The 54,232-nt window shown below is 66.5% G+C and carries 66 protein-coding genes and 1 pseudogene (1 of these 67 cut by a window edge); 33 read left to right on the forward strand and 34 right to left on the reverse strand.

Annotation, left to right across the window (positions count from 1 at the left end; all coding sequences use genetic code 11):
- On the forward strand, positions 1-188 hold a 188-nt coding region (locus ACQ7HM_RS20875), incomplete at its 5' end, for a hypothetical protein (RefSeq protein ID WP_434218160.1).
- Between the two features lie 70 nt (positions 189-258).
- Here ACQ7HM_RS20875 and ACQ7HM_RS20880 read toward each other — a convergent pair.
- The 9 genes from ACQ7HM_RS20880 to ACQ7HM_RS20920 form a co-directional block, all read right to left on the reverse strand.
- Positions 259-1,194, reverse strand: a complete 936-nt coding sequence (locus ACQ7HM_RS20880; protein ID WP_434218161.1) for a DUF4192 domain-containing protein — start codon at positions 1,192-1,194, stop codon at positions 259-261.
- A gap of 467 nt (positions 1,195-1,661) precedes the next feature.
- A complete protein-coding gene (locus ACQ7HM_RS20885) occupies positions 1,662-1,988 on the reverse strand; it encodes a hypothetical protein (protein ID WP_434218162.1) in 327 nt (108 codons plus the stop codon).
- Positions 1,989-2,070: 82 nt separating this feature from the next.
- A complete protein-coding gene (locus tag ACQ7HM_RS20890) occupies positions 2,071-3,726 on the reverse strand; it encodes a ParB/RepB/Spo0J family partition protein (protein WP_434218163.1) in 1,656 nt (551 codons plus the stop codon).
- 94 nt (positions 3,727-3,820) lie between these two features.
- Positions 3,821-4,156 carry a hypothetical protein gene (locus ACQ7HM_RS20895; protein ID WP_434218164.1) on the reverse strand — a complete coding sequence of 112 codons (336 nt, stop codon included), beginning with the start codon at positions 4,154-4,156 and terminating at the stop codon, positions 3,821-3,823.
- Between the two features lie 432 nt (positions 4,157-4,588).
- Entirely contained in the window at positions 4,589-5,140 is a 552-nt protein-coding gene (locus tag ACQ7HM_RS20900; protein ID WP_434218165.1) for a hypothetical protein, read from the reverse strand.
- Between the two features lie 373 nt (positions 5,141-5,513).
- Complete coding sequence (locus ACQ7HM_RS20905; protein WP_434218166.1) at positions 5,514-5,939, reverse strand: hypothetical protein; 426 nt, start codon at positions 5,937-5,939, stop codon at positions 5,514-5,516.
- A 154-nt stretch (positions 5,940-6,093) separates the two neighbouring features.
- Positions 6,094-6,300 (reverse strand): hypothetical protein, encoded by a 207-nt coding sequence (locus ACQ7HM_RS20910; RefSeq protein ID WP_434218167.1) that lies wholly within the window; start codon positions 6,298-6,300, stop codon positions 6,094-6,096.
- Positions 6,301-6,341: 41 nt separating this feature from the next.
- Positions 6,342-6,887, reverse strand: coding sequence for a hypothetical protein (locus ACQ7HM_RS20915; protein WP_434218168.1), 546 nt, complete (start codon positions 6,885-6,887; stop codon positions 6,342-6,344).
- 73 nt (positions 6,888-6,960) lie between these two features.
- Positions 6,961-7,245, reverse strand: coding sequence for a hypothetical protein (locus tag ACQ7HM_RS20920; RefSeq protein ID WP_434218169.1), 285 nt, complete (start codon positions 7,243-7,245; stop codon positions 6,961-6,963).
- 86 nt (positions 7,246-7,331) lie between these two features.
- Here ACQ7HM_RS20920 and ACQ7HM_RS20925 point away from each other — a divergent pair, with 86 nt between their 5' ends.
- The 3 genes from ACQ7HM_RS20925 to ACQ7HM_RS20935 all read left to right on the forward strand — a co-directional run bounded on the left by ACQ7HM_RS20925 (position 7,332) and on the right by ACQ7HM_RS20935 (position 8,921).
- Positions 7,332-7,514 carry a hypothetical protein gene (locus tag ACQ7HM_RS20925; protein WP_434218170.1) on the forward strand — a complete coding sequence of 61 codons (183 nt, stop codon included), beginning with the start codon at positions 7,332-7,334 and terminating at the stop codon, positions 7,512-7,514.
- Positions 7,515-7,871: 357 nt separating this feature from the next.
- Positions 7,872-8,225 (forward strand): hypothetical protein, encoded by a 354-nt coding sequence (locus ACQ7HM_RS20930; RefSeq protein WP_434218171.1) that lies wholly within the window; start codon positions 7,872-7,874, stop codon positions 8,223-8,225.
- A gap of 117 nt (positions 8,226-8,342) precedes the next feature.
- Entirely contained in the window at positions 8,343-8,921 is a 579-nt protein-coding gene (locus ACQ7HM_RS20935) for a hypothetical protein (protein WP_434218172.1), read from the forward strand.
- Positions 8,922-8,955: 34 nt separating this feature from the next.
- On the opposite strand, the gene ACQ7HM_RS20940 is transcribed toward ACQ7HM_RS20935, so the two are convergent.
- Together ACQ7HM_RS20940 and ACQ7HM_RS20945 are read right to left on the reverse strand one after the other, a co-directional pair.
- Positions 8,956-9,504: a hypothetical protein gene (locus ACQ7HM_RS20940; RefSeq protein ID WP_434218173.1), complete on the reverse strand. Its 549-nt coding sequence runs from the start codon at positions 9,502-9,504 to the stop codon at positions 8,956-8,958.
- A 429-nt stretch (positions 9,505-9,933) separates the two neighbouring features.
- Complete coding sequence (locus ACQ7HM_RS20945; RefSeq protein ID WP_434218174.1) at positions 9,934-11,091, reverse strand: hypothetical protein; 1,158 nt, start codon at positions 11,089-11,091, stop codon at positions 9,934-9,936.
- A 157-nt stretch (positions 11,092-11,248) separates the two neighbouring features.
- On the opposite strand from ACQ7HM_RS20945, the gene ACQ7HM_RS20950 reads away from it, so the two are divergent.
- From ACQ7HM_RS20950 to ACQ7HM_RS20965, 4 genes and pseudogenes are all read left to right on the forward strand, one after another.
- Positions 11,249-11,407, forward strand: a complete 159-nt coding sequence (locus ACQ7HM_RS20950) for a hypothetical protein (protein WP_434218175.1) — start codon at positions 11,249-11,251, stop codon at positions 11,405-11,407.
- A 62-nt stretch (positions 11,408-11,469) separates the two neighbouring features.
- Positions 11,470-11,808, forward strand: a pseudogene (locus ACQ7HM_RS20955) (ATP-dependent DNA ligase); the annotation flags it as partial.
- 82 nt (positions 11,809-11,890) lie between these two features.
- A complete protein-coding gene (locus tag ACQ7HM_RS20960; protein ID WP_434218176.1) occupies positions 11,891-12,400 on the forward strand; it encodes a hypothetical protein in 510 nt (169 codons plus the stop codon).
- A gap of 187 nt (positions 12,401-12,587) precedes the next feature.
- Positions 12,588-12,800 (forward strand): hypothetical protein, encoded by a 213-nt coding sequence (locus tag ACQ7HM_RS20965; protein ID WP_434218177.1) that lies wholly within the window; start codon positions 12,588-12,590, stop codon positions 12,798-12,800.
- A 136-nt stretch (positions 12,801-12,936) separates the two neighbouring features.
- Here ACQ7HM_RS20965 and ACQ7HM_RS20970 read toward each other — a convergent pair whose 3' ends face one another.
- The 8 genes from ACQ7HM_RS20970 to ACQ7HM_RS21005 form a co-directional block, all read right to left on the reverse strand.
- A complete protein-coding gene (locus ACQ7HM_RS20970) occupies positions 12,937-13,527 on the reverse strand; it encodes a TetR/AcrR family transcriptional regulator (protein ID WP_434218178.1) in 591 nt (196 codons plus the stop codon).
- Between the two features lie 550 nt (positions 13,528-14,077).
- Positions 14,078-14,851, reverse strand: a complete 774-nt coding sequence (locus tag ACQ7HM_RS20975) for a DUF2637 domain-containing protein (protein WP_434218179.1) — start codon at positions 14,849-14,851, stop codon at positions 14,078-14,080.
- 97 nt (positions 14,852-14,948) lie between these two features.
- On the reverse strand, positions 14,949-15,341 hold the full coding sequence (locus tag ACQ7HM_RS20980) for a hypothetical protein (protein WP_434218180.1): 393 nt from the start codon (positions 15,339-15,341) through the stop codon (positions 14,949-14,951).
- Positions 15,342-15,359: 18 nt separating this feature from the next.
- On the reverse strand, positions 15,360-16,118 hold the full coding sequence (locus tag ACQ7HM_RS20985) for a ParA family protein (protein WP_434218181.1): 759 nt from the start codon (positions 16,116-16,118) through the stop codon (positions 15,360-15,362).
- A 226-nt stretch (positions 16,119-16,344) separates the two neighbouring features.
- On the reverse strand, positions 16,345-16,806 hold the full coding sequence (locus ACQ7HM_RS20990; RefSeq protein WP_434218182.1) for a hypothetical protein: 462 nt from the start codon (positions 16,804-16,806) through the stop codon (positions 16,345-16,347).
- A gap of 523 nt (positions 16,807-17,329) precedes the next feature.
- Positions 17,330-19,324: a hypothetical protein gene (locus tag ACQ7HM_RS20995; RefSeq protein ID WP_434218183.1), complete on the reverse strand. Its 1,995-nt coding sequence runs from the start codon at positions 19,322-19,324 to the stop codon at positions 17,330-17,332.
- Between the two features lie 181 nt (positions 19,325-19,505).
- Positions 19,506-19,724 (reverse strand): hypothetical protein, encoded by a 219-nt coding sequence (locus ACQ7HM_RS21000; RefSeq protein ID WP_434218184.1) that lies wholly within the window; start codon positions 19,722-19,724, stop codon positions 19,506-19,508.
- A 154-nt stretch (positions 19,725-19,878) separates the two neighbouring features.
- Entirely contained in the window at positions 19,879-20,544 is a 666-nt protein-coding gene (locus ACQ7HM_RS21005; RefSeq protein ID WP_434218185.1) for a class I SAM-dependent methyltransferase, read from the reverse strand.
- A 79-nt stretch (positions 20,545-20,623) separates the two neighbouring features.
- Here ACQ7HM_RS21005 and ACQ7HM_RS21010 point away from each other — a divergent pair, with 79 nt between their 5' ends.
- Entirely contained in the window at positions 20,624-21,649 is a 1,026-nt protein-coding gene (locus ACQ7HM_RS21010) for a GAF domain-containing protein (protein WP_434218186.1), read from the forward strand.
- Positions 21,650-21,836: 187 nt separating this feature from the next.
- Here the strand turns inward: ACQ7HM_RS21010 and ACQ7HM_RS21015 are convergent, their stop codons facing one another.
- A complete protein-coding gene (locus tag ACQ7HM_RS21015; protein ID WP_434218187.1) occupies positions 21,837-22,268 on the reverse strand; it encodes a helix-turn-helix domain-containing protein in 432 nt (143 codons plus the stop codon).
- A 553-nt stretch (positions 22,269-22,821) separates the two neighbouring features.
- On the opposite strand from ACQ7HM_RS21015, the gene ACQ7HM_RS21020 reads away from it, so the two are divergent.
- The 21 genes from ACQ7HM_RS21020 (at position 22,822) to ACQ7HM_RS21120 (ending at position 41,179) form a co-directional block, all read left to right on the forward strand.
- Complete coding sequence (locus ACQ7HM_RS21020) at positions 22,822-24,444, forward strand: cutinase family protein (RefSeq protein WP_434218188.1); 1,623 nt, start codon at positions 22,822-22,824, stop codon at positions 24,442-24,444.
- A gap of 2 nt (positions 24,445-24,446) precedes the next feature.
- Positions 24,447-25,676: a hypothetical protein gene (locus tag ACQ7HM_RS21025; RefSeq protein WP_434218189.1), complete on the forward strand. Its 1,230-nt coding sequence runs from the start codon at positions 24,447-24,449 to the stop codon at positions 25,674-25,676.
- 11 nt (positions 25,677-25,687) lie between these two features.
- Positions 25,688-25,879, forward strand: a complete 192-nt coding sequence (locus tag ACQ7HM_RS21030) for a hypothetical protein (protein WP_434218190.1) — start codon at positions 25,688-25,690, stop codon at positions 25,877-25,879.
- Between the two features lie 13 nt (positions 25,880-25,892).
- Positions 25,893-26,450, forward strand: a complete 558-nt coding sequence (locus ACQ7HM_RS21035; RefSeq protein ID WP_434218191.1) for a hypothetical protein — start codon at positions 25,893-25,895, stop codon at positions 26,448-26,450.
- Positions 26,447-27,391 (forward strand): hypothetical protein, encoded by a 945-nt coding sequence (locus tag ACQ7HM_RS21040; protein ID WP_434218192.1) that lies wholly within the window; start codon positions 26,447-26,449, stop codon positions 27,389-27,391. Before ACQ7HM_RS21035 ends, ACQ7HM_RS21040 begins: the two co-directional genes overlap by 4 nt.
- Positions 27,391-27,984: a DUF6668 family protein gene (locus ACQ7HM_RS21045; RefSeq protein WP_434218193.1), complete on the forward strand. Its 594-nt coding sequence runs from the start codon at positions 27,391-27,393 to the stop codon at positions 27,982-27,984. The genes ACQ7HM_RS21040 and ACQ7HM_RS21045 overlap by 1 nt, the downstream gene beginning before the upstream one ends.
- Before the next feature lie 22 nt (positions 27,985-28,006).
- On the forward strand, positions 28,007-28,282 hold the full coding sequence (locus tag ACQ7HM_RS21050) for a hypothetical protein (protein ID WP_434218194.1): 276 nt from the start codon (positions 28,007-28,009) through the stop codon (positions 28,280-28,282).
- A 67-nt stretch (positions 28,283-28,349) separates the two neighbouring features.
- Entirely contained in the window at positions 28,350-28,580 is a 231-nt protein-coding gene (locus ACQ7HM_RS21055) for a hypothetical protein (protein WP_434218195.1), read from the forward strand.
- Between the two features lie 137 nt (positions 28,581-28,717).
- The gene (locus ACQ7HM_RS21060; protein ID WP_434218196.1) at positions 28,718-29,188 is read left to right on the forward strand and encodes a hypothetical protein; all 471 of its coding nucleotides are present in this window, start codon (positions 28,718-28,720) and stop codon (positions 29,186-29,188) included.
- On the forward strand, positions 29,188-30,039 hold the full coding sequence (locus ACQ7HM_RS21065) for a hypothetical protein (RefSeq protein ID WP_434218197.1): 852 nt from the start codon (positions 29,188-29,190) through the stop codon (positions 30,037-30,039). The genes ACQ7HM_RS21060 and ACQ7HM_RS21065 overlap by 1 nt, the downstream gene beginning before the upstream one ends.
- Positions 30,027-31,532, forward strand: coding sequence for a hypothetical protein (locus ACQ7HM_RS21070; RefSeq protein WP_434218198.1), 1,506 nt, complete (start codon positions 30,027-30,029; stop codon positions 31,530-31,532). Before ACQ7HM_RS21065 ends, ACQ7HM_RS21070 begins: the two co-directional genes overlap by 13 nt.
- Positions 31,532-33,019, forward strand: coding sequence for an SCO6880 family protein (locus tag ACQ7HM_RS21075; protein ID WP_434218199.1), 1,488 nt, complete (start codon positions 31,532-31,534; stop codon positions 33,017-33,019). The genes ACQ7HM_RS21070 and ACQ7HM_RS21075 overlap by 1 nt, the downstream gene beginning before the upstream one ends.
- Entirely contained in the window at positions 33,016-34,782 is a 1,767-nt protein-coding gene (locus tag ACQ7HM_RS21080; protein WP_434218200.1) for a hypothetical protein, read from the forward strand. Before ACQ7HM_RS21075 ends, ACQ7HM_RS21080 begins: the two co-directional genes overlap by 4 nt.
- Positions 34,779-35,069, forward strand: a complete 291-nt coding sequence (locus ACQ7HM_RS21085; protein WP_434218201.1) for a hypothetical protein — start codon at positions 34,779-34,781, stop codon at positions 35,067-35,069. Before ACQ7HM_RS21080 ends, ACQ7HM_RS21085 begins: the two co-directional genes overlap by 4 nt.
- A 7-nt stretch (positions 35,070-35,076) precedes the next feature.
- On the forward strand, positions 35,077-36,312 hold the full coding sequence (locus ACQ7HM_RS21090) for a C40 family peptidase (protein WP_434218202.1): 1,236 nt from the start codon (positions 35,077-35,079) through the stop codon (positions 36,310-36,312).
- A 60-nt stretch (positions 36,313-36,372) separates the two neighbouring features.
- On the forward strand, positions 36,373-37,035 hold the full coding sequence (locus ACQ7HM_RS21095; RefSeq protein WP_434218203.1) for a hypothetical protein: 663 nt from the start codon (positions 36,373-36,375) through the stop codon (positions 37,033-37,035).
- Positions 37,032-37,349 carry a hypothetical protein gene (locus ACQ7HM_RS21100; protein WP_434218204.1) on the forward strand — a complete coding sequence of 106 codons (318 nt, stop codon included), beginning with the start codon at positions 37,032-37,034 and terminating at the stop codon, positions 37,347-37,349. Before ACQ7HM_RS21095 ends, ACQ7HM_RS21100 begins: the two co-directional genes overlap by 4 nt.
- Positions 37,343-37,936 (forward strand): hypothetical protein, encoded by a 594-nt coding sequence (locus tag ACQ7HM_RS21105; protein ID WP_434218205.1) that lies wholly within the window; start codon positions 37,343-37,345, stop codon positions 37,934-37,936. Before ACQ7HM_RS21100 ends, ACQ7HM_RS21105 begins: the two co-directional genes overlap by 7 nt.
- Before the next feature lie 49 nt (positions 37,937-37,985).
- Positions 37,986-39,746 carry a type IV secretory system conjugative DNA transfer family protein gene (locus ACQ7HM_RS21110; protein ID WP_434218206.1) on the forward strand — a complete coding sequence of 587 codons (1,761 nt, stop codon included), beginning with the start codon at positions 37,986-37,988 and terminating at the stop codon, positions 39,744-39,746.
- Entirely contained in the window at positions 39,743-40,264 is a 522-nt protein-coding gene (locus ACQ7HM_RS21115; protein ID WP_434218207.1) for a DUF4913 domain-containing protein, read from the forward strand. Before ACQ7HM_RS21110 ends, ACQ7HM_RS21115 begins: the two co-directional genes overlap by 4 nt.
- Positions 40,265-40,267: 3 nt before the next feature.
- Positions 40,268-41,179 carry a hypothetical protein gene (locus ACQ7HM_RS21120; RefSeq protein ID WP_434218208.1) on the forward strand — a complete coding sequence of 304 codons (912 nt, stop codon included), beginning with the start codon at positions 40,268-40,270 and terminating at the stop codon, positions 41,177-41,179.
- A 113-nt stretch (positions 41,180-41,292) separates the two neighbouring features.
- Here ACQ7HM_RS21120 and ACQ7HM_RS21125 read toward each other — a convergent pair whose 3' ends face one another.
- The 3 genes from ACQ7HM_RS21125 to ACQ7HM_RS21135 all read right to left on the reverse strand — a co-directional run bounded on the left by ACQ7HM_RS21125 (position 41,293) and on the right by ACQ7HM_RS21135 (position 46,193).
- Positions 41,293-43,080, reverse strand: coding sequence for a YncE family protein (locus ACQ7HM_RS21125; RefSeq protein ID WP_434218209.1), 1,788 nt, complete (start codon positions 43,078-43,080; stop codon positions 41,293-41,295).
- A gap of 681 nt (positions 43,081-43,761) precedes the next feature.
- A complete protein-coding gene (locus tag ACQ7HM_RS21130) occupies positions 43,762-45,753 on the reverse strand; it encodes a relaxase/mobilization nuclease domain-containing protein (protein WP_434218210.1) in 1,992 nt (663 codons plus the stop codon).
- Complete coding sequence (locus tag ACQ7HM_RS21135) at positions 45,750-46,193, reverse strand: MobC family plasmid mobilization relaxosome protein (RefSeq protein WP_434218211.1); 444 nt, start codon at positions 46,191-46,193, stop codon at positions 45,750-45,752. The genes ACQ7HM_RS21130 and ACQ7HM_RS21135 overlap by 4 nt, the downstream gene beginning before the upstream one ends.
- A gap of 454 nt (positions 46,194-46,647) precedes the next feature.
- Here ACQ7HM_RS21135 and ACQ7HM_RS21140 point away from each other — a divergent pair, with 454 nt between their 5' ends.
- Positions 46,648-48,048, forward strand: a complete 1,401-nt coding sequence (locus tag ACQ7HM_RS21140; RefSeq protein ID WP_434218212.1) for an AlbA family DNA-binding domain-containing protein — start codon at positions 46,648-46,650, stop codon at positions 48,046-48,048.
- A 181-nt stretch (positions 48,049-48,229) separates the two neighbouring features.
- Positions 48,230-48,577, forward strand: a complete 348-nt coding sequence (locus tag ACQ7HM_RS21145; RefSeq protein ID WP_434218213.1) for a hypothetical protein — start codon at positions 48,230-48,232, stop codon at positions 48,575-48,577.
- Between the two features lie 70 nt (positions 48,578-48,647).
- Here ACQ7HM_RS21145 and ACQ7HM_RS21150 read toward each other — a convergent pair whose 3' ends face one another.
- From ACQ7HM_RS21150 to nrdH, 6 genes are all read right to left on the reverse strand, one after another.
- Entirely contained in the window at positions 48,648-49,424 is a 777-nt protein-coding gene (locus ACQ7HM_RS21150; RefSeq protein WP_434218214.1) for a Fic/DOC family protein, read from the reverse strand.
- Between the two features lie 25 nt (positions 49,425-49,449).
- Positions 49,450-49,704 (reverse strand): hypothetical protein, encoded by a 255-nt coding sequence (locus tag ACQ7HM_RS21155; protein WP_434218215.1) that lies wholly within the window; start codon positions 49,702-49,704, stop codon positions 49,450-49,452.
- Between the two features lie 32 nt (positions 49,705-49,736).
- Positions 49,737-49,940, reverse strand: a complete 204-nt coding sequence (locus tag ACQ7HM_RS21160; protein ID WP_434218216.1) for a hypothetical protein — start codon at positions 49,938-49,940, stop codon at positions 49,737-49,739.
- A complete protein-coding gene (locus tag ACQ7HM_RS21165) occupies positions 49,937-50,209 on the reverse strand; it encodes a WhiB family transcriptional regulator (RefSeq protein ID WP_434218217.1) in 273 nt (90 codons plus the stop codon). The genes ACQ7HM_RS21160 and ACQ7HM_RS21165 overlap by 4 nt, the downstream gene beginning before the upstream one ends.
- 23 nt (positions 50,210-50,232) lie before the next feature.
- Positions 50,233-50,871: a DnaB-like helicase N-terminal domain-containing protein gene (locus ACQ7HM_RS21170; protein ID WP_434218218.1), complete on the reverse strand. Its 639-nt coding sequence runs from the start codon at positions 50,869-50,871 to the stop codon at positions 50,233-50,235.
- A gap of 89 nt (positions 50,872-50,960) precedes the next feature.
- The gene (gene nrdH / locus ACQ7HM_RS21175; RefSeq protein WP_434218219.1) at positions 50,961-51,203 is read right to left on the reverse strand and encodes a glutaredoxin-like protein NrdH; all 243 of its coding nucleotides are present in this window, start codon (positions 51,201-51,203) and stop codon (positions 50,961-50,963) included.
- Between the two features lie 423 nt (positions 51,204-51,626).
- On the opposite strand from nrdH, the gene ACQ7HM_RS21180 reads away from it, so the two are divergent.
- Complete coding sequence (locus ACQ7HM_RS21180; RefSeq protein ID WP_434218220.1) at positions 51,627-52,202, forward strand: hypothetical protein; 576 nt, start codon at positions 51,627-51,629, stop codon at positions 52,200-52,202.
- Positions 52,203-52,280: 78 nt separating this feature from the next.
- Here the strand turns inward: ACQ7HM_RS21180 and ACQ7HM_RS21185 are convergent, their stop codons facing one another.
- From ACQ7HM_RS21185 to ACQ7HM_RS21205, 5 genes are all read right to left on the reverse strand, one after another.
- A complete protein-coding gene (locus tag ACQ7HM_RS21185; protein WP_434218221.1) occupies positions 52,281-52,445 on the reverse strand; it encodes a hypothetical protein in 165 nt (54 codons plus the stop codon).
- 299 nt (positions 52,446-52,744) lie between these two features.
- Positions 52,745-53,713, reverse strand: a complete 969-nt coding sequence (locus ACQ7HM_RS21190; RefSeq protein ID WP_434218222.1) for a DUF3560 domain-containing protein — start codon at positions 53,711-53,713, stop codon at positions 52,745-52,747.
- Complete coding sequence (locus ACQ7HM_RS21195; protein ID WP_434218223.1) at positions 53,710-53,952, reverse strand: hypothetical protein; 243 nt, start codon at positions 53,950-53,952, stop codon at positions 53,710-53,712. The genes ACQ7HM_RS21190 and ACQ7HM_RS21195 overlap by 4 nt, the downstream gene beginning before the upstream one ends.
- Positions 53,949-54,125 carry a hypothetical protein gene (locus tag ACQ7HM_RS21200; protein WP_434218224.1) on the reverse strand — a complete coding sequence of 59 codons (177 nt, stop codon included), beginning with the start codon at positions 54,123-54,125 and terminating at the stop codon, positions 53,949-53,951. The genes ACQ7HM_RS21195 and ACQ7HM_RS21200 overlap by 4 nt, the downstream gene beginning before the upstream one ends.
- 15 nt (positions 54,126-54,140) lie before the next feature.
- On the reverse strand, positions 54,141-54,232 hold the 3' portion of the coding sequence (locus ACQ7HM_RS21205) for a hypothetical protein (RefSeq protein WP_434218225.1). The gene runs 88 nt beyond the window's last position; the window shows 92 of its 180 coding nt (coding positions 89-180); its start codon lies beyond the right edge, outside the window; it ends in the stop codon at positions 54,141-54,143.

Consider the following 54,232-nt stretch of genomic DNA (forward strand, 5'->3'; position numbering starts at 1 on the left):
GCCGGCGGTCTGGGCCGGTTAGCGTGGTGGGTATGAATAGCCCTGTTGAGCGTGAGTTGCATCGTGCGGTGTCAGGCGCGGTGCCGGTTCCTTCGGTGGAGGCTGTCGAGAGGCTGGTGACCGATGGCGCTGCGCCGGCGGCGGCGCGGTCGGATGTGTCGTTCGTCGAGGTGCCCGGCGTCGTCTGATGACCGGGGTCTTCGACGGTGGGTATCGGCTCCCGTTTCCCTGGGGCCGATACCCACCGTCACCCGGCGATCAGATCGGGAACGGCGCTCCGAGGTAGCTGCTCGCGTCAGCCTGGGTGGGGATGAGTTCGGCCAACACCCTCGGATGCATCGCTGATTGCAGCGACCGGCCGAGCAGACGCATGAGGCTTGTCGGCTCGAGGTTTTCGTTGGCGACGGTGTCGGCGGCGATCCCGGCGGCGGCTCCGTTTCCTGCGGCGTAGTAGAAGAACATCGCCAGGGTCAGGACACGTGCACGGTCATCGCCTCGCAGATGGGCGGCGGTGCGCGCCATGACGGTCGCGGCGGTCCCTGCGCTCTCGGTCCCCAGCCGCAGCATCGCGTCTCGCACGTTCACGTTGGCGATCAGCGCTCCGAACCGTGCGGCCGTCTCGGGGCCGGGGTCGGTGTTGAGGCTGACCGCTCCGAGCATTTCCTGCGCGGTCCACTCCGGGTCGATGGTCTCGGGGTCGACCGGTGCGGCGGGGTCGACGGTGGCGAACATCTGCGCGAAGTCCTGGCGCGATGCCATGACCGCTCGCCCTTCCTCCACGGCGTAGGCGACGGTTCCCGCGCTGTCGCGGTAGTCACCGGCGATACCGATCTGGCCGGTGGCGTAGTCGATGTACTCGGCGGCGTGGGCGACGGTGGTGACGTGCAGCTGGCGGTGGACGTCGATCGCGTACCCGGCGAGGTGCCCGACCATCTCGTCCTGGGCCTCGATGCTCGGCTCGGCGCCGATCCCGACGAGCAACACCGACGTGGCGTTGTTCAAGGCGATGACCTCCGCGAGGGAGGCGGCGGTGTGGCCGACGGTGATATCGGCGAGGTCGTGGCGCGCGGTGAACAGGATGCGACCCTCGGCGAGGGCGACCATGATCAGCGACTCGGTCGGCACGAAACCGACCAGGGCCGGAATGGCGGCGATGAGCTCGGCGGCGGTGCGGATGCTGATGGGTGCGACCATGGTGAGACTCCCTCAAAAACTGTGGCGAACCCGTTGCCCGCCAACTTTTTTGCCCTTCTGGCAAGGGAGATAAAGACCGGCATAGGAGGACAGAGCGCAACAGGGGAGCGACACCAGTTTCCACCGAGCGCAGTGAGGGGTCTGGGAAGTGGTGTCGGTCCCGCCGGAGGCCGCGCACGCGCTGTTGTGCGGCGGACGACGCCGGTCACAATCGGACGGCCAGAAGGGAAAACAAGTCAATTCTCTTCGGCAGTGCGACCGCAGGGAGTTCCGATGACGTGCGCAGCACGCCGGCACCGCAGGGGCCGATGCGGTGACCGCGACCCGACCACAACGCCGGGCCGACGCGGCGCGGCCAGGGCCCGGTCCTCAACCCGCGCCGTAGGCGCGGCATGGGGTGAGTGCGCCGTAGGCGCTCCGCTGCGGCGGTTCCCGCGCGTGGTGTGAGGGGCGGACCCGAGCCTCCGCTATGCCGGGTGTTGTTGACACGTACGGCATTCCCACTGGCCCTGGATGCGGCGGCAGGTGCGGCGTTGGGTGCACATCCAGCAGCGCTGGTTGGGTCGTTCGAGGTCGCCGGCCTCGGCGGCGATCACGCGCTGGGCGCGGTAGGCCAGTCGTGCGGCGTCGTCGCGGCGGGCCTGGACCTCGGCGGTCATCGGCTCGGCGTCGGGGACTTCGCGCAGCAGCTCCCCGAACTGGGTACGGCAGTCGGTGCAGGGGTGGCCCTGGGTGTCGGTGAGGTTGCCGCAGCCGGGGAGGGCGCAGTGGGCGAACAGCTCGAGTTCGATCACGGTTGGGGGTTCTTTCGGCTCGAGGCGGACGGGGCCGTGCTGGTCGGTGGGGGCGGGGTGTGCCCCCACCGACCAGGCGGGTCTAGCTGTCGAGGTCGATCGACTCGGCGGTGATCTGCTTGGCGACGACCTGCTCTACCTCGGAGAGCTGGTAGCCGAACACCTCGGTCAAGAAGTCCAGGTAGGCGACCCGGGCCTTGGCGTCGGACCAGAACGACTCGGTGGCCTGTCGCCAGGCATCTTTGGGGAAGTTCGCCTCGTACCCGGCGCAGACGATCGCGGCGGTGATGACCTGTGCACGCTCGGCGCTGGCCTCGGCCTGGACCTCGATCGGGTCGCCACCGAGCAGCTCGGCAGCGATGACCTTGGTGTTGGCCTGGCTGCGAGCGATCTGGAACAGATCGGGGTTGTTCCACATCGTGGTCGCGACGAACCGCGACACCGTCGCACTGGTCCCCTTGGGCAGGGTCTTACGCGCCAGGACCTCGGTGAGCTTCGCCCGCCGGACCTCCTGGGCCGCGAGGGCGAGCTTGTTGAGCTTGAGGAGGCGGCGCTTGGATGCCCGCTCGGCGTCGGCCTTGGCCGCGATGACGGCGTCGATGTCGACGGTGCCGTCCTCTCCGACTGCACCCAACCGCTCGGCGTCACCGCGCATGTTCTCGGTGTTGATCGTGCGGTTGCGGTACTCCGTCGCCGTCATCAGGCCGTCGACTGCCGGGTCACGGTGGAACCACACGACGGTGGCCGTGACGTCCTCGTGTCGGGCCAGGGTGCGCGGGTCGAACTTGCCCTCAGCCGCGACGTCGTCGGCGGCGGGGTGTTCGTCGGGGTGCAACGACCAGTCGATGAGGCTGTCGTCGACGGCCTCGCCGTCGTCGTCGAGCCACACTTCTTCGATCTCGGTGTCGATGTAGGCGACGAGCCGATCGGCGGTCAGGGTGGCGATCTCGTCCTCGGTGACCGCTGCGCCGGTCTCGCCGTGCACCAGTCGGGCCACCTCGGCGGGGGAGTCTGCGCCGTAGTAGTACGGGCGGCGCTCCAACAGCTCGTATCCCGCTTCGATCAACGGCGCTGCTGCCTCACGGTGGGCGGCGCGTTCGGCGGCGGTAGCGGCCAGCTGAGCGGCCTTGTGGTCGAACGTGCCCTCGGCTGCGGCATCGCACAGCATCCGCACCGCGTCGGTGTCACCGTTGTCCTCGAAACTGGCGATGATCGCGGCCTGATCGAGGGTCAATCCGGCGTCGAGCGACGACATCGCGACCGTCGACTTCGCCGTGGCCACCGCCGCGTCGACGGCCTTGGTGGTGCCCAGGCTCGTGGCCTTTGCCACCTTCGTCCGGGACACCCCGAGGTCGATGAGCTGCTGTGCGCCCAGGGCGCGCTCTTTGGCGCTGAGGTTGGTGCGGTGCTCGTTGGCGATGAGCTGATCGGTGACCCGCTCGATCGTTGCCGCGTCGGCCTCGGCGTCGGTGCCGATGACGTAGACCGGGATCGACTCGAGTCCGGCCTCACGAGCGGCCAGGGTGCGGCGCTGGCCGTCCCGGACGCGGATCGTCCCGTCCTCGTCTCGGGTCGCGATGACGGGTTGGATCACGCCACGCTCGCCGATGGACGCGACGAACGCCCGGTCGAGTGCGGCGTCGGTGCGCACGTTGGTGTCGATGACCAGCGTGGTCGGGTCGATGACGGCCAGTTCGCCGGAAGCGACACGGGCGGTGGTGTTCTGGTTGTTTCCCACTGTGGTTCTCCTCTATTGTGGTGGGGAAGCAACCAGCCATCTAGTCCATGGCTGGTTGTTTTTTCTTTGTCCGGCCCCGGGTGGGGGCGGGGGGCTAGTCGGCCAGTTCGCTGCTGGCGAGGTGGATCATGTTCGCGGCCTGGGCGCGTTTATCGCGCAGTCGTGCGGCGACGGTGAGGCATTCGCTCGCGGCGTCGATGAATCCGCTTGCGCCTTCGGGGTCATGGGGTGCGGTGTCCCCGGCGAGGTCGGCCCACATCTGCGACTGGGTGAGTTCGATGTCGATCGCGTCTGCGAGGCGCTGGTCCCACTCGGTGAGTAGTTCGACGCGGGCCTGGGCAACGGTGATCCGGCGGATGGCGGCGACGACCTTCACCCCTGAGAGGTGCGGGTTGTCGAGTTCTGCGGTGATGTCGTGATCTACCTGCATGACGGGACGCTCCCTCGCTAGGTGACGGGTCTCGGTGCCCGCCAACTTTTTTGCCCTTCTGGCAAGGGAGATAAAGACCGGCATAGGAGGACAGAGCGCAACAGGGGAGCGTCGGCAGTTTCCACCGAGCATCGCGAGGGTGTTGGAAAGTGCCGACGGTCCCGCCGGAGGCCGCGTAGCGCTGTTGTGTGCGGCGGACGACGCCGGTCAAAATCGGACGGCCAGAAGGGAAAACAACACGCTTTTGGCAGTGCGACCGTAGGGAGCTCCGAGTGGGGATGCGCAGCATCACCGGATCTCGCGCCGACCACCTGCGTGGCCGGGCGGGACCGGGTTAGGTGAGTGGCTCGACCGCAACACCAGGTCAGGCCGGTTGTGCGGGAGCGGCGTTTGTTCGGGAGCGTGCCGGGGTCGCGGTAGCGCTGGGGGTGTCTAGTCCGTAGTTGGTGGATCGTCTGGTGGTTTCGGCATTTCCCGGGTCAGGTTGACGACGAACCGCACCGCTGCGTCCTGCTGTTCGGCTCGCTGTTTTCGGTCGTCGCGGGTGGCGAAGAACGCAGCGATAGCCCCGACCAGTGTGACGACCCCCGATATAACCGAGGCGATGGCACCGCCGGCGGTCAGCTGGTCGATCGCGTGTCGACCTCCTATGAGCGCCACAGCGCAGATAATCACGAGGGCTGTGATTGGTATGAGCAGAATGGTTAGCGCGGGATTGAGTTGGACTAGACGTTCTTTGATGTTCGCGAGTAGCCCTCGTTGCGCGGCGGCCATGCGGCGGTCGAAGTCGACGAGCTCGCGGGCGATGGCGGTTTCGACGACGTTGTCGTGGTCGAGTCCTGCGGGCATTTTGTCGTGGATGTCGACGAGGTTTTTGAGGCGTTCGTGGGGTGTTTTGCGGGCGTTGCGGGTGGCGATGGTTGCGCCGAGGACTGCGACGAGGAGGGGTGTGAGGACGTAGCGGAGCCAGTCGATCCAACCCATCAGCGGTTGGTGGTGACGGTGGCTCTGCCGGGGAGGTCGCGGTTGTTGTCGCCGTTTTTACTGACGTCGACGACCTTCACGATGTGGACGCTGCTGTGCTGGTAGCTCATGAGTTGTCTTCTGCGTTATCGCTAGTCGGAGTTGCGCGGCCAGGTGCCGGGGATCTGTTGGTAGAGCCCGCCGGCGCTGGACGTAGCGGGCGGCGCTTCGGATCGGGGACAGCGCGAGGGGTGCTCGGAGCGACCTCCTGATTCAACGATGGGATCGAGAATGCCTGTAGCGGTGGCGATGCTGCCCAGGGGGTAGGCGTAACCACATTGGGGGCATGTGAGCCGCGGTGCGGTAGTCGGAGTCGTGTCGTCCATGTCGTTGGTCACGAACGCCAGTTCTGTGGCTCGACGGTGATTCTGCGTGACTCGAGCTCGTCGTGGTCGCGGGCATCTGTCTCGAGGGAGTAGGCGACCTGGCCGGCGCGGGTGCTGTCGTAGGGCCCGATGTACCAGATGTCGAGGTCGCCGTCTTTGCTGACGTCGACGATCTTCACGAGGCGGTCGTCGCCGCCATGAATTTGGCGGTAGCGGTTTCGACTGAGGACGAACGCGCCGCAGCCAGCGAGCCACACGAGCAGGATGCCCCAGTTGTTGGGCCCTTCGCCGATCTGTATGCAGACTCCGGCGGCGAAGAAGACGACGCCGGGGAGGATAAGCATGATTGCGGGCCCGCTGCGCCAGACGATCCCGAACAGGAGCAGGACGCAGGCGATGGCGGTGAGGATGATTCCGTATTCGGTCGCGGTCATTGCTGTTCACCTTTGCGGTTGGGGGGCATGTGGGCAAGTGTTTCCTACGCCTCTGACACCCGCGCGGTGATGATTAGGCGTGATGCGCGGGCATCCGGTGCCGCGGATCGGCGGACACATTGTGTCGGGCGAGGCCCAGGGCGTCGCCCGGGCGTCAGCGCGGTGTGGGGTCGGTGCCGCGCCGTCGGGGTAGGTAGGTGAACAGCGTCCAGGAGGCGGCGTGGACGGCGAGGAAGATGGCGAGGCCGACGCCCGCTGCGAGGAGGATGTTGCTGGTGTCGGCGGCGATGTACACACCGACGGTGATAGCTGCGACGAAGGCGATGAAGCGGAAGATCTGTGGTCCGTTTCTCGTGGTCATGGCGGGGCCTTTCGGGTCAGGTGACGTGTGTCGGAATGAGATCACCGTGCGGTGAGGGCTGCGTGGGCTTGGTGGTGGAGTTCGGTGGTGCGCTCGGTGGTGAGTTCGAGGGCGTCGGCGACGTGGCGGATCTGTCGCGGGCTGGGGTCCTCGGAGGTGCCGGTGAGGACCGCGATGAAGCTCGCTGCACTGGTTCGCGTTCTGCGACGCAGTTTGTCGAGGGAGTGGCTGCGGACCGTGGGGCTGACTGCGGGCCACCAGATGTGCGCGACGAGTGCGGCAAGTACGTCGGCGATATCTGGATACGTGGATGGGTCGAGGGCGTCGGTGAGGTGTGCGCGGTCTTCGCGGTGGTTCGCGAGTGCGAGGTCGGCGCGGCGGACGATCGCTCGGTCATGGCGTCCTCCGCCGATGAGGATCGCCGGCAGGAGTCCGAGCAACAGCATGGCAGCCAAGACCCAGTAGGCGAGGTTGTGGCCGGGGAAGGCGATGGCGAATGCCGCTGGCACCACGATGAGCGCCGCGACGACGAGGGCACCGCCCACGATGTAGGGGTCACGCTTCGGTGAGGGTGTCGCTGGGGTCATGGCTGGTCGCCTTTCCGGTTCGTCGCTCACGTCTGGGTCAGTGTCTCGTGTGGCTGTGACATTGCAAGGCCGGTTAGGCGTTGGGGTCGAGGTAGAGGCGCGCAGCGGCGCGTTTGGCGGTGGCGCGGTGGGTCTCGGCGTCGTCGAGGGCCTGGCGCATCGCGGCGAGTGCTTCGGTGACGACGGCGATCGCCTCGCCGGGGGTGGTGTCGGCGCCGAGGGTGTCGGTGGCGAGGTCGTTGCGTTGGGCGAGTTCGCGGTAGTCGCGTTCAAGGTCGACCGCGGTGCGTTGCATGGCGACAATGGGGTCGTAGAGTGCGTCGATCGCGTGGTCGAGGCTGTGTCCAGAATCAAACATGTATCACATGATACATGTTGCACCTGATACAGGCAATGGCTCGTGGTCGTTGTGCTGCATCGTTTGGTGCATGTACTGTTTGATACATGCCGGGTGATGTTGAGGATGCGTTGCGGGAGTGGAAGCGCAGCGTTGATTCCCGTGACGAGCTGGTGAGAAGTGCTCATACGGCGGGTGTCTCGATCAACCGTATTCATGTGCTGACCGGTATCGGCCGGAGCACGATCTACCGGATCCTCGACACCGACTGTGCCGATCGGACCGTCTGAACATGGCAGCGTCGGCCCGATGCGGCGAGGACGCTGACCGCCGGTTGCGACACCAGCCTGCGTTGAGCGTCGTGTGGTCTATTCGTATGAATGGCCGGACAAACACGGGCTTGACCAGGGTGAAGGCCAGGTTCGCCGATACTGTCTCCGGTTATGGCAGATCTCGGGCGTACAGCCGGTTTCGAACGCAGCGGGTGGACCGTTCTGGCGGTCGCGGGCGTGGTGTTGTTCGCTAGTTCCTCATGTTCTTCCGATAGCAGCTCGCCGACTACAGCGGGCGCGCGATCAGTAGCTGGCGCCGGGGCAGACCCGGGCGCTGGGAGCGGTTCTGATGGCAGCCATTGCTGGGGAGTCAAGATGAACCGCGACTATTCGCTGACTGAGCTCCAGAAGCCAATCCCTGTGTTCGGATCTCCTCTGACCGACGACGCGGCGAAACTCTACGGCCAGACGCCGCCCGGTGGACGAGAAGCGTTCTACCGTGACGTGTGTTCCATCGATCACGTGAAGGGTGACTTGGTTCCACAAGGCCCGCCACCGGAGGACCTCTCCGTCATCCAGAACGTGCTGTTCTTCGGTTACGGCTTGTGCACTACGTACTCCGGCCCAGAGGGTATGAGTCTTACCGGCAGCCTGACACCCGAGCGGGTTCACATCATCAACAGCAGCTTCGATGACCTCTGTCCACAGCTCCCAAAGCCGCAGCAGTAGGTGACTTTAGGTGCTTCCCGAGGCGTTCGACCCATTGTCACAGGGTCTCGTGATGGGCGTCCAGGTCGGCCGCAACATCGACCTCATATCGACCACCCTCCGAGAAAGTTGTGCAAATTGACGACCTCAACGCTTCGCGGCCCTGCAACAGCTCTCACGCTCGCTCTGGCCGTCTCGTTGATCGCGGCATGTTCGTCATCCGGCGATGGCCGATCAGCAGAGACTGGTAGCCAGGGAGCGGGATCTTCAGGCGGTAGATCCACCACGCCGGGGCCGAGTGGCCAGAACGCCGAAACCTCACCCCTTGACCTCCCTGCCCTCGCCATAGATGGGCAGGCGCAGAAATTCGAGAAGGCTCAAGGGATCTACAGCGCCACGTGCGGGAGTAACAACGTCGTCTTCCCAATAACCTGGGAAGGTGGTTACCCAGAGAACAAGATGCTCGAGCTGTCACTCGACCTAAATGGCACGCCTGTCCATTTCTTCAATTACCAAGTAATACTTGGTGATTCCTACTATGGCTTTGACCCAGCAACCGGTTCGGAGACGTCGACCACGGATGGAACTTATTCCATCACAAGCGAGAAGAAGGACGGGTACTACTCGTTCTCAGGCAAGGTGAAGCTCAAGGCCGACGACTCGGTTCACGACGTTGTCGGCACCATCCCCTGCGACAATCACACGCCGCCAAACTGATCGCGCAGTTGGGCAGGCCATCGCGCGAAACGACCTATCGCCGGAACCCGCGCTGCGGATCGCGTAGTTCCTCTCCGGCTCGGGGCGTGAACCACATATCCATGGGGAAGATTTTCAGCCATGCCGCTGCGGCCGCCGGGTCGTAAAAAGCTTCGGAGTCGCGATCGTCCATAAGCCCGTCGGCGACGGCGTCCCAGTCGTCGTCACGCGGGTGAGTGGGCAGTGTGGCGACGTCGTCGGCGTAGTCGGCGTCGGCCATGGCTGCTGCGGCCCGGGGAAGGACGATGAGGAGTGCGAGTTGCTCGGCCATGGTGCGGGGCCGGGGGAGTTGGCCGGCGGCGAGGTCTTTGGCGAGGTCGTCGAATGACCGAGCGACCTGGCGTCGCCAGACGGCGGGTTGGCTGTAGGTGCACTTCGGGAGCCGGTCGAACAGATACCACCACTGAGGATCGACAGGGTCATCACCACGTTCGTCGATGTCGTCGTAGGCCAAGTCGGCGCAGACCCACGCGTGGATCCGCAACAGCTCTTGTTGCCGATCGGTGAGCGAGAATCGTGGCTCGAACTCGATGACGTCACCCATGTATCACATGGTGCCCGATTGGGTCGAAGGCCGTAACGATTTCCTACCTGGCACGCCGCCATTCTTGGTCAGGTGCGATAGACTCACGTAATCGACTGCCTATCAATCAGTTTAGACCGCAACCTGACATAATATATGTTATCGGCTTGAGCCACAACCCATTTCGTTACCGGCGGCAAATCAGAATCACAGTTAAATTGTGACACTTAGACAGTCAGGCGGCAATAGCACGAGCAAGTGCGGGTAGAGAGTCGCTACGTTGATACGCGGCTTTGAGGCGCGAAGACTCGTTCGGCGTCAGTGGTCGACCGAGCATCGTTTCGACGATGGCTGCGACGGCTACCGCGTCATCGATGTCCAGGTGTGTTGTTGTCATGGCCCAATCATGTCCAGCACGACTGACATCTCAACCAACTGATGGCTGGTCGTTCACGTTTCGGGGTCAAGAATCGCCTTGACCGCGGCGACCGCATTTTCGGTGTAGAGCGAGTCGACGGTGCGGTCGGCAGGTGGATAGACGAGGCGGAACGGTATCCGTGACTGATTGACGAATCGGGTCGTTTGTGTTCCGTCGTCTGCCGTGACCGTGCGCGCCACAGCCAGAGGTCTGGCGCGATCGGGCATCGGGTCGATTAGCTGGATGATGCCGAGGGCGTGGAGCATGTGCACCGAGTTGTATGCCTCGTCGCTGAGTCCGTATTCGTCCCATCGGACAGTCGTTTTGAGATCGGCTCCGACGTAGCGAACGTCGTCTTCGAGGCGACGGGCCGGGCGCAGACGCTCGGTGCGATCTGCGATGACCAGCAGTGTTGCGATCTCGGCTGGGGTGAGCGCCAAGTGCCAGCCGTTGAAGAAGAACGCACTGGGCAATCGGACCGCTTCAAGCGGCCCTACCGACTCCCCTGCTGCTTTGTACGGGAGCTTTGTGCCGTCGTCCATGAGAATTCGGAACTGGTCGTACTTGCCCGCTCGGCCCGCTGGCTGCGTCAGCGCCACAAGTTCGTATTCGACGAGAGAGTCGATAGATGTCGTGAGGGATCGCCGCCACTGACGGCGGCTCTCGGCCGGGCTTCGAGACGAGTCGAGGTCCGACCGCACCCCGGCCAGTTCCGCCCAGCACGGCATAGTTCCGCTGGTGGGCAGGTTGGGCAGGTTGTTGGTGAACGCTTTGGCGGTCGCGTTGGCGCGGAGCTGGGCTACGTAGAGGGCGGTGAGGTAGACCGGCAACGCTCGGCTGCCGGCTGAGGCGATGAGCTTGGTGAGCGGTGGGCGAGTCGCTAGGTCGTCTTTCCGGTTCCAAACAGCCGTTCGAGGCGCGCCCGTCCGGGCCCCCTTCTCGACGTGGACGAATTCGGACCGGATCCGAACGTCAGTGATGTCGCCATGGTCGAGACGGCGGTATGCCGCGACGGCGCGTGCGATGGCGGGCTTCTGGGCGTTGAGGGCGGCGAGGCGTGCGCGTGCGGCCTTCTTCGCGTTCTTGTCGGCCTGCTCCCGCCACTTCATCTGACGGTCGAGCTCAGCCTGCGCTTCGGGCGTGAACTTCTTTGCCAGGACCACCATGCCCGACTCCGACTTCTCTTCCACGCCTCGACGGTACATGATGAGCGGGGCCACGATTGGCGGAACTTATACGTATACGTAGATAACGTTAATATCGCCCGCCATCGGTGGCCTCGGGTTCCGCTACCGATGGCCCCAGGGCGGGGTGTGCGCCCGCTGTTTTCTGAGCACGATGCCGCTCATGAAACTTCGTAGCATCGTCTCCGTCCTCGCTCAGACCGCCTCGCAGCACGGGTGGTCCACGACCCTTCGCCTCGCGTTCCTGATGGTGGTTGTCCAGTCTTGCCGCCTGCTCGCCGTCGTGGGGGCGCTCGTGTGGTGGTGGCCGCCGTACGGCTAGTGCCGCGGCGGCCGAGGCGGGACGGACTGCATTCTGGAGGTATGCCTGTCCGCGTCGCTCCGATGCTCGCCACCCGCGGCGACGTCAGTCGTGTCGGCCCCGACTACTCGTTGGAGTTCAAGCTGGACGGCCAGCGAGCCATGGCGGTCGTCGATGGCCGCGGTGTGCGGCTATCGAGCCGAAACGGGTCGTCGATCACGCGCACATACCCCGAAATCGCCAATGACCTTCGCGCGGCAGTACACGGCCGCAGAGCAATCCTCGACGGCGAGATCGTCGCCCTCGACGCCGATGGGCGGCCGTCGTTCGCTCTGTTGCAGCGCAGGATGCACGTGCAGCGGCCCAGTGCCGCCTTGGTGCGTGAGGTGCGGGCGGCGCTCTTCGTGTTCGACGAGTTAGCCCTCGACGGCCAGGACGTCACACAGCGGCCCTACGTGGAGCGTCGGGAGCTGTTGGAGGCCCTGGGGCTTCTCCGGTGCCCGGGTGGCTGTGTCGCCGGCGTTCACGGCCGCTGGCGGCGTCGACGGGGCGGCCATGTTGGAGCTGGCCCGCCTCAACGGTCAGGAGGGTGTGGTGGCCAAGCGGCTGCTTTCGCGATACAGGCCCGGCGAGCGTTCACCGGATTGGATCAAGCAGCCACTTCGCGAGGTGGCCACGGTGCTGGTGTGCGGGTGGGTCGGCTCCGAGACCCGCCTCGAGGCACTGTTGCTCGCTGCCCCACATCCCGAGGGCGGCGTGCGCTACCTGGGCCACGTCGGCACGGGCTTCACCGCAGTCGAGCGCCGCGATCTGCTGCGCCTGATGGTCGTCCGGGAGCGGAGTGACCACCCTCTGGACACCGCTCCCCCACACGCGGCGGCAGGCGCTCGGTGGGTGCAGCCAGATTTGGTGGGCGAGGTCCACTATCGCGAGTTCACGGGCCGTCTGCGGCACGCGAGCTGGCGTGGTCTGCGTACCGACGTAGACACGGCGGCCGCACAATGGCCGACGTGAGTCCGGTGACGTAGCGCCACAACGAGCATTACTCTTGCTAAGGAGCCGACGGGCTCATGCACCCCACGTTTTGCGCTGTGCCCGTCGGTCGTCGGGGGGTAGCGCGGCCGGTTTGGCTCGTTCCCTCGCCGGTCGCGCTACTCACTCCCCGCTTCCGATGTCGGACAGCGCGCCTACCGTGAGGGTCATGACTGATCCTGTCGACACCACCACATCAGGATCGATTACCAACTCGCAGCGCCCGAAACGCGCCCGCGCTGCCATCGCAGAGTTGACGTTGATTGTTCGACCGCCGGGCAATCCGTCTGCGGTGCAAGCGTTCACTGCCGCCGAAGCGTCTGAGGCTCAGCGGTATGCCGACGCGATGGACGCCGCAGTCGAACCGCTCGCCGGCACCTGAGCTGTTGTCCACGGGTGTGGGCTGGCGCGGGGTTGTGGTCGGGTGCAGGCCCGGCGGTAGCCGGAAGCCGTCCACCAGCCCCGGTGTCGGCAGTACATCACCGGTGGGCAACACTCCCCCACCATCTGCACGCTGATCAGGCAGACGATTGTGCGGCAAACTGCCGGTCGAGGTGAGCGGTCATTGCAGCGGTGAACGCGGCGGCCTCAGCGTGGACCACAGCGGCTTCAATGGCCGCTTCCTCGAGCGCCGCGGCCAGCACGCTGACCGCTGTGGTGTCGGCTGGCTGGTGACCGGCGCGCAGAGCCCCGGCGACGATGCGACCGACTGCGTCGCGGCTGCGAGCGTACAGCTCCCGACACCGGGGGTCTCGGGTGGCTTCTAACCTGAGCTCGTGGCGAATGAGCACCTGATTCCGGTCGGCCAGGAGCGCGCCGAGCGCCGAACGCACTCCCCCATCGGTTCGGACATCGCGCGGCTCGCTCCCGTCCGCGAGCGCGTCATCGACGACACCTTCGGTGTCGGTGACGTGCGCCTCGAACGCACCGAGCATGAGCGCGTCGCGGTCGGGGAAGTGATAGGTCGTCGACCCCAACGACAACCCTGCTCCGGCAGCGATATCGCGCAGTGTGGTTGCGTGCAAACCGCGTGAGGCGATCAGGCGCACTGTCGATGCGATGAGTTCGTGTCGGCCGCGACCACGTCGAACTAGCTGCTTGGAGGGCACTGGTTGGGTCTTTCTACTTTGGGCGCGCCGTGCGCCTGTGGTCGAGTGCTGCGCACGCCGTACCGGCGTCGAGCGGCTACTGCGTGGCATGGCCTACTCCCCCGCCCTGTTGCTCGCGTGGCCGTCGGGCGGCTGGTGCGGGCCGCAGTGATCCAACCGGACGGGGCGCATCGCTTCGTGCTGCTGGGTGGGCGCGAGGTTATGAATGACTTCGTCGCACATGCGGCAGATCCAGATGCGGTGCGGCGGATCGATGTGGGTGTCCCAGCCGACCAGCATCGCCCGCGGGCGCGTGAGATCGTGGCCCTGCGAACATTTCTGTGGCGCCGACTCAGCCCACTGCCCTGGACCGTTCCGGCGAACACGGGCCTGGAACAGCTGCAAGCGCGGATTGGGGTCGGGTGTCACGGGGAACGTTCCTGACTTCCGCGACAGAGACCGTTGAGTGTCGCGAGGTCGGGGAGACGCCCTTCCCGCGGCACCCCAACCTCGCACCCCGAAAATAGCTCGAACGGATGTTCGATGCAACGCGGAGTCTGCGGCCATCACGTCAGCGAGCCCCAACCGGCTCGAGTGGTTGATCGACGGTGGCGATCGGTGCCTCGCCGGCAAGTTTCAGGATGCGGTCGACGGTGTTGTGGGTGACATTCGCGGCGGCCGCGACCTCCCGTCTCGACGCGTCAGGGTGAGCCGCACTGTGGGACAGGATGTACGCGATCTTGCTGACATCGGTGCGCAACTCGTGGCGAAGCCGTAGCGCTTCGGCGGCACGGACGTACTCCGCGGGCGTTACGGGCCTGTCAGCGACGTCGCCTTCCCCCACTGTGTCCACAGGCTCCGGGGCGACCGCCGGTGCGACCGAGGCACCGGGCGCCTCCGCGAATGCTCCGCCGATGTTGTGGCGTGGGCGGATCAAGATCACGAGGCCATGGGTGCTCAACAGGAGAAAGGCGGGAGGGATCGTTGCGATGAGGGCTGCCAGCAGTGGGTGGAGCTGGCCAGAAGGCAACACGGCGTGGAGCGCGTTGCCGCCGACGCTGGTCGCCGCGGCCAGGGTGAGTAGACCCCAGAAGAAGCTTCGCTCGCGTTTGATCGGGCTGTCGGCGAGGGCGACCAGAGAGATCGTCGCCAAGACGATCGTTCCGTCAACGACTATTGGGCCGAGTGCGGCGATGTTGCGGGGCCACACCCGGTCGGAGACATCCCAAAGAGCGGCGAACGACAAGATGAAGGCGGATGCCGCCAGTCCGATGGCCACCACGATCGCGACGACGATCGCCAGACGGCGGACAGCGGGAGGCTTATTATTTTCGATCACGGTCACAGGTCCAATCTGTGGTCGAGGTCCTGGCGGCGCTCCAACGCCTCCAGGACCGCATGTGTATTGCATGTATTGCGCGTATGTACACGCGCAACCGCTGCTAGTCGTCGAGGTCGTGGTTCTTCATGTACTCGTCGATGGCCTCGCGCACGAGGTCTGACTTGTTCACCGAGTACCCGCGTTGCATTCCAGTCTTGAGCGAGCCACGTTGGAGCCTCGCGTCGTACGACTCGGGTATCCGGTAGGTCCGAGTGACTAACGGGTCTACCGGCTGCTCGGGCGCTGTGGCCGGACCACTCCCCCGGCCTCGTCGCGACTCGCCCCCAGGCCGTCCCGGTGACTTGGTGGGTCGCTCCGGCTTAGTGACCGCGGTGGTCACGGGCATCGGTTCCGCTTGCTCCCCACCGCGTCCGTTGGCGGCGTCGGCGCCGGCGAACGACTCGAAGGGATGTGGCTCGGCTGGCTTGGTGACCGTTTTGCGTTCGAGTGCCATCGGGCAAGTCCTTTCAGGTCAGATCAGGTGAAGTTCACGGGCGAGGTCCCGGTAGGCACTCGCGACCGCGAGTGCCCCCTGGCCCTTCATGGAGTAGATCGGCGTCGACAGTCCATGCGCGTCGCCGACCGCTGCGCGCTTCGGAATGACCGTCTTCGCCACCAGCGATCCGTACTTGGCGCGCAGCTCGTTCTCACGAAAGTCCTGTTCGCCGTTGCGCTCGCGTCGACCGATAACGATCGCTGCGGTTTGCAGCCGCTCGTTGAAGCTGCGCCGGGCGAGTTCCACTGACTTGGTGATCGCATCCACCCCGCGCGCGCCGTCGGAGCTGGCGTCGGTCGGGATGATGACTTGATCGGACGCAGTGAGGCCGTTTGCCATGAGGCGGCCTACGAACGGTGACGTGTCGATCAGAATGTGATCCCACGTGGTCGATGATCGCGCCAGGGCGTTGCGCAGTCTGTAGTGAATATCCATCGCCGCATCTGACTCGCGGTTCGCGAGCGATTCGCCGCCGGCGAGAACATCGATCCCCCGCCAGCTCGACGCAGCCGCGACAACCGCCTCGTCAATGCTGGCAGCCTCCGCCAGGACGTCGTTGGCGCCCAGTGCGGCCTCCTCGGGATCGACCCCGAGTCCGGTCGTCAGATTGGCTTGCGGGTCAAGGTCGATGAGTAGGGCTCGGACTCCCGCCTCGGAGAGAGCCGCAGCGAGGCCGATGGTCGTCGCGGTCTTGGTTGAACCACCCTTTTGATTGCAGAACGCTAGGACCGCCATCTGGCCGCCACCCTTTCGTAATTGGTCAATATGTTGTCCGGCGTGTCCAGCAGGACAACACAGTCGGGCCTGTCGTCCTTGTAATGCTAGTCAACGGTGTCATGCATGACAATACTGTATTTACAGACAATCCCTCGATTACGGGCGGTGGACGATATGGAACCCGGGATGAGCTGGCCGTTTGTCGGGCCGCTGCGATGGAACTGGGTTTTGAACGAGCCGCGACCTAGTTGGTGTGTGGTTTCTGCTCGTTCGCCCGGGCGCCAGTGTTCAACGCAACGATCAGCGCGTGGTCGGTGTCGAAGGGGCCACCAGCCTGCTGGCGCACGGCAGCGACCGCGTGGTCGACCTCGGGCAGGGGAGTGGGGTTGCTGCTCGCTATGAATTCCACCAAGGCCTGGATGGCGAGCGGGGGCACGGCGTTGGTGTCGAAAACTAGAGCTGGGGTTGGGGAGTCGAGTCGCTGCCACACGCGTAGTTGGATGCTCGCCACGTCGACAAGGACATGTGCGTGCTCGGCCAGCACGGTTTCGGCCGTCGGCACCACGTCTGACGCCGAGTTCGTGCTGTAGGTCTCGACAATCGTGTCGGGCCTATCTGGTGCCACTGGGAAGTCGAGGCGTACGAAATATAGGTCGGTGGTCTGATCTACCGTTTCAGATTTCGTCGGCGGGGTTAGGTCGGCCATGGTTATTGCTCTCTCAGTGGTCGGCGGTGAGATGGGGTGGTAGAGCCCTGATCACTAGCGCATCGCCCGCTGGGGTCAAGGCAGGCTGGTCCAGTGTCCGGAGTGCTTCATGGATGACATCCAGGGCTGGTTCGCCCTCGACGCCATGTTGGTGGAGCACCGTCATTGCGTGCTTACTCGCAAACCGTCGTGACGGACACGTTGTGCTGCTTGAAGCGCTATCCGGATCCTGGGGGTAGTAATCAACTCCGAATGAAGCGACTGGCCCCGACAGACGAACTAGGTGTGTGATGTAGCCCAGGTCTCTGAGTGCGGCGCCGAGGACTACTTCGTAGTCCGTCAACAGGGCTATGGCCAGGTGTTCGAGTGTGGGGCGGGGCGGGAGATCGTCGAACCCACTGGCCAGCAGCCGTTCTGTGTCGGATACGGGCCATCTGAGTCGCCTAGACAGCGACTTCACGTCCGTCGAATACGACTCGATGTGCTCGCCGAGCAATTCCCCCATTTTCACCGGCAAAGTGTCTCACTCCGCGTCCGACGGCCCGGCACGTCGCCGTCGGCCTGGGCCGCGACCCTCTTGGTGGGCGTTCGATTCTGGTGGCCCAGATCGCCTGCTGTAGCCAAGATGGACTGGTCCGTCGCCCGAGTAGTCATGCGAGTAGTCGTCAGCGAACGAGCGTGAACCGAATAGCACGAGTTGTCCCTGAGAAGGGATCTGAGCGCTCGCGTGCTGTCGTTTATGCAGGTAGGCGAGTCGCGTACGCGCCGCGGTCCTGGTCCGGGGATTCGTGGTGTGCCAAGCCTCCCGTTCAACGTTGATAGTTGCCAGCAGCAACCTGTGTCGTGCAACAGTTCCGAATCGTTCAGCGGCTTCGTCGAGGGTCGCAGACCCCAGCGTCCAGGTCGTCCCTCGGCCCCTTCCGTGCTGTGTTGCCAGTCCAGCCCTCGTCAGGGCATCGAGGAGCTTCTTCGTTCCGTGAGATGCGGTGCCGTGGGGTTGTCCGATCAACGCCGCGACCTGCGAAGTTGAAAGGCCAGTAGCAGAGAGCTTCTCCCAAGCGTGACGACATTTCTGACTGAGATCCCCCCAGAGGGGGTGGGTTAGGGAGCGGGGGCTTGTGAGTTCATGGCGCAGATCCGTGCGGTAATTGCGAGACGGACGGCGGAGGCGGTAGCGGTGTGCTTCTTGTCGCGCGGTGTACCTGTTGTGTGGGATCACCAGCTCGAGTAGCCCTCGCTCGATCAGTCCTTTGATACGACGGCCGGCGGTGGTGTGGTCCACGTTGAGCCAGGCTGCGAGGCAGCGGGTGGAGATGGGGCGGTCAGCGATGCCGTGGCCGTCGGAGTAGCGGTGATGGATGACCGCTACGGCGGCAGCCACGAGGTCGGCGTCGTCCCAGCAGGCGACCTCGAGGAGGGCTGAGTCGATCACGGCCTGGTCCTCATCAGCCACGTCTGCGCGGTGGTTTCGGAACGGGCCGATGACGCTGGACCAGTGAGTGAAGCTCAGGGACGGGTTCTCGGCCGAGTGGTGGCGACCTTTGGCGCGATCCTCCTGATCACGCTCCCTGAACTTGGCGAAAACCGGGTAGCGGTCGTAGTAGTACTTCGCGGTGCGCCAGCTGCGGATGTTGAGGGCTCCGATAAGCACCCTGGCGGCTTCTGTCGCCACATCGGACCGTTTACCCACTGCGACACTGCTGTTGAGAAGTTTGGCCTCATCATCGGTGAGGGAGCGACGTGGCTTCCACGCGTAGGGCGCTTCGACATCGGTCGCCGACAGACGCATCGCGTCGACCTGTCCGTCGTCGGCGTCCAGTGGGGGAGCGGTGGTGCTGTTCGTGTTGGCCGCGGCTTGAGGGGTGCTGGCTGTGTCCGGCACGTAGTGGGCTGCGACGTCGTGCGCGGACCATTCGTCTTCGACCGTGGCCAGTGCAGCGCGCAGGCGTTCGGCCGTGGCTATCGCAGTCAAGCGGTTGCCCTCGACAGTCACCGGCCAGCACACCCCGGCCCCTTTGAGTGATGCTGAACCGGGGAGCCGCACGTATCGCCGTGGTGTGGGAATGTCGACGGCTTTCGCGCTCATCCGCTGTGCACGCCGCACCGCCTCGACCGCGGCGGCCGCGAGTAGTCGACCAGACGGAGTGACCGCGAACGCCACATGCAGTGAGTTGGGTGAGCCAGAGGCGGCAACGTACGCCAGGACCGCGCCGGTGGCTGTAGCTGCGGTGATGACTGCCGAGAGCACCTCGTTGGCGCAGAGGTCGAGGTCGACCAGCAGTAGCTCGGGGCGGATCGGCGAGACTACTGCGAGGGCGGATCGCCCAGCGCCTGCGGTCTCGGCCTCGGCGATCAGAACAGCCGGATCATTGCCCGTGGCAACTCGGGTGCCCTCGTTGCAGCCAGTCGGTGCCGGCTCAAGTGCGTACGCCGGATCGGGGCACGAGACACCCACCAGGAGGTGGTACGTCTCGAACCACCGGCTGACCCGTGCCGTGTTGGATTCGTGATCCAACACGCGCTGTTCAGGGATTGCAGCGCCACGAGGGTGCGCGCTACCCTGAGACCTGTCACGCAAGACAGTCCCTTCGCGATCATGGAGGGCGAGCGCCAACTCGCCACCCAAACTTTGAAAAGTCCCTTCGGCGCCAACCGGGGGGGCTTTTCGCTTTGTATGAAGTTTTCTGCGGCCTTGCCTGTTACGCCGTCATCTGCAACGGCAGCATCTCCTGGGCGTCTGCGCGGTTTTTCGGCCCAATGATCAGGCCCGTCTTGCCATGGACCTGGCACAGGACGTCGGCAACGTACTGACTCAGGTTGTTGCCGTATCCGGCCTCGGCCGCAGCGTCGGCGAGACACAGACCTTCGGGGACGCGCGTGGTGACCTGCACCCGTTTGCCCTTACTCCGTTGAGCCATGTGTCGAACCTTTCTCTTGAGGAACCGTGATCCTCAGGACGCCACCGCTATCGTGCACCAAGCTGATGCAGAATCCGTTTGCGACGCGCCGGGGCTCGGCCGGAAAACTGACGCAGTTTCAGACGGCGCCCACGATGTCTGGGCCTGGCACGGCTCACGAACGGACGGGCCGGGACGCTCGAAATATCGCCACGGAACCGCGTCGCTCCACCTCCACGTCTTGGAAGCTGGCCTCCAGCAGTTGCCGTAGCTCCATTTCGGTGTCGTTACTGTTCCCAAAGACACCGGTTTGGTTGTAGAGGCGCATCAGGAGCTTGCCCAGTGGCCAGTGCCCAGAGTTGAGCACCGTAGCCCCAAATGTCGTGCCGTCGTGGGCCGTCAGTGCCGCAAGGTTCTCCACGGCGGCAGCTTTGGAGGACATAGGTCCCGGTAAGCAGTGCAGCAGGAAATTCGCACCAACGGAGTCGAATTGGCGGCGGGGCAGTGTGTCTCGATTCAGTACGTCACCCTCGTGGCGGACCGGCTCCTGGGTGCGCAAGCGAGCCGCGGTGTATTCAAGCGCTGACGGACTCATGTCGACCAACGTGAGCGCCCGCTTGGCGGCGGTAGGCGCCCGCGTATTGAGGAAGAACCCGGTTCCCACTCCCACCTCAACGTGATCACTTGACCGGTTCTCGGCGTACAGCCCGCGCAGCGCGTTCAAAGAGCAACCCCACGCCAGTGGCGTCGAAATACGCAGCACCCATGCGTCATAGAGCGGCAAGGCGAGACGTGTGTAGGCGGCGGCGCTGGGCGGCAGATGGGCGGGCTCAGTGTTCACCGGCCCTACGGTAGTGTCGGCCGCTTCGCCGCCGGCAGTACAGTCGTACGTTCGGGGGATCGATCAACGGAGATCAGGCGTGCAGGTCACGAACGACAGCCAGTGGTACTTGATTGCCACGTTCCGAGGTGGCGTGTCCGGTGTGGTTGCCCGGGGCCACGACCCGGCACACCAGGAGAACTTTCGACAGCTTAAGAGCTTCATGCCGAATCACCTGGCCAAACCCTTCAACAATCTCGTCTGCGAGGCCATCGCGAGTCGTGAACCGGTCCGCCGCAAGGACCCGATCGACGATCGCGGCCGAAAGTGGTGGGGCATAGCGACTCCGGTACTAGCAGCCAGCGGCGCTGCGCACGCAGTCCTACTGTGGATTGGGACGACGCCCGAGCCAGCAGGGGAGTCACCGCTCGTCGCTGGCGCATGGGAGTGGGAACTGGAGCCACAGCGCATTTCGATCTTCGGACCCGGAGTGCCGGAGATGTATGGCCGCTCCGATTGGGTCGTCGGACAGCGATACCCGATGTCGGAACTGACGGGACTCATCCGCGCCATGCAGCAGATGCCCGAGGCGGAACGGGTCATCTCCAGAAAGGTCGACGGCGAGCGGCTACTGACCGGGATGGCCGTAGAGCGCGGCCCGGTTGGCGGCGACATCGCGGAGATGCGATCGGCCATGGAGGTAGTCCGAGGGGACGACGGCAGCCATCACTGGCTGGGATTCTCGTGGGAGGTCAGCGAGTTCCTACCTCCCCAACGGTCGCTCGAGACCGAGGCCCTGGTTGAACTCGCCCACGAGGCTCCGGGGTGGACAATGCTGATGCTGCGCAAGCCGATTTCCCTGGTCAAACCCCTTAGCAGTGAACTCACGGTGCACGTCGACAATTACACCGGCCGCGTGACCGTGCACCCTCAAGACGCCGAGGTGCCCCGCCGGATAGAGGCCGCGCTGGAGACCGGGAACGGGGAAGGTGTCCTTCGGCTCCTCGGCGTTGACGGCGAGTGGGAGACCTATCGCGTGAGGGCCCGGCCGAACATTGACAACTGGGCTGTCGTCCGTTTCCTCCGTATCCCGGATGACACGCCCGATATCGATGAGCTAGAGTAAGAAACGCCTCGCGGGTCTGGCTTGTCCGGTCCGACGAGATTCCACCGGTTGTAGATCATCGCCGCGCTGGGGCTGCTCACCTTTCACGCTCGTACCTTCGGTACGCGCTGAGATGCAAAGTGACCCAGCGATCATGACTTCACAGCACTCTCGCGGTCCACGACCGCGACCCCGACTTGCGCCGCGCCTATACGGCGCTTCCTGCCGGACGCTGTCGCACACGCGCATGCGCGGCTATGAGGGTGTCTGTCGAGACGTTCAGAGCCGCAGCCAGGGCGTCCGCCGTCGCGGCTGCCAGTTGCACCTCTCCGTGCTCGATTGCGCTGATGAGCCCCGTACTGAGGCCGGCGGCCTTGCCGAGCTGCGGCTGAGTCAGGCCACGTCGCACGCGGAGATCACCCGGGAACAGCTCGTCGTCTGCAATAACAACGACCTCCGTCATGGCGATGTCGAGAGTCCTGATCACGCGGGCCAGGATGTCGACCTGAGGCGTAGCGGTGCCGTTTTCCCACTGGTAGACGGTGGTTCGACCCACGTCCGCCATCCGCGCGAGATCGCCCTGAGTGAGTCCCGCATTCTCACGTGCGGCGCGCAGGCGTTCGGGAACAAAGCCGCGCATGACGCGTCGACTCACAGTCGACCCGCCCCGGTGCTCATGTCTAGACACTGTGCCTCACCTGTCCTATCATCGAGCCAGCACGTTGAATTAGTATGTTGAAATAGTACGGACAAAGCCAACTTAGCTTCCGGCTAAAGAGGGCAATGAGGTGGGCCGATAGGGCCAAAAAGTTAAGACCGGTTCGGGCGCGTTTTGAGATTGGCGTCCTGAGCGCACCCGAACCGGCGGATTGCCAACAGACCAGCAACTGGCCCGTCGACGTCTCCAGCGTAGGCGGTGCGAGTGCGGTTCAACGCACCAAGGAGCTACGCGTTATGCGCAGGCGACCCCTATCAGGGACCACGCAGCCGGCCGCCCGCAGCAGCGGGAGGTCGGATAGCCGTCCGACCCCCCGCGTCCTACTGGCGCTGACCGGGTGGGGTGATTTGCCGTCTCTCACACCCGATCGGCGTGTGTTCGGAAGTCCATCGCTGACTGTCTCGAACAGCTTCGATTGTAGCTGCGTCGACCAGTCAGCCCTTCACAGAAATGGCTGGTTATGACCCACTTTCGGATGTGGACCGCGACGTGCGCGTCGGTCCTCGCGCTATCGGGTGCGGCGCTGTCGGGGGCGCAGGCAACTGCTGCCCCGGTATCGGGTGGTGCGTGCGCTCCGCTGTACGTCCTCGGCGTTCCCGGCACAGGGGAGACGAGCTCGACAGGGTCGACGAAGCTCGACTCGGGGATGCTCGGTGCGATCACCCGCCCGTTGTCGTCGTTGGCGGGGTCGCTCACCACCGACGTCGCGGTGCCGTATGACGCGGGGTTCGGTGGCGCGGTCAAAGGCGGCGACGAGCCGTACTCGCAGTCGGTGACCCAAGGCGCGACGCGCCTGACGAACACAATCAAGCAGACCGCGCAGAAGTGTTCGAACGCGCAGTTCGGGATCCTGGGCTACTCCCAGGGCGCGCAGGTCGTGTCGATGGTCGCCAAGGCCATCGGGCAGGGTTCGGGCCCGGTCGAGGCGTCCCGTGTCGCCGGCGTTGCGCTGCTGGGTAACCCGGTGCGCCAGGCCGGCGCGCCGACGTTCGATGGGGGAGGGGACAAGCCCCAGTCGCCGTCGGGTGATGACTCCGGCTCGCTGGCCAAGCTTCCGGCCTACTCCGCCCCCACACCCGCAGGTGCCGGGATCGGACCGACCGCCGACATCTCCGGGGATTACGGCCAGCTCGCCGGACGGGTCGGGGATTTCTGCGCCACTGGCGATCTCGCGTGCGATGCCCCGGCGAACTCGCCGCTGATGCATGTGGTGACCAACATCGCCGGTTCGTCGAAGCTCGACCAGAAAGACCCGGTCGGCACTCTGGCCACCCTGGCAACGGCGTTGGGGTCGACCGCGATCAAGACCGGGGTCGACGTCATCAACCAGGACGTCTCGGGCGATTCCCTCGAGGACTTGTCGTACACGCCGTCGCAACCACTGTCGACGCGCCTCGCGGCCGCGTCTGATCCCCGCTCGCCGATGCCGAATGTCAACGATTCGATCAACGCCCTGATCAAGGTCGGCACGATTGGCTTCAACGCGGTGCAGACGGTCGTGAAGTCGGTGTTCACCCCCGACACCATTGCCCAGGTCGCCGCCGTCGGTCTGGCCAACCCGCTTGCGGCCCTCGGCGTCCTGGCAGCCAAGGTCCCGGCTGCACTCGTCGAGTTGGTGCCGCCGTCGACGGTGTCGCGCTGGACCGACGAGGCATTCCAAGCGGTGCAGACCGAGGTGACCGCCAACAGCGATCTGTTCAACCTCACCAACCTGGTGTCGTACTGGAACGCCGGGCAAACGCACACCTCGTACGCCAAAGCGACGACAGCGTCAGCGCCGAGCGCGGCGATGTACATCGCGCAGTGGTTCGCCGCCCTGGCCCACGATGCGGCCGGTCAGCATTCGTTCTCTCCGTACCGATCTGACGGGGTCCTCAACTACGACACCAAATCCGAGTCGGGTTCCTCGTCGGTGTTCACCCCGTCAGTGGAGATGCCCTCGACCACCACCACGACGACGTCGAGCTCGTCGGGCTCGGATGCCTCGTTCGGTGACGGCTCGTCCTACAACCCCGGCGGCGGCGACATCGTCGCCGGCACCCCCACCACCACCACGTCGGCGGTCCCGTCGACGCAGACCCACCCAGAAGGAGAATGACCGTGTCCGCACATCGGATGACCCGCACGACCGCCGGGGTGGTGCTCGCTGCCGCGATCACCGCTGCCACCGCCGGGCAAGCCCTCGCCGCGCCTCCAGGGTCGGCCCCGCCTTCGGGTGAATCCGCACCCGGCTCTGCACCCGCTCCGGCACCGGCTCCGATCCCGCCGGGCCCGTCGATCATTCCGGCTCCGACCTATGACGCGCCGGTGGTCTACGAGAACAGCCCCGGCTATCAGGCCCCGGTCTATTCGGGGACCTACAACCCGGTGCCGCCGGCTCTTCGTGCCCCGCGTCCGGTCGCTCCGGTCGCCCCGGTGTTGCCCAACCAGTTGCGTCACCCCGGGGTGATCAAGCTCGGCAACCTGCACTTCGCCCAGGGCGTTATCTCCGATGCCGATGCTCGCAACATCAACGGCCAGGCCGCGACCATCGAGGCCCGCACCGCCACCTACTACGAATCGATCGGCTTCCCCAAGGACCAAGCCGCTCGCACCGCAGCCTCGACGACCGTCGGCATCCTTGCCGGCGGCGCGGCTGGCGCTGTCGCCTTGGGCATCCCCGCAGCGATCGCCGGGGCCATCGTCGGCCTGCCGGTCGGCGCCGGGGTCGGTGCCGCGACCGGCGCGATCATCGGCGCAGTCGGCGGCACACCGCTCTCGCCCATCGGTAGCGCAGCCGGTGCGACCGCACTCGCAGGGCCGGGCGCCTTGATCGGGCTCGCAGCGGGACCCGTTGTCGGGGCAATCGCCGGTGGTGCCGGGGGAGCGGCACTCGGTGCGCTTGGTGGTGCCGCGCTCGGCGGGATCATCGGCTACGCCGTCGGCGCGGGCGACCCGGGCGGAAACCCCAAAGCCCCGTTGGGTGGTGCCACGAATGAGGCTCCGATCCTGTCCAAGCCCGCCCCGCCGCATCCCGAGGCCAACCAGTACGAACTGCACCTCGACCGCTCGAATCTGCCCGGTAACGGGAAGGTCGACTACGTCGTCAACAAGACCGGTGACGTCTCCGGGGAGATCAACGTCGGCCCGATCAAGGCCCCGATCGCAATCTCGCATGAGCAGGCCGACGCACCGTTCAAGGCTGCGGGCGCTCTCGCTCAGACCGCCCGCGACACCGTCGACGCCGCGGTCGCGAACTTCTCCGACCAGGCCCGCAGAGCCATCCCCGGCCTGCGCATCGATTTCCCCCAGTTGGCCACCACCCCGGCGGCCGCGAAACACCGAAAGTGAGGAAAACGCACATGGCACAACGGAACACCTCGGGGAAGAAGCTGGTCGCATCGGCGCTCATCGCGGGCGCAGTGTCACTCGGCACCGCGGGACTGCTCGGCGGCGGCGCCGGAGTAGCCAGCGCCAACTGCCCCGGCTGCGCCCCGCCCGCGCCCACCAAGTACATCCCGCCGATTCAGGGCCCGGGAATCCACCACTACTGAGGACGACTCGAACATGACCCCGTCGCACACCACCAGCGCACACCACCACTCGGCCATCGGCCGCGTGCTGGTGGTGTGCGGCACCATCACCGCTCTGGCACTGGTGGCCGGATGCGGTTCTGACGACTCCACACCGTCGCTGGCCGAATTCGCCCCCGACCACAAGGTCACCCAGGTCGTGTCGATCCCTGCGATCACCCCGATTGCTTGCGACCCAAGCACCGCCGCACCGGGGGAGACCGTGACCCGCGGCCGCGGTGACCACGACTCCGGGATCGGCGCTGTCGCCGACTACCACTGGTCGGTCATCACCGCTCGCGATCCCGCCCGCGCCGCCGACGCCGTCGCGCCCGGCGCAGACATGGGCCGCTCGACAAACCTGTCCGACGCGCTGGCCGGGTTTGCACCCGGCACCACCTACTGCCTGCGGATGCGCCAAACCGACGCCCGCACAGTGCTAGCCACCCTCGACTACCAGCCACCCACCGGCACCACCGCGCAGTACAAGGTCCGCGCGACCGTCACCGGCGGCCCCGGATCGGTGCGCGTCACCGGGGAGGTCGACCAGTGAGCGACGACCGATGGGGCTGGGTCACCGCCCCCGCAACCTCCAAGCCGCAACCACCCGCTGACGGGGTCGAACAGAAGCAACACTTCACCAACACCCCCGTCGCCGGGGCCGGGCGTGATGCCCTCGATCTGTGGGCACCCGCACCGGCACCCCCGGCCGCCGCCGTACCGCCCGCCACCCCCGGCGTGGTCAACGAGGCTGCCGACGCCACCCCGACGCTGGCGTACTCGGCCGTCGACGACCGGCCCGCGCCGGTCGAGGTCAACGGACATGGACCCGGTGACGACGCACCCACCGCCCAGTGGCCTGTTGCCGAGCACCACAACTGGACCGATCAGTGGCAGCCCACTGCTGGTGATGGGCTCGACCAGCTCGTCGTCGACGGACGGGCGAAGAAGGCGCGCACCCGGTCGCTGCGCCGCGCCGGGATCGTCGCCGGGTTCCTCAGCGTCGTCGTCGCGGTAGTGGTCGTCGGCGCTGTCGAGATCCTGCCCGGCGACGACGCCGCACCGCCTGCCGGGGCACCTGCTGCCAAGACCGCGCCTGCGGGCTGGTGCCCCACCGGCATCAACGGTGACACGACGACCGTGGCCACCGGCGGGGACCAGAAGACACCGACCGGTGCGGTCGCAGCGTTTCTGTCCGGGCTCATCGACGCCCGCTCCGCGGCCGCCGCGCGCGCCACCATGTCGCCGGCCGCGGTCGCCCCAACGCTCGACCAGCTCCAAGCGTTCGTGACCGGGCTGCCCGCAGCGACGAACGGGTGGTGCGCCCAGATCACCACCACCGACTCCGCTGCCCGGGTCCTGGTCACTCTGCGCCTGCACGTCGGGGACAACCCCCTCGATACAGGTTCGGCCACCACCTTCTACGTCTCGGCGTCCTCGCCGACGTCGTGGTCCATCGACGCCATCGTCTCCGATGAAGGGAGCCAACCGTGATGACCGATCACGACGAGACATACAGCCACACCCACCCCGACGCCGAAGCCGCCGTCGCCCAACCCATGTCGTGGCGCACCGATGAGCTGACGTCGGGACACAACCTGCCGCCACTGTTCGCCCTCGTCGGCGCGGCCGGGGGAGTGGGCACTACCACCCTGGCCAAGATGTGGGCTCCCGCCGCCGATTCCGGGCAGTTGTGGCCCGCTAACCGGGGCTCCACCCAGTGGTGCGTCCTGGTGGCGCGGCTGTCGATGGCCGGGGTCGACGACGCCGCCAACCGGTTGCGCAACGACATCGTCCCCGAACCGGTCGACGTGTTCGGCATCATCTGGACCCCACCGCGGCCTGGCCGCATCCCCAAAGAGGTCCACCGCTACGCCGCCACCGTCGGGGAGAACGTCGACCACACCTGGACGCTGCCCTGGATCGACGAACTCGTCCTCGCCCGCCGCGACGCCCTGGCCGCCTGGCTCCCCGGAACCCCCATGCCCGACAAGAAGTCCACCGATCTCGCTGTCGGACCACCGCTGTCGGTATGCACCGTCGGCGCCGACATCGTCTCCACGGTCACCGCCCGGTACCGCGGATAACCACCACCACAAAGGAACTCACATGACCATGCGCACCACCATCACCAACATCGCTGACTCGATCACCGTCAACCCCACCGCCCCTCCCGGGTCCGACAAGCTGCTCACCGTCGTCTCCTGGGCCGGATGGCTGGCCATGATCGCCGCCGTCGTCGCCCTGGTCGCCGCCGGCGCCAAGTTCGGGTTCGAGAAGTCCCACGGCACCGCCGACAACGCCGCCGCCACCAAAGTCGCCTGGACCCTGGTCGGCTGCGTCGTCATCGCCACCGCCGGCGGTCTCGTCGGCGCACTCGTCTAACCACGAGCGTCCGCACAGCCCGCACCCACAGAACAGGTACACCCCATGAACCAGACAGGGACACAACATGAACGACGGAATGGACGCGGCCTACGCCCGACTCGAGCAGGTGTTGGGGTGGGTCGCCTGGCTGGCGTGTCTGCTGGCCGTGGCCCGGCTGATCTGGATCGGGGGTCTGTTCTATCAGGCCAAGCAGGACGGGCATGGGGCCGACGGAGTGGAGAACATCGTCGCGAACCTGCTGGCGACGATCTTGGTCGGGGCCGCCGGGGCGATCGCCGGGGCGTTGCTGTCCTGACCGGACTCCTGGCCGCGACAGCGCTCCTCGCCGGGTGTGGCAGCGATTCCCCGCCGGCGGCCGATCCGGCATCCTCGGTCGTGCAGGTCGCCCCCGACGCACCGCCGACGGGCCTCGATTGGGCGTCGTTTCAGGGCATGAAGATCCCGACCGCCGATCAGGGACCACACGCCTCGATCCCGATCGTCGCCCCGCACGGCTTCGACCACAACGGCCCCGGCGCCGCCCTTGCGGCGATCAACGCCACGGTCCGGATGAGTGTCGCCGCCGACGACCAGTGGTCCGACGTCGGCAACCAGCTCATCGCCCCCGGCCCGGCCCGGGACGCCTGGACCATCGAACGGGTCCGGGTGTCGATCACCGCCCCGGCCACCGATCCGCCGACAGTGTGCGGCTACCAGATGCGCAACTACACCCCGCAGCGCGCCGACGTCGCGATCATCACCCGCCAGAAGGACGGCTCCTACACCTCCAACGCCGCCTCGGTGGTGTGGAGCGCCGAAGGGGACTGGCTGCTGGCTCTGCCCGACTCCACCTCGAGCACCCCGCCGGTGTCCGCAGTCGACGGCATTCCTGCGTCGACGATTGTTCTGAAAGGCCAGTGCTGATGAACGCACCCCGCTCAGTGTTCCCGACCACCCCACCCACGCCGACCTCTCGGAAAGGGCTGTGGCTCAGCGTCATCGCCGTCGTGGTGGTCCTGGCAATCGCCGGCGTTCTGGTGGTCGTCCTCAACCGAGGCACCACCAACCCGACCACCGCCCCTGCGGCGACATCGGCAACCGCCACGACGCCGTCGCCGACCTCGGCGGCGACGGGCGGGGCCGGGTTCACCGGCACCACGGTCGACAAGCTCAACAAGCCCGTGCAGCTCCCCGCGAACCCGGCCGGACAGATCCTGCCCCAGACCGGCAAGACCCCCGCCGACACCGACGGTGTCCCTGATGGGTTGATGTGGCAAAAGATCTACGACCTGCCCATCGTGCCGTTCTCCACCTCAGACGGCCCGACGAAGATCAAAGACGGTGTTGCACAGGGATGGGCACACACCCCTCAAGGTGCAGCCCTCGCGGCGACCTCCATCCTGAACACTTGGCTCCTGGCTCCTGACGCAGCCTCGACCGTCGTGCAGAAGACCCTTCTCAGCGGCACCGAGGCTGACATCGCCGCACGAACCAAGACCAACCGACCACTGCGCATGGTGGGTCTGACAGATCCCGATCTGGGTCCCGGAGCTGTGGCCGGAGTGCAGGTCGACACCTACACCAACAACTTCGCCCGGATCTCCTATGGCGCGGGCCCGGTGGTCGACGACACCAACCCTGACGGCTTCTACCAGGTGTCGACGTTGTCGGTCACCTGGCAGGACGGCACCTGGAAACTGATCGTCACCCCAACGACGCCGGACCGTGGCGAGCAGCGAACAACGATCGCGGGAATGACGCCGTGGACCGACTGAGAATTGTCCGTCGGGCGGTCGTCACCCTTCTCGTGGCGGCTCTCATCTCACTGACCGGGGCAATCGCGACACCAGCGCCACAGGCCCAGGCGAACCCGATCACCGATGTCGCATGTGCGGCGGCCGACGCGGCGGTCGGCCCCGTGTGCAGTGCGACGAAGGCTGTCGGTGGTGCGGCGAAGGATGCGGTGAAAGACGCTGCGTCTGACGGCTTCAAGGGGATCGTGAAGTCGATCTTGCAGGGCGCCGGGACGGCGATGGTGACGGTGCTGACGTGGTTCGTACGAATCCCGACCCCGGAGGCCGCGCAGTATTCGGCGATTCAGAAGGTCAAGGAACTCACGCTGCGGTTACAGCTAATCTTCATGGCCCTGTCGATCGTCATCGGCGCGATCCGATTGATGCTGGCCAAGCGTCACGCCGTCTATGCCGCCGGCGAGGAGCAGTTCCAGGCGATGGGCCGAGCGGTCATCGGGGCGTGGATGTTCGGCGGGTTCCTCACCGCGCTGAGCCAGGGCACCGACGCACTGTCGATTGCGTGGCTCAACTCCGTCACCCACGGAGACGCACCGTCGAAAGTCATCGAACGCATCGTCAAGGTCGACGTCCTGATGGGCATGGGCTCCGGGTTGGTCCTCATCGTCGCGATCCTCGGGGTGTTGGGCGCGATCTTCCAGGCGGTCGTTCTCGTTGTCCGGCAGGCGATGTTGATCCTCGTCACCGCCTACATCCCAATCATGGGCGCCGCGTCGGGCACCGAGCTGGGCAAGGCCGCCTACTCCAAGACCGTCCGCTGGGTCATCGCCCTGCTGCTGTGGAAACTCGTGGCGGCGTCCTGCTTTGTCGCCGCGTTCACCCTGGCTGGAGCCAGCGGAGCCGACGACCAGGCCCAGGTCCTCTACGGGTTCATCCTGCTGTTCCTCTCCGCGCTGGTGCTGCCGATGCTGATGAAGCTCGTCTCGGCCGGGTTGTCGATGTCGGGCGGCTCGGGTCTCGCGGCCGGGGCGATGGTCGCCGGCGTGGTCGCGGCGGGCGGGACCATTGCCGCGTCCGGTGGTGCGGCGGCCGCGGGCGGTGGTGCGGCGTCGACCGCGGGCCAGTCGGGCGCTGCGGGCGGCCTCAGTGGCGGAGGCGGCGGCGGTGGCTCCGACGGCGGCGGCGGTGGCGGGGTGTCGCGGATGTCGGGTGCGGGCAGCTCCGAGGGTGCGGGCGCGATGGCCTCGGGCGGATCGTCGGGTGGTGGCCGCGGACCGACCTCGGGCGGCGGTGGCGGGGAGATGAGTGGTGCGTCGTCGAATGTGCCGTCGGCGGCGTCGATGCCGCCGCCTGATTCCTCCTCCGGCGGTGGCGGTTCGTCGTCCGGTGGTGGAGGCGGGAACCGGTTCTCGGCCGCCGGTGACGCGATGGCTGCGACCAGCGTGATGTCGCAGCAGGCCGAAGCGTTCTTCGACAGTGGCGACGACGGCATGGGTGCTGAGGGAGGGATGCGCTGATGGCCTCCGATCGCGATGCATTACTGCTCTACGGCCGGTGGGAGCGGCCCCGGTCGACGGGTCTGTTCGGCATGAACTGGGGTGTGACGGTGATGGCCGGGTTCCTGGTCATCGCCGTGATCATGACGTTCGTGTTCACCCAATCCCTGCCTGTGACAGGGGTGTTGGCGTTGTTGTCGGTTATCGGTATGGCCCCGTTGGTGTATTCGCGCGGCGGGCGAACGGGATGGGAGATGACGATCTTGAGGCTTCAATTTTCGTGGGCGAAACTGCGTAAGCAGACGATCTACCGCGGTGGTGTGTTCGGTCAGGTCCCCGGTTCGGCGCGGATGCCCGGTATCGCGGCCGGGTCGCACATGTATTCCTACGAGCTGCGCGATGGTCGCCGGTTCGGGCTGATCCACTACCCGTCGAAGAATCACTTCGCGATCTCCTTGGCGGTGCAGCCGCAGGGCCAAGAGCGCGTCGATCAGTGGCAGATCAACGAATGGGTCGCCGGCCAGGGCGATTTCCTCGCCCGCCTCGGTGCGTCCCGCGGCGCGGTGGGTGCGGAGGTGGTGGTCGAGTCGGTGCCTGATGCTGGTGCCCGCGTCGGCGCCGAGGTCCGCCGCATGACCGACCCGAACGCCCCGGCGTATGCCAAGCAGGTGATGGCCGAAACCGTCCTCGAGCGAGGGTCGGCGCGGGTGCGCTCGGATGTCCGGTTGACGTTGACGTTCGCGCCGTTGCGTGAAGCGTCGTCGCGCGAGGTCGCCGACCAGGCCGCCGAGATCGGCCGACGGGTGTCCACCCTGATCGTGGCCGCTGCCCAGGCGGGGATCTCGGCGGCACCGCTGTCGGCGGGGGAGTTGTGCATCTATCCGACGCGGGCCTACAACCCCGAGCTCGTCACCGATCTGGAGAAGATCGCCGGCACCTCGGAGTCCGATGATCTGCGCTGGACCGGTACCGGCCCGATCACCGCCGAGGAGGGGTGGGGCGAATACCGGCACAACGGGTTCACGTCGGTGTCGTGGGAGATGGCCGCACCCCCGGCCGGGCAGGTCCCCTCCGACACGTTGTTGCCGCTGCTGGCGCCGCGGATGGATGTGCCCCGTAAGCGGGTCACCATCGTCTACCGCATTCACTCGACCGCTGATGCGGTCAAGCTCGTCGACAACGACTTCCGCGAGGCGTTGGCCGCGGAGCAGTCCAAGCGTGGTGTGGTCTCGGCGTCGGCGTCGCTGCGGGTGCAGAACACCAACGCCGCCCGCTCCGAGCAGGCCCGCGGCGCGGGGTTGACCCGGTTCGGGATGATCGTCACCGCCACCGTCCCCGCCGGCGATGACATCCCCACGCTGCGCTCGGAGATCGAGGCGATGGGGGACTCGGCGCGGATCGGGTTGCGGCGCTGCTGGGGCTATCAGGCCGCCGCATTCGCCGGGTCGCTCGGTATCGGTGTCGTGCTGCCCGAGTACGCCACCATCTCCGGGAAGTTCGGCGCGTGAGCGCCCCGATCGGTGCCCGGCACCGCTCCACCTCGGAGTTCGACGACATCACCTCCGATATTGATCTCGACACCACCGCGGCCCGGGTTCGGGTCGCTGGGGTGAAGATCCGCACCGCAGTCGGCATGGCGGAGTTGACCGACGCGGCTGAACTCGGCGGTCGGGCAGGGAAGAAGGCCCGCCGCGAGCTCGGCCGGGAGAAGCGCCGCCGCGCCATTGCGATCGACCGGTTGATCGAGTCCGAGGGCTGGGACAAGCCCATGCCCGGTAAGTCGATGCGCGGGTTCCTCGGCGCCGGGGGCGGGCGCATGGCCACGACCGCACGGCTCCCGGAGTGGCGGGCCACGACCACCCAGACCGCCGGATTGTCGCCGTACTGCCTCGGTGCTGCGGCACCAATGCTCGGCACGCCGATCGGGTCGCATCTGTTCACCGGCGAGGACGTCGGGTTCGATCCGCTGTCGTGGATGAACGCCGGTCTGATCACCGCCCCGATCCTGTTCGTGTTGGCGCTCAACGGGTTCGGCAAATCGTCGCTGGTGCGGCGCATCGCGATCGGCACCATGGCCCAAGGCCACACGGTGCTCTTCATGGGCGATGTGAAACCCGACTACGTCGGCCTCACCAACGCCGTGGAGGGCCAGGTCATCGACGCCGGGCCCGGTGCAGCAAAGATCAACCCGCTCGCGGTCGGGGCGCTGGGGTCGATCATCCCGCGGCTCATCGACGCCGACCGCAGGGACCTCGCCGAATACGTCGCCGATCAGGTCCACGCCCGCCAGGTCCAGGCCGTCACCGCCCTGGTGCAGCTCGGCCGCGGATCGTCGGTCGCGGACTTCGAGGAAACGCTGATCTCGGCGATCCTCTACCACCTGTACAAACCGATCGAGGAAGGCGGACAGGGGTTCACGTTCTCCAACCCACCGCTGTTGCGGCACATGGACGCCGCCCTCGACGACTCCCCGGAAGCGTTGTGGGGTGCCGCCGGCGCCGACGACATCGCCCAGTTCCGTGACATCACCCGCAAACTCCGCCAAGCGTTGCGCGCGATCGTCGACGGGCCGCTCGGTGAGGTGTTCAACCACCAGTCGACCGTCCCGATCGACGTCGACGCCCCCGCCGTCTGCGTGGACGTCTCCAAGATCCCCGACGGACACTCCAAACTCAAAGCGGCGATCCTGCTGACCTGCTGGTCCGACGGGTTCGGCGCGGTCGAGGCCGCCCACACGTTGGCTGACGCGGGGTTGTCGAACAAGCGGCAGTTCCTGGTGATCATGGACGAGCTGTGGCAGGTCCTCGCCGAGCCCGGGATGGTCGACAAGGTCAACTCCCTGACCCGCCTCAACCGGCAGATCGGTACCGGGCTGGTGCTGATCACCCACACCATCAAAGACCTCGCCTCCTTCGAATCCCAGGCCGATGTGAACAAGGCGCTGGGGTTCATCGAACGTGCGCGGGCGAAGATCATCGGCCCCGTCGGGCCCGATGAGATCGAACGTCTCGGCGGGGTCATGTCGTTCACCAACACCGAGAAACGATTGATCACCTCGTGGTCGACCACCCCGCCACCGACGGCGGCGACCATCAAGCAGATCACCACCGGACACCGCCAACGCCCACCGGGCACAGGCTGTTTCATGCTCAAGTCCGGCGAGGACGACCGCCCCGGCATCCCGTTCCGGCTCTCGTTCACCCCGACCGAGGCCGGGTCCGGCGTGCACGACACCAACCAACGATTCGGCCTGACCAAGGAGCGGCAATGAAGAAGGGCGAAGCCGCCAGGGACGAGTTCAAGGCGGCCGCGGTCGCCGCGGTCGACGATCTGCTCGGCGGAGAGATCACACGGCACCAGGCGTTCGCTCTGGTCGCACAGAACGTATCGGTCCACCCGCACACCGTGCGCAACTGGTGGCGGGCAGCGCACCCCGAGCTGCTCCTGACCACCGAGGACCGCGCGACGCTGGCCGCGTTGGAGACGAAAGTCGCTGCCCTGACCCGTCTCAACGAGCGGCTCTCGGCGATCGGCCGCCGAGAGCCGTCGGTGGGGTGATGCGCTGATGGATTCCGAGGGCGCGGGAGGAGCAGCGAAGGCGATCGGTGGGGCGGTCGCCGCGGTGGTGCTTGCCTCGATCTTCCTCGTCGCGATCCTCACCGGATCGGGCGCGACCACCGACTGCCAGACCGCCGCCGCGACCAGCGGCTACGGGATGGGAGTGCAGAGCGCCAACGGTGCGACTGTCGCCGGGCTCAACCCGAAGCAGACCGCGCTCGCCGCCAACGGTGTGGCGATCGGCAAACAGCGAGGCGAACCCGACTCGGTAATCCTGGCCCAGTCGATGGCCATGGCCACCGAATCGACCTACCGGAACCTGTCGAACAAAACCAACGTCCCCGGCTCGGAGAAGTTCCCCAACGACGGCGACGGATCCGACCACGACTCCGTCGGACCGCACCAGGTGCGCGCGTCGGTCCACGCCGGCGGGGATCTGAAAAAGCTGATGGACCCCGTGTGGCAGATCAACTGGTTCTACGACACCGCCGACAAGGTCCCCGGCAAAGCGACCATGGACGCCGCCGCCCTCGCCCAGGCCGTCGAAATCTCCGGCCCCGACGCCTACGCCACCACCCGCACCCTGGCCGAGAAAGTCATCGCCGCAGTCACCCCCAAGCTCGGGGAACTCGCCACCACCACCGGCGGTAGCTCCTCGAGCGACGGGGGAGCGGCGTGCTCGGGATCGGCCGAAGGTGATCCGAACTCGCCGCTGGCCGGACCGTTCGGGCAACGCATCATCGCCGCCGCGTCGCGGTGGATAGGGATGCAGTACTCCTGGGGCGGCGGCAACTGGTACGGGCCCACCGTCGGCATCCACGACGGCGGCACCGGTGACAGCTTCGGTGACTACGCCCGCGTCGGGTTCGACTGCTCCGGTCTCACGATGTACGCGCTGTATCAAGCCTCCGGCGGCGCGGTGCGCACGGCGCATTTCACCGGCTCGCAGCAGGGCGACAGCCACGCCCACCCCATCCCGACCGATCAGAAGCAACCCGGCGACCTCATCTACTTCGGATCCTCGGCCGCCGGGTCACATCACGTCGGCATCTATTGGGGCAAGAAGGACGGAAAAGACATGCTGCTCAACGCACCCCAGTCCGGACAGAAAATCGCGATCATGCCGCTTTCCGGGTGGGCGGGTGAAGGGATGTACGTCCGTCGATTCTCCTACCCCGGCGACGACCAGACACCCCGCACCGCACCCGGACCCGCCGGCGGAACCAACGCAGGAAGGGACTGACCCATGCCCAGACACAGGACGACCCGCGCCAGAACCGAACACTGATGAAGGAGAACAACGATGAGTAGCAAGACTGAGTGGGAGACCGCAGAGAAGGCCGTTGACGGTGCCGCCGACGAACTCAAGGCCATGACCACCCACACCGAGCTGTACGGGTGGGCCAAGGACAACAAGCTTGATAGCCGGGCGCTGTGGCCGAAAGCGAAAACGGTGATGCGCCAACGGTTGGGCATCGACTACAACGCGATCCGCGAGCAGGTGACCGCGGAGCGGGCCGCTGAGGTCGCCGCGGCGGCCGCCGACGCCCCGGTGATCGAGTTGTGGTCCGCTGGGGATGCCGAGGTCGCGTCGTTCGCCGTGTGCGACGCCACCGGCGAGCAGTCCTGGTACGGCGAATTCCGTTCCGATGACCGGATCTACGCCGATGACGATCTCTCGGCCGAGCTGTCGGCGGCCGACAAGGCGGTGTTCATCGCCGGCAAGGCCCGCGAGCACGCCGACCTGTCCACGATCCGTCTGCTGCTGCATACCTGCCACCCCGACCTTGACGCAGCCGATCTCGCGGCGACGGCGTCACGGCACCGGGTGGCGCTGGAGATCGACGTCGACGACCAGTCACCGGCGATCGCCCTGTGCCGGGCACCCGGTTCGCACGGGTGGCGCGACATCCGCCTCGACGTCCTCCTGGACGCCGTTGCCTCCGAGCAGTCGGCGGCATCATGACCGGCACCTCCTACCGGGTCCGGTTGCAGGCGGTGATCGACGACTATCACCAGGTCGCCATCGATGGGGCCGACCCCGAGCACGACGCTGCGGCAACGGTGTTGGCGACGTTGCTCGGCGCCGACCTGGCTCCGACGCAGATCGTGCCCGCCATCGACGCCGCCATCGACGAGTGCGTCTCGGCCGTGGTGCGAGGTCTGCTGCGCCACGCTCGTAGCGAGGTGATCGGCAATTCCATCACCACCGCCCGTGCGGCCAACGACGCGGTCAACGTCCGACTCGTCGACCACGACCACCACAGGCCCGCATGTTGAACCGGGCGGTAGGTGTTCTCGCCGCGGCCGCGGTGTGCGCGGTACTGGCCGGATGCGGCGACGATTCGTCGACGAGCAGCACGGCGCCGACGTCGGTGGTGGCCGGACCCGACTCGGCGGCGTCGTCGGAGCCGCCGTTGACGATGCAACCGGGCCCCACGACGCAGGCTAAGGCGTGCGCGGAGGGTCGGATCTGTTCGGCCGATCAGGTGATCGTCTCCGCGCTCGAGGCGGTGTTTTCCTACCGCGGCACCGACACCAGCCCCGCCGACTCCGCTGCGGCGCGTGCGGGGGATCTACTTTCCCCGCAATACCGCACCGCGGTCGACGGGACGTGGTCGCTACTCGCGCCGATCACCGGCGCCCAATGGGCGGAATGGAAAGCCGACCGCGCCACGGTGACCGCGAAAGCCGACGTGCTCTCCGACGAGCATCCGCCCGACACCGCGACCTCGGCCGCCCGCGTGGCCACGGTGACCCAAACCGTGACCCCTGGCGGACAGAAACTCGCCCCGATGACGGTCTGGGTCGTCGCGAAACCCGGCGGTTCGGCCGGGTGGCAGCTCACCACTATCACCACTCAGTAGACAAGGACACCACCATGATTGACGTTGTCACCGCTCGTCAGGGCGTTCGATGAGTAGCACCGCGGGCCGTACCCACGAACCGACGAACGGCGACCCCAAGCTGATCTTCGGTGGTCTCGGTCTGGTCGCCGTGATCGTCCTGGGGGCCTGGGGTGCGTTGCAGCTCGCCGGCCAGCAGCAGGTCCCCGGCAATCCGCTGGCCGCGGTCATCGAGGTGGGCACCGGGAAACTTCGGTGGTCGACCGCGGCGACGGTGTGGGCGGTGATGTTCGCTGTGCTCGTCGCCGGCATCGCCTCTGCGGTGGCGATGCTGGTGCTGCGCCGACAGGGTCGTCGGACACGCGTCGATGACGCTGTGCGCCACCTGGGCCGAGGCAAGGACATCTACTCCATCACCCGAAAGGCCGTCACACAGAAGGCCAAGGACCTCGGAGTGGTGTTTCCCGCCGATCACCCGTGGGCCTCGCCCGGGGTGCCGATTGGAGGATCGCTGCCCAGTGGTCCGGATCTGTTCGGGTCGTTCGAGGACATGCACGCCGATGTGTGGGGCCCGCGGTCGGGAAAGTCGACCTCGCGGGTCATCCCCGCAATCGTCGAGGCACCCGGCGCGGTCCTGGCGACAGAGAACAAGCGCGGCAACCTCGACCACACCCGTGGTGTCCGCGAGGCGTTGGGCCGCAAGGTGTGGGTGTTCGATCCGCAGGCCGTGGCCGAGGAACCCGCATCGTTCTACTGGAACCCGCTGTCGTACGTCGTCGACGAGGACACCGCCCAGTCGTTGGCCGAGCAGTTCGCCGCCGGCGACGACGGCCAAGCCGCCAAGAAGGACCCGTATTTCGATCCCGAGGGCCAGGACCTCGTCGCGAACCTGTGCCTGGCCTCAGCGTTGGCGCGGGAACCGATCACCACCGTCTACGAGCGGCTCGGCGACCGGGCGCGGTGCCATGAGGCGATTACGATCCTCAACGATCACCGCTACCCGTTGATCGCCCAGGCGCTCGCCGCGCGCCTGGGGCTGCACCCCAAGCAGGCCGACGGCATCTTCGGCACCGCGATCAAGATGGTGCACTGCCTGCGGTCCCGCAAGATTCAGGACTGGATTACCACCCACCCCGGCGACACCCGCCCACAGATCGACCTCGAGGCGTTCGTCCGTAACGGCGAGACGCTGTACTGCCTGTCGCGCGAAGGTGTCGGGTCGACCGGCCCGATCATCGCCGCGATGACCGTCGCCGCGTGTGAGGCGGGGGAGAAGATCGCCACCCGCTCACCCGGCGGGCGGCTGCCGACGCCGATGCTGTGCGCCCTTGACGAGGCCGCGAACGTGGTGCGCTGGAAGCGCCTGCCGGACCTGTACAGCCACTACGGCTCGCGGGGGATCAACATCATGACCGTCCTGCAGAACTGGTCCCAGGGCGTGCGGGTGTGGACCAAGGACGGGCTCCAACAGCTCAGCGGCGCGTCGAACGTGTTCGTCTACGGCGGCGGTGTCAAGGAAATCGAGTTCCTGGAGTTCCTCTCCAAGCTCGTCGGCGACTACGAACGCCGCGCACTGAACGTCTCCCGCAGTTCCGGCCAACGGGGCGGCTCAGTCAGCGAATCGACGGTGTGGCAGCGCATCCTCACCGTCGCCGATCTCCAAGCGTGGCCCCGCGGCCGTCTGCTCATCCTCTCCGCCGGCAACCGGCCCACGATCGGCCGAATGGTCCCGTGGATGGAGAAGCCCTACGCGAGCGAGATCCGGGCGTCACTCGCGAAGTACTCGCCCACCCCCGACGACGGCGCCCCCGCCGGAAAGGTTCTCCGATGACCGACCTCGACCCCGCGATCAACGATGATGACGACTACTACAGCGACTACGACGCAGCGGACGACGGTCCCCGCGGCGGCGCCGTAGTTCCAGAAGCGCCGGCAGAAGTGGCGCCGACGCTGCGGTTCAAGTCGGTCTACGAGTTCGTCGACGAGCACCTCTCCGACATGTACCGCCGCGATGTGTCGAATGCCTCGCAGTTGCAGTGGTGCCCGGACTGGTGGGCCCATGGCGAGGCGGTGTCGCGGCTCGAGGCGTTATGGCGCACCTGGGAACACCTACGCCTCGACGGAGCGACGGGCATGGCTACGTGGTGGAAGGACTACGCCGACTCCACGATGGCCGTGCTGTTCGACCCCCTCGGCACTTTCGCTGGATGCAGCCCCGAACGCGGACACCAGCCGCGGCTCAAGCCGCTGCCGTGCAACCCGATGCCGCTCGAGCTCTTGGCGTGGGCAATGAGCGAACCCGACCTCCGCGACGCCAAACCCACCACGACCGACACCGAGAGGAACTAGACCATGACCCACCCCCACGAACACGAGGACCGCGAGCTGGTCTCGCAGATGGAACGCGCACTCGCCACCGCCGTGTCGACTGGCGCGGCGTTGATCGAAGCGTTCATGCGTCGCCACCAGCTCAACGCAGAACGCATCGCCCGCGAGGCCCAACAGGAGTCGGTAGCCACCGGCGCAGCCAACGCCGGCGTGGCCTTCGGCCAGGCCGCCACACAAGCGCGCCAGGCCGTCGACGAGACGCGACATGCTCTCGGGGTCGGTCAGTCCGATCCCACGTTCTGGCAGACCGCGTCCGAGGCCGCGATCACCGACAAGATCCGCGCCGACTACGGCGCCGACCCGACGCTGGTCGGTGACCGCGCCCACGACCGACACTGGGTCACCCGCGCCGACGCCGGCGAGATCCTCGACGTCTACGAATCCGCACGGCGCTGGTCGCACGCATCACTCGCGGCCGAGCAGTTGGCCGACAACATCGGTGAACTCCTCGACGAATACGGCGTCGACGTCGACCTCGTCGCCAGCCTGCCCCGCGAGGAAGCCGCCGAGCTCGTGGCCACCAGCCGCGCCGGGCACTACGCTCGCCCCGACGTGGACGACGAACGCACCGTCGACGACATCACCCGGTTGATCGACGACCGCGACAGCGCCCTGGACACCGCCGACCGTGACGCCGCGGCCGCGACGTCAGACTTCGACCTTGGCGACGACATGGCGCGCACCGCAGAAGTGCTAGAGGCCGCGGTGTCTGCGCCGCACGCCGATGCCAGCCACGCCGCAGCGTTGGCCGTCGATGATCACCCGACTCGTCCGGGAACGGCCGCGAAAACCTCGCGCAAGACCGCGACGAAGGCCCGACCCGGATCCGGCCGCGGACGGGCCGCCGGCAGCGATCGCGGGCACGACGGGCGGTAGACGCAGCGAGATCAACCACCCTTGATCGACAGCCCGCCGTCATCGCGACGGCGGGCTGTTCGCTGGCCGCGTATTGCCGCCCTGGCTCGCCCGCGACCGCACCGCCCCAACTGCTAGACGGTAACGGCCTGCGGAGTGGTAGCTGCCTCTAGCTGGGAAACCAGAATTCCCGTGACGTCCAGAGCGATCCCCAGGGCGGCGAGGGGCAGGGCAGTGGGTCCTGGAATGAGTGCAAGCAGTCCCAGTGTGCCGCCAACCAACTGCAGTGCTCCACCGACTTGCTGGTAGGGATTGTTGTTTGCAGTGCCTACCGCCAAATTGGCTATCCCCGCCACAATGTTGATGCCGCTGAAGACTGCACCCACTGGACCGAGTACCTCCGCCGCGTGTGTGCCAGCGAGCAGATCGAGCGCGAAGGACAGGCCTGAGAAGAAGTTGGCGATATTTTCGCCCGCCGAGCCGGTGCCGGGGGTTGTCGTGCCGCCGGTGCCGGTGCCGCTGCCGGGGTTGGTCGTACCGCCACCGTCTGTGCCGTCGGTCGGGTTGCCGGTGGTGGTCGATAGCGAACCGAAGTAGCCGCCGCTGTCATTGCGTGTGCCGACTGCATACAGCAATCCCCCATCGGGGCGGTAGCGCAGTGAGTAGATGGAGTAGTCAAGTCCGGTCACCACGCCAACCCCTTCACCGGTCGCGGTGTCGATTTCTATCACTGTGCTGCCGCCGGGAGCCGCTATCCCTGCGACGCTGAGGTACTTACCGTCAGGGCTCAGCGCCATGTACTTCTGCGCTGATGGTGCCAGCGGGACTGTGTAGTACTTCGAAACGGTCAGAGTTGTGGTGTCGATCGCGAATAGTCCGCCCTGCAGGAGGTTTCCGTAAAGGGTGCGGCCGTCGTCGCTTAACACCAGCTCTGTCGGCGAGCCGCCCACATAAATAGTGGCAATCTGGCCTGTTTGCAGATTTGTGACGGAGACTTGCCCGTAATTAAAAGTGCCATCGGTCTTGCCGGCGTAGATGCGACCGTTGGTCTCGTCGAGCACAACTGGTCCGGTGACAACCGGATATCCCGACGGGATCGTTGTGATGGACCCCGTTTTTGTGTTGACCGCGAAGACGTCACCGTTTCCGTTTCCGATCCCGGTATTGGCCGCCTCGAAGTACACGGTGTTGCCATCAGAGCTGACGGCAATTCCAGCGGCCGGCTCGGCGTATTCGAGGAAGATTGGGGCACTGCTGGCGGTGTTGGTGCGAGTGTCGATGGTGTTGACGGCGCCGCCGCGAACTGCGTCGGCGGTGGTGACGTATAGCCGGTCGCCTTGTTGCGTCAGGGCGAGCGCTGTGATTCGGCCCGGCAGTTCGATGCGGGCGCCCACCGGCTGCTGGGTGGCTGGGTTGACCTGCTGTACGTAGTAGGTCGTCTGGTTCGTTGTTTGGTCGTATGTCGTGACGCTGGCGTAGCCGCGGGTGCCGTCTCTAGAGAGGGCGAAGAGGTTGGCGGTATAGGGCCCAATGAGTTGCCCGCCAGCATCGGCGAGCGAGCCGGCAGCGCTCGCGTCGGACGTCTGCGTGGTCGCCGCCGCGATTTGAGTGACTGGCCGACTCGTAGTCGGCGGTGCACCTGCCGTGACTGGTGCATTCACCCGCAGTGAGCTCTGCTCGGTTGGCCGGAACTGCGCCCAAATTGCCTGTGCAATCGGGTTGGCCAAGAAAGTGTCACGCACACTGGCGACGAGCTGCTGCAGAAGCGCTGTGACGAACGTACCGATGGGGTTCCACGGTTGCGGAACCGCTGGGGCCATAGGACCGGCTTCGCCTAGCTGCGACGCGGAGCTGTTAGCTTCCGTTAGATCCACCATCGGCGCGGTCGGCGTGTATACCGACGCACCGTCGGGAGCCGACACGACCGACGCGTCGAGACCGGCGGATGGTCGGTGCGGCGTTGGCGACGTGGCGACCGCGGCCGCCGTTGGAATCGTGGTGGCTGTTGGCGCTTTTTCTGCTGTTGCCGGAACCGGATCTGCGACGTCCGCGGTGCGGGCGCTATCTCGTTCGAGCGGACTCGTCGTAGTTGGCACCGCGATTGGAGTCGCCGAGACCGTTGACGATGTTGTAGGAGGCTCCGCTGGCGGAGCAGCGGGCGACGGCGCTGACGTGGTGGGACTGCCGCTGGTGACCGAGGGCGCTGGGCTCGAATGTTGGGTGGCGGGGTCGCTGGAGTCGATCGTCGGGTCGGCGTGCGCAAGGGCTGGACCTGACGCCAGTGCAATCACGCCGGCGCCGAAGAAAGCGGCTCGCAAGGCGCTCCGTTTACATGAACTGACGGCGCGACCGACGGAGTCTGACATCGGCGGCAGCGTGTTGGAGACAGTCATGATGGCCTTTCGTGCCTGGTGAAGAATTGCTAATTCTTGGCACAGCCACCCACCGATCTCATAGCGCGAGAGGTTCCAAAAAGGACATCGCCCGCGAAATTAGTATGTTCGCGCGACAGCAGGCTATCCCGGCGATCAGTGCTTGCGGCAAGCACCAATTCGTTGCGGGGTTAGGTTGTCGCGTACCGCGATACAGGGGACGTCGCCGCGTCAACGCCCATAGTCGCTATCCCGTCCGGCGCCGGGTCGCCGTGTCGGAGCACTGCGCGATGCCGTGGTGACTGCGCGCTGCTGCTGCGGAGTCACCGCGACGGCGGCGGCGTGCTTACGAGTGGCGTCGTCGAGGGCTGAGCGGATCGCTACGGCGCGTTGTGCATGTCCGCGAGCTTCGGCAGCGGCGGCGATTGCGCGTGACGCTGCGGCGATCTGAGCGAACATCACGCGGTACGCCTGCATCGGGTCGTCGTGGCTCGCGGCGAGGATCATCGCTGCGGCTCGACGGGCGGCGCTGGCGCCGCGCCGGTCACCGCCGGCGCGTTTTTCACCTGATGTCGCGGCGAGTGCGTCGGCCAGGCGGGCGAGTTCGGCGGGCTTGCCCGCTTCGGCGCGCATGGCCCACGCGCTGACTGTGGCGGCGGTGTCGGCGCCTGCCGCGGCCCACGATGTCATCGATGCGTCGGGGGCGACGGAGTTCACGCGCTCGCTCCACCGACCCGCTGCGGCCGCGGCCGGCCCCCACTGGTCGGTTCGTGGTGTGCGGTGCCCGGCCGCGCGAGACCACTGGCCGTCGATGTAGGCGGGGTTGCCCGGTTCCCACCGCTCGCGCAGCGACGACAGCGACAACCGCGGGTCGAGCTTCCCGCCGCCGTGCCACTGGGGTTGTCCGTCTGCGCGGGCATACAAGTGCGGACGCAGCGCCACGCTGTAACCGGTGACCTCGGTGGTCGACCCCTTCGCGAACCGCGGCCGGATCAACAGATCGGGATCACTGAACGCGATACCGACGAAGTCGGACTCTGTCCGCGACGCCTGCGCGGCGGCGAGGACCTTGTCGCGCAGTGTGTCGCGGGCTTGCTCGAACGTCACCCGGTTGCGGGGCTGCGCTCGCTTGGGTGTGATGACCGGTTCCGGTTGGGTGCCTGGCGCGGACGCGGCGATCGGTTCGCGACGGTTGTGCGACCACGCACTGACCGCGTCGGCGCGGGCACCGTCGTCGTCGATCCACGTCTCGCGCAGCCGCGGCAAGCTCAGGTCGTTGCCGAGTTTCCCGCCGCCGTGCCACACCGGTTCACCGGTCTTGGTGGCGTAGGTGTCGGTGGCCAACGCAACCGAGTAACCCGTCACCTCTGTGCGCGATCCGGTGGCGTAGCGCGGCCGGATGAGCATCCCGTGGGCCCGCACCAGGCGCACGAACTCGGCTTCGGATTCCGCTGCGCCGGAGATGGCGCGGACGTTGCGCGCCAGGGTCGTCTTGACCGGCTCGGGCCGGCCGGTGCGAGTGGCGATGTTGTCCTGGGCAGGGTTGACGCCCTTGGTCGTGTAACGCTCGGCACGGCCCGCGGTGATCAGCAGCCCGTGCCGCTGCTCGAGGTCGGCAGCAACACGCTGCGAGCGTCGGAGGTCGCCGGTGTTGCGGGTCTCGCCGGGCTCGGGGAACCACAGCTTGACCACTGCGCCGTCGTCGCGGATCCGCGAGGCGACGATGTGGATGTGGTCGCCGCCTTGCTTGGTGGCGCCGTGATGAATCGCTGCCCACCGCGCCGGCGCATCGGTGGGGGAGTCGAACCCCATCTCGGCCATGAACTCGCGGGCGATCGTCGCCCACTTCTCGTCCGACAGACCGCCGATGTCGGCGGACTCCTCCGGTGACAGTGACAGCGAGCAGTGCCACACGTTCTCGTCGTGGGTCGCCTCGGCCAACGCCGTCGACCCGGTCAGTCCGCGCTCCTGGGCCGCGGCGAGCTGCTTCTTGTCGGTGCGCACCACTGGTGTTCCGAACACGATCCGCGCGGTGTCGAGTTCACTCGCCAGATCGAGTGCGGCGTCGTGATCGAGCTGCGCTCCGTTGCGGCCGGCGAACGTCATCGCCTCGCTACTCGCCGCGACCACATGCGGATTGGTGTGCTCGTTCGCGCGCCCCGGGCCGGCGAGATACATGACCAGCCCGGTCATCTTCGCGCCGTGGGTGATGTTCGGGATCATCCGGGACGACCCTCGAACCCGAACGTCTCGCCGAACGCGTCGAGCACGCGGCGCATCGCGCGGTGCGTGGCGGTAACCGCGGCGTCGAAATCCTCGGGCAGTTCGTTGTCTGTGTTGGCGTTGCGGGCGATCTGGTTCATGTTGTTGCCGATCGCGGCGAGCAGGTTGCGGACCTCGCACGCCTGCTCCCAGGCCGCGCGGCGAACCTCGTAGTCGACTGGCGCCGCGGTGGTCTCCGACAGTGCACGGGTCACCATCAACCGCTGCACACTCATCCCCGCCAGCGCTGCGCGCGCCCGCAGTAACGCGTCCTCGTCGCCGGTGACCTTCACTTCGATCTTGTCCTGCCGGCCACCCGGCGTATTGGCGCGACGACGTCGCAGCACCGACCGACGCGCAGGCGCCGGATCGGCGCCGCCTGCCTCGGTCGACTCGCTCATCGTTCGGCCCTCCCGCCCGGCCCAAACGGGCCGCTGTCTCGTGCGTCTTTTTCTCGACCCCGGCGTCCGGGGCGAGATGGCTCAGCGCAGCGAACCCACCCTTGTGGGGACACCCGCCAAACCTGGTGGGTGCACCGTACCGCGACAGGTACGGGCATTTCAAGGTTTAGGCATGTCTAAACGACAGCTTGCTCCGCCGTTGCACGATTGCGAGCATCCGCGCCAGCGGATTCGGATGCATTACCGCCGCCCCTTCGGGGCGGCCAAAGAGCCGATCGCGCTCCCGCGCGATTCCACCTGGCGGCGGGCAACGCCCGACACGGCCAGCGCGGACGCGGGTGCGCGGCCGGCGGAGTCGTAGTCGCACCGGAAACGTCGGCTGGGGACAGGAGAGGCGAGCGGGCCGGGGACATGTGTGGCGTGCGGTGTCGTGGCGGTCGGCCAGAATGACGCGGTGGCCGCCTTCCCGATTCTTCGTGACATCTTCGGTGTACCCGTCGACCGCATCGACGCCGCCGCGATCCAGCGGGCGATCGACAAGGCCGCAGCCGAGGGTGACCAGCTCGACTGGAAGAGCGAGCCCTACAAGCCCAAGGTCGACGACGACGAGCTGGCCAAAGACCTCGCTGCGATGGCCAACCACCAAGGCGGCGTGATCGTGATCGGCGTGGCCGACGACGGAAACGATCAGGCCGCAGGGCCGACGCCAACCACAGACGACGTCGCCGAGATCAAGAAGTACATCGACCGCATCCGGCACGCGCGCATCCGCCCGTTCCTGCCCGATCTCACGGTGCGGGCGATCGCCAACGGCGACGGCCGACACTTCGTGGTCATCGCGATCGGGCGCAGCTTCGACGCGCCACACGCGGTTGTCCCAGACAGCCCGAAAGCGTCGCACTTCCGGTATCCAATTCGTGTCGGCAGAGACACGAGTTGGATGACGGAGCAGCAAGTCGCCGGCGCGTATCGCGCACGGTTTGCCGCGACCGCTGGCATCAGCGAGCAAGTCACCGAGCTACATGAGCGCGGGAGCAGAAGGCTTACGAACGCCGACAACTTGGGGTGGGTGTCGGTGGCGTGTGTGCCCACGACGCTGGGCGCTCGTGTCCCGGGGCCGGCAGCGCGCGCCGCGGAGGTCGAGTTCCTGCGCTCGTGGTTGACGACGGATCTGCGCAGCGGCAAGAGTCCGGAACAACCCGGCCTCGGCGGGATTCGGTTCGATGACGCACGACCGGCTGTTGGCCGGACTGTCTTCACTGACCGCCACGATCACAATCTGGCGAACGGCTCCCACGTCGAGCTGGCGCACAACGGCGGAGGGTTCGCAGCCGGCGCACTGGCTCCCCAGAAACCTGTCGAGTTCGCCGCGACGGTGCCTGACAATGCCGTTCACTTTTGGTTCTCCACGGTGTCGATCGAGTGGCGGCTGTTCACGTTGCTGACGTTGCTGGCCGATCACGCGCGAGACACCGGAGCGGGCGGCGACCTTGAGCTCCGCGCGCAACTGCACATCCCCGACCGGCGCTACAGCAATCTGTGCAAGCCGAAGGCGCAGCGTGACGGGTTCTTCAAGTACGACTCGTGGCACGCCTTTCAACCGGTGTCGACCACGCAGTCAACTACCGCGACACTGCCGCTCGGCGGGGAACGCGACCACCAGCTCACTGCGGCGGCGACGTTCGAGCTTGCCACCGACATATTCGCCGAGTTCGCGTTCGACGAACCGCGAATTTTCGACCACACCGGCCGCGCGCATTTGGACAATCTCGGTCACGATCTGACGTTCGGTGGTGTGGCCGCGTGGTGTGAACAACACGTCAACCGCGCTGGCGACGAACCGGCTTCCGAGTAGCGCAGCGGCTACCCTCGGACGGACGTGTTCGTTGTGTCGGTAGCCGCCGTCACGATGGGCGACACGGCAGACAGCTGGTGGTAGCCGCCACCGGTGTTCGCCGCAGCGTTTTCGTTCTTGCCGTCTCACGAAAGAGGTACCTGTCATGCCCGAGCTCGACATCAATTCGATCGCGCAGTCTGTGCGCGCCGAGGCCGAACGCAAGATTGAGGTCCTGGAACAGATCGTCGGCGTGCACCAGTCGATCACGACCGCTCGCGATGAGTTCCTGACCACCGACATGGCGAACGTGTCGAACCTGTCGGGGTTGATCGCCGAGGCCGAGAAGCACGGCGTGGACGCGAAGCTACTGCGTCCGTTCAAGGTCGATCCGATGACTACTGGCGGCACTCGTCGTCGCGCGCCTGGTGCGTCGCGTGGTCGTCGTTCGTCGACCAGCTCGACGACGCCGGCGCCGTCGCCGAGTGACAGCCACGGTGGCGAGTCGACCGCACCGGTAGGCGATCAGAGTTTCGCCAAATCGGCGTAGCAACACCGCAGCAACGACAACGGGGCGAGTGCACATCGTGTGCACTCGCCCCGTTCGTCGTCTGGAGGTGTCAGCGGCCGTAGTCGGTGTCGCGGCCGCGAGGCCGGCTGGCGGGTTTGGGGGTGTGCGGCCGCGGATGCGTGGCGCCGGTACCGGGTTGGCGTGGATTGTCGATGCCGGCGAGACGTGCAGCGTTGCGGGCTTGCTCGAGCAGCGCCGGGTCGATCGCCGGCGCGGGGGCGGGCAGGTCGGTGATGATGTGGGCGAACACGGGGGCGAGTTCGTCGGGGTGTGGTTCGTGGGCGCCGAGGTCGGGCATCGACAGCATGGATCGTTGGTTCCACACGTCTTTGTCGATGGCGTCGAAATCGAACTCGTAACCGGCTTGGGCGGCGACGTGGTTGACGAAGATCTTCAACGCCCGCCCATTCCCTTCGCGGTACGGGTGGGCCACGTTGCCCAGGGCGTAGATCCGGGCGGCGGCCGCGGCGGTGTCGTCGCGGTCGAGCTGGGCCCACGGCGTCTCACGCACGACGCGGGCGACGTCGTTGAGATAGATCCCGATGCGGTCGGGGGTGGCGAACGCGATCCCGTTCTTCGACATCGGGACCGCGCGGATCTCGCCGGCCCAGTCGTAGACATCGCTGAACAAGGCTCGGTGGATGTCGTTGAGGTGGGCGGTGTCGAAGGTGCGGGCGATCGGGATCTCGCCGCGCGCGATCTGTCCGTCGCGGTAGGCGGTGACGCGGTACTCGGCGGCCTGCAACGCGAGGAAGCCGTGTTCGTCGAGTTTGTTGCGGAGGACTTTCTCGCCGGGCCAGAAGTAGTCGTCCCAGGACCGTGTCACCGGTGAACCGTTACCGCGTGCTCGATCAGCTCGCGTGTCCTCTCGCCGCGGCACCGCCACGCGCGCGGGACACGATCTCCTCGATCCCGATCCGGCCGGCCGCGGCGTCGCACTGCTCGGCGACGTCGGCGCGGGTCGGTTCCCATCCCTCGAGGACACCGTTGGCGATCGCGTTGTGGACGCTGCGGGCCTGGGCGTCGGTGAGGTCGGCGAACAGCTCGGGGTACCGCGACGGCCAGCCCAGGGCGGCGACGTCGGGGGACAGGCTCATGGTGGTCATCGTAGTGATCCTTCCGGTCGTGTGTGCGGGTGTCAGAACAGTGCGGGTTGGGTGGCGTCGGCGGCGGCGTCTGTGCGCGTGATGTAGTCGGCGACGAGGTCCTGGACGACGGGGACCGGTTCGTCGAGTTCACCGGCGACCGCGGCCCAGGACAGTCCGTCGTGGTGGCGCAGCCGGTAGGCGAGTGCTTGGAGTTGGTGCAGGTTTTCGTGGTCGGCGAACTCCATGGTGGTCATGCGGTCTGCCGCCGGGCCCGCAGTTCGTCGCGTTCGCGTTCGGTGAGGCCGCCCCAGATGCCGAACCGTTCATCGCGTGCGAGGGCGGCTTTGAGGCATTCATCGGTGACGGGGCAGCCGGCGCAGATCCGTTTCGCCCATCTCGCGTTCTGGCCCTGTTCGGGGAACCACAGGTCGGGGTCGACCTCGGCGCACACACCGTCGGTGCGCCACGCCTCGCCGGTCGTGTCGAGGTCGATGCCGCGGTACGGCGTCGTGGGTGCACTCATCGCTGTCACCTTCCGTGGGGTGTTCATCGCCGGCCCAACGCTTCGAGGGCTTCACGCCGGTTGGTCCAGTCGGTCTCGGCGCGCTGCTGGTAGCCGGTGAGCTGCGCCCAGTGCCCGGCGAGGTCTTCGATCGGGGACTCGTCGCGGTGTTGGGTCATGCGGGTCAGTAGCGCGGTGTAGCCGCGGCGGTAGTGGGCGTCGACGATCTTGATCGCGAGGTAGGCGATGTTGTCGACGATCGTCATCGGGGCGTTGGTGGGTGCGGCGAGGGTGAGCATGGTGTTGCGGACACCGCCGGCCGACGACCGTAGTTGCCCGGTTTCCATCAACCGCGCATTGACGAGGATGGGCGACGGCTGGGTTTTGGTGGCCACCGCCGCGATCGCGTCGAACACGATGGCGTGGACCGGGCGCACGAACGGGGCGTAGTCGGCGCCGTTGTCTCGGGGTGCGGACAGGATCTCGGTGATGGCGGCCGCCAACTCTTGTGGTGCCCACATCAACGCCGAGAGCAACGCCTCCTCGAGCTCGGCCGCGACCGCCAGTTCGGTGTCGACGTCGTCGCCCAGGCCGCCGTATCCGGTGGGGTCGTCTCCGGGTGCTTCGGCACGGAAGGTGCCGGCCTCGAGGTGGGTGGTGGGTTCACTCAACGCTGCGGTCATGTCGGGGTCCTCATCGTCGTGGTCGCTCATCGGTTCGGTCTTCCTGTTGGGTTGGCCGGCACCGGGCAACTATCACCGGGCGGTGTTTCTCAGGCGGCCTGGCTGGCAAGCGCTTTGATCGCATCGGGGCGAAATCCCGACCAGTGATCCTCGCCGGCCACCACGACCGGCGCCTGGAGGTAGCCGAGGCTCATCACGTAATCGCGGGCGGTGTCATCGACGCTGATGTCGACGAGCTCGTAGCTGATGCCGCTTTTGTCGAGGGCCTTCTTGGTGGCGTTGCACTGAACGCAGGCGGGCTTGGTGTAGACGGTGATCGTGGTGTCAGTCATTGGTCTGAGTCCTATTCGGTGAGAGTCGACTGGAATGCGTTGCTGGTACATCCATTTTAAGCTATTAGTCGTTGTGCGGCAATACTTTTCGATCAATTAACGTATCTATTTTGTTACGGTCTGTGCGCATTGTTGCGTGGTGTGGATAGACCATTGTTTGGGCATTTCCTGATATTCGGCCATGCACTTGGGTCGGTCGGAGGAGTCAAGTTGCGCAGGCGGGATAGGGCCGCGAAATAAGCTCTAAACGACGCGCAGCGGAGTGTGAGCGCGTGGGTCTATCTCGCCGGAGTCTGCTTGACGCCGGAGTGCCGGCCCATTGTGATGATCAGCCGATCAGGGGATGACGAGCTTGCGTGCGTGGCCTCGCGTTCGCCTGTTCGAACTACCTGCGCCGGCCTCGCGACTATCTATGCTCTGTGGATGGGTTTTGAGGACGAGCTCAACCGTCAGCTGGCGGCGCGCAAGGTTGCCGATGCGCAGTCTGCGCAGGAGAGTGTGGCGCGGTCACGTCGTGGAGAGCGGGCCGCCGATCAGCTTGAGGCCGGCCTCCGACAGTTGGCCGAGCACCTCGGGAGGCAGTCGCCGCCGCGGCCCTACAAGATCAGGCCACGTCGTAACTGGCGGACGCCTGCCGTGATGTCGCCCCCAGGATTTCCACTGCAAGCTGACTGGTCCAGACTTCACTCGGGCCCGAACCCGAGCTCACTCAGCTCCCTAGACATGCTCCTGCCTGACGGGCGGGTCTGGAGATATATCCAGCACAGTCCGCCGCGGCAAGAAGACATCCGCGGGAAATTGACTGCACACGGAAGCGTGTCGATCGCTGGAACTAGCTTCTACGCCGACTCGGTGTCGGGCGATCTGTACGCAGAAGAATGGGACAACTCCGGAGAGACGAACGTGCGGGTGTCTGCCGACAAGGTGCTGGCGTCTTGGGCGATGTCGTTCCGCGAGCGCGGGGTTGCCACCGGATCGCGATTGCCGATCATCGGCTGAGGCTGCGTACGTTTCGAATCAACTCCGCGCGAAGAGCATGACTGTAGGGACCCCACCGTGTGGTGGGGTCCCTGTGAGTCAGTGCTGGTGTTCGATCGGGTCGTGATCGCCTCGTCCGGCCCAGTCGTTCCGTGCCGGTTCGATCGTTTCGAGGTTTCCGGTCTCGGTGGTAAACGTTCCGTCGAACGGGACGTTGTATCGGTAGATGCTGTAGGTCTTGATGTCGGAGAAGTTGTTGGTCATCGGTTTGCCCTTCGTCGGTTGGCGTTGTCGCCTGCCGATTGGGCTGGTCGGGGTGGGATGTCAACCCCGGAGAACGTAGGTACCGGAACCGAGTTTGGCTGCGAGCGCAGCGAGTACGGGTTGCCGGGCTCGGTGGAGCGCGTGGGCGTAGCGCAGCGGAGAACACGCGAGTGTGCCGGAGTGTGGGTTGACAGCTCGGGCCCCCGACCAGCCACGCTGAGAAGGCGCGCGCCCCCTTGGTGACCACAGACGCGAAGCGCGGTGGCGGGTCGGCTCGATGCCGGCCCGCCACCGATTGCTCACCGCGACGTCGTCGCCGGCCGGTGCCCGGTGAGTTTGTGGTAGCCGATGGTGTCGGTCCAGGAGCCGCCGACGATCGACGGGATGGTGACGGTCTTGGCGTTGACCCGGCGCACGGTGTACCACTGCCGGCGGTAGCAGACCTGGTCCCCGACGGCGATGGTGTCGCGGCTGTAGTTGGTGGCCTCACCGGCGGCGATCTGTTCGGCGCGGATCCGGGCCCAGTAGGCGATGTCGTCGGCGCGGGCGGTCATCCGGGCGGTCAGGGTGTCGCGGTGTTTGCCGGCGGCGGGTTCGGTGACGTCGAGGACCTTTGTTCCGTCGCCGGTGGTGAACAGGGTCCGGGTGTGGCCGTCGAGTGCGCGCTGATCGGCGCGTTGTTCGGCCTCGAGGCCGTCGATGCGGTTCTTGACGGTGACCGGGTTGTAGCGGTGATCGGTCGCCCGGGTGGCGACGTCGGCACGACGGGCGGTCTCGACCGCCTCGCGTTCGGCGACCACGGCGCGGCCCATCGCACGGTGCGCCTTGTCGATGGCGTTGCGGTGCCGCGCTTCCGAGTGATGCCCCACGTGAATCGGTTCTCCGCCGGGCGGGAGTGCGGCGGTCGCCTTCCGGTCTGCGTCCCATGCCGCGTCGGCCTGGTCCCGGCGTCGTTCGGCCTTGACGGCCAGGGCTGCGGCCCGGTCCTCGGCCCGCGCTGCGCGGTCAGCCTCCACGGTCGCGGGGTCGCGGTGGGTGTCGTCGATGTCGATCTCGACGTCGTGTCCGGCTGCCCGCAGGGCGTCGGCGGCGGCGGTGATCTTGGTCCGGTTGGGGTCGCGGTCGCGACTGCCTGAGATGCCCCACAGTCCCAACGTCCGGAACCAGCGGAAACCGTTGGCTTTCAACACGGTGTTGGTGCCGTCGCCTCGGCTGGTGCCCTCGACGAGGGTTCCGTCGGCGGGGGTGTGGGTGATGGTGATGGTCATCGGTGCTGGTCCTGTCTGGTGTCGGCAAGGGTGGTGTGTACGTGGGCGTGGATGTGGTCGACCAGCTCGGCGATCGCGGCGAGGTCGCCTTCGATGACCACGCCGTCGCCGGTAGGCGTGCCGATGTAGAGCGCGTGGTCCTCGGCGATGCGCACCTCGATGTCGTGGGGCGCGGTTTCGCGGGTGACGACGCTGTAGCTCGCGGTGTCGGGGGTGGTTCGTTCTCGGTGCAGGCTCATCGGGCCGTCTCCTCGGGGGTGGTGTTCGCAGCCAGCAGAGCGCGCAGGCGGGCGAACTGTTCGTCGGTGATCGGTTCGGCCGGCGGGAGCCTGCCGGGGTCGTTTTGGGCGGCGGTGTAGGTGTCGTGCCAGTCGCCGTGCCCGCAGGCGTAACGGATCGCGTTGCTGCTCATGGCTGTCTCCCCTTCTCAGACGGTGATCTCGGTCATGGCGGCTTCGCGGATCTCGGGGTCATCCAGGGCGAGGCCGATGAGGGCGGCGCGGTCCGCGATCGACAGGT

This window comes from Williamsia sp. MIQD14, from assembly GCF_051025635.1.
GTDB lineage: Bacteria > Actinomycetota > Actinomycetes > Mycobacteriales > Mycobacteriaceae > Williamsia_A.

Excerpts from the sequence above, each read along its gene's own strand:
- ACQ7HM_RS20880 (WP_434218161.1), bottom strand. The coding sequence starts at position 1,194 with ATGGTCGCACCCATCAGCATCCGCACCGCCGCCGAGCTCATCGCCGCC.
- ACQ7HM_RS20895 (WP_434218164.1), bottom strand. The coding sequence starts at position 4,156 with ATGCAGGTAGATCACGACATCACCGCAGAACTCGACAACCCGCACCTC.
- ACQ7HM_RS20900 (WP_434218165.1), bottom strand. The coding sequence starts at position 5,140 with ATGGGTTGGATCGACTGGCTCCGCTACGTCCTCACACCCCTCCTCGTC.
- ACQ7HM_RS20905 (WP_434218166.1), bottom strand. The coding sequence starts at position 5,939 with ATGACCGCGACCGAATACGGAATCATCCTCACCGCCATCGCCTGCGTC.
- ACQ7HM_RS20910 (WP_434218167.1), bottom strand. The coding sequence starts at position 6,300 with ATGACCACGAGAAACGGACCACAGATCTTCCGCTTCATCGCCTTCGTC.
- ACQ7HM_RS20915 (WP_434218168.1), bottom strand. The coding sequence starts at position 6,887 with ATGACCCCAGCGACACCCTCACCGAAGCGTGACCCCTACATCGTGGGC.
- ACQ7HM_RS20920 (WP_434218169.1), bottom strand. The coding sequence starts at position 7,245 with ATGTTTGATTCTGGACACAGCCTCGACCACGCGATCGACGCACTCTAC.
- ACQ7HM_RS20925 (WP_434218170.1), top strand. The coding sequence starts at position 7,332 with ATGCCGGGTGATGTTGAGGATGCGTTGCGGGAGTGGAAGCGCAGCGTT.
- ACQ7HM_RS20930 (WP_434218171.1), top strand. The coding sequence starts at position 7,872 with ATGAACCGCGACTATTCGCTGACTGAGCTCCAGAAGCCAATCCCTGTG.
- ACQ7HM_RS20940 (WP_434218173.1), bottom strand. The coding sequence starts at position 9,504 with ATGGGTGACGTCATCGAGTTCGAGCCACGATTCTCGCTCACCGATCGG.
- ACQ7HM_RS20950 (WP_434218175.1), top strand. The coding sequence starts at position 11,249 with ATGAAACTTCGTAGCATCGTCTCCGTCCTCGCTCAGACCGCCTCGCAG.
- ACQ7HM_RS20965 (WP_434218177.1), top strand. The coding sequence starts at position 12,588 with ATGACTGATCCTGTCGACACCACCACATCAGGATCGATTACCAACTCG.
- ACQ7HM_RS20980 (WP_434218180.1), bottom strand. The coding sequence starts at position 15,341 with ATGGCACTCGAACGCAAAACGGTCACCAAGCCAGCCGAGCCACATCCC.
- ACQ7HM_RS20985 (WP_434218181.1), bottom strand. The coding sequence starts at position 16,118 with ATGGCGGTCCTAGCGTTCTGCAATCAAAAGGGTGGTTCAACCAAGACC.
- ACQ7HM_RS20990 (WP_434218182.1), bottom strand. The coding sequence starts at position 16,806 with ATGGCCGACCTAACCCCGCCGACGAAATCTGAAACGGTAGATCAGACC.
- ACQ7HM_RS21000 (WP_434218184.1), bottom strand. The coding sequence starts at position 19,724 with ATGGCTCAACGGAGTAAGGGCAAACGGGTGCAGGTCACCACGCGCGTC.
- ACQ7HM_RS21015 (WP_434218187.1), bottom strand. The coding sequence starts at position 22,268 with ATGCGCGGCTTTGTTCCCGAACGCCTGCGCGCCGCACGTGAGAATGCG.
- ACQ7HM_RS21020 (WP_434218188.1), top strand. The coding sequence starts at position 22,822 with ATGTGGACCGCGACGTGCGCGTCGGTCCTCGCGCTATCGGGTGCGGCG.
- ACQ7HM_RS21030 (WP_434218190.1), top strand. The coding sequence starts at position 25,688 with ATGGCACAACGGAACACCTCGGGGAAGAAGCTGGTCGCATCGGCGCTC.
- ACQ7HM_RS21035 (WP_434218191.1), top strand. The coding sequence starts at position 25,893 with ATGACCCCGTCGCACACCACCAGCGCACACCACCACTCGGCCATCGGC.
- ACQ7HM_RS21045 (WP_434218193.1), top strand. The coding sequence starts at position 27,391 with ATGACCGATCACGACGAGACATACAGCCACACCCACCCCGACGCCGAA.
- ACQ7HM_RS21050 (WP_434218194.1), top strand. The coding sequence starts at position 28,007 with ATGACCATGCGCACCACCATCACCAACATCGCTGACTCGATCACCGTC.
- ACQ7HM_RS21055 (WP_434218195.1), top strand. The coding sequence starts at position 28,350 with ATGAACGACGGAATGGACGCGGCCTACGCCCGACTCGAGCAGGTGTTG.
- ACQ7HM_RS21060 (WP_434218196.1), top strand. The coding sequence starts at position 28,718 with ATGAAGATCCCGACCGCCGATCAGGGACCACACGCCTCGATCCCGATC.
- ACQ7HM_RS21065 (WP_434218197.1), top strand. The coding sequence starts at position 29,188 with ATGAACGCACCCCGCTCAGTGTTCCCGACCACCCCACCCACGCCGACC.
- ACQ7HM_RS21075 (WP_434218199.1), top strand. The coding sequence starts at position 31,532 with ATGGCCTCCGATCGCGATGCATTACTGCTCTACGGCCGGTGGGAGCGG.
- ACQ7HM_RS21085 (WP_434218201.1), top strand. The coding sequence starts at position 34,779 with ATGAAGAAGGGCGAAGCCGCCAGGGACGAGTTCAAGGCGGCCGCGGTC.
- ACQ7HM_RS21090 (WP_434218202.1), top strand. The coding sequence starts at position 35,077 with ATGGATTCCGAGGGCGCGGGAGGAGCAGCGAAGGCGATCGGTGGGGCG.
- ACQ7HM_RS21095 (WP_434218203.1), top strand. The coding sequence starts at position 36,373 with ATGAGTAGCAAGACTGAGTGGGAGACCGCAGAGAAGGCCGTTGACGGT.
- ACQ7HM_RS21100 (WP_434218204.1), top strand. The coding sequence starts at position 37,032 with ATGACCGGCACCTCCTACCGGGTCCGGTTGCAGGCGGTGATCGACGAC.
- ACQ7HM_RS21105 (WP_434218205.1), top strand. The coding sequence starts at position 37,343 with ATGTTGAACCGGGCGGTAGGTGTTCTCGCCGCGGCCGCGGTGTGCGCG.
- ACQ7HM_RS21110 (WP_434218206.1), top strand. The coding sequence starts at position 37,986 with ATGAGTAGCACCGCGGGCCGTACCCACGAACCGACGAACGGCGACCCC.
- ACQ7HM_RS21115 (WP_434218207.1), top strand. The coding sequence starts at position 39,743 with ATGACCGACCTCGACCCCGCGATCAACGATGATGACGACTACTACAGC.
- ACQ7HM_RS21120 (WP_434218208.1), top strand. The coding sequence starts at position 40,268 with ATGACCCACCCCCACGAACACGAGGACCGCGAGCTGGTCTCGCAGATG.
- ACQ7HM_RS21130 (WP_434218210.1), bottom strand. The coding sequence starts at position 45,753 with ATGATCCCGAACATCACCCACGGCGCGAAGATGACCGGGCTGGTCATG.
- ACQ7HM_RS21135 (WP_434218211.1), bottom strand. The coding sequence starts at position 46,193 with ATGAGCGAGTCGACCGAGGCAGGCGGCGCCGATCCGGCGCCTGCGCGT.
- ACQ7HM_RS21155 (WP_434218215.1), bottom strand. The coding sequence starts at position 49,704 with ATGACCACCATGAGCCTGTCCCCCGACGTCGCCGCCCTGGGCTGGCCG.
- ACQ7HM_RS21160 (WP_434218216.1), bottom strand. The coding sequence starts at position 49,940 with ATGACCACCATGGAGTTCGCCGACCACGAAAACCTGCACCAACTCCAA.
- ACQ7HM_RS21165 (WP_434218217.1), bottom strand. The coding sequence starts at position 50,209 with ATGAGTGCACCCACGACGCCGTACCGCGGCATCGACCTCGACACGACC.
- ACQ7HM_RS21170 (WP_434218218.1), bottom strand. The coding sequence starts at position 50,871 with ATGACCGCAGCGTTGAGTGAACCCACCACCCACCTCGAGGCCGGCACC.
- nrdH (WP_434218219.1), bottom strand. The coding sequence starts at position 51,203 with ATGACTGACACCACGATCACCGTCTACACCAAGCCCGCCTGCGTTCAG.
- ACQ7HM_RS21180 (WP_434218220.1), top strand. The coding sequence starts at position 51,627 with ATGGGTTTTGAGGACGAGCTCAACCGTCAGCTGGCGGCGCGCAAGGTT.
- ACQ7HM_RS21185 (WP_434218221.1), bottom strand. The coding sequence starts at position 52,445 with ATGACCAACAACTTCTCCGACATCAAGACCTACAGCATCTACCGATAC.
- ACQ7HM_RS21190 (WP_434218222.1), bottom strand. The coding sequence starts at position 53,713 with ATGACCATCACCATCACCCACACCCCCGCCGACGGAACCCTCGTCGAG.
- ACQ7HM_RS21195 (WP_434218223.1), bottom strand. The coding sequence starts at position 53,952 with ATGAGCCTGCACCGAGAACGAACCACCCCCGACACCGCGAGCTACAGC.
- ACQ7HM_RS21200 (WP_434218224.1), bottom strand. The coding sequence starts at position 54,125 with ATGAGCAGCAACGCGATCCGTTACGCCTGCGGGCACGGCGACTGGCAC.